General features: G+C 54.0%; 58 protein-coding genes. 26 read left to right on the forward strand and 32 right to left on the reverse strand.

Translation table 11 applies throughout. The annotated features are described in order from the left end of the window. Window positions 1–46: 46 nt before the first annotated feature. The 8 genes from osmV to ENTMO_RS0111130 form a co-directional block, all read right to left on the reverse strand. A complete protein-coding gene (gene osmV / locus ENTMO_RS0111095) occupies window positions 47–1,195 on the reverse strand; it encodes an osmoprotectant ABC transporter ATP-binding protein OsmV (RefSeq protein WP_010430562.1) in 1,149 nt (382 codons plus the stop codon). Then, window positions 1,195–1,842, reverse strand: a complete 648-nt coding sequence (gene osmW, locus ENTMO_RS0111100; RefSeq protein ID WP_006808875.1) for an osmoprotectant ABC transporter permease OsmW — start codon at window positions 1,840–1,842, stop codon at window positions 1,195–1,197. Before osmW ends, osmV begins: the two co-directional genes overlap by 1 nt. An 8-nt stretch (window positions 1,843–1,850) precedes the next feature. Then, window positions 1,851–2,750 (reverse strand): osmoprotectant ABC transporter substrate-binding protein OsmX, encoded by a 900-nt coding sequence (osmX, locus tag ENTMO_RS0111105; protein WP_010430568.1) that lies wholly within the window; start codon window positions 2,748–2,750, stop codon window positions 1,851–1,853. 18 nt (window positions 2,751–2,768) lie between these two features. Next, a complete protein-coding gene (gene osmY, locus ENTMO_RS0111110; RefSeq protein ID WP_010430571.1) occupies window positions 2,769–3,479 on the reverse strand; it encodes an osmoprotectant ABC transporter permease OsmY in 711 nt (236 codons plus the stop codon). 271 nt (window positions 3,480–3,750) lie between these two features. Further along, window positions 3,751–4,494 (reverse strand): YoaK family protein, encoded by a 744-nt coding sequence (locus ENTMO_RS0111115; RefSeq protein ID WP_029485061.1) that lies wholly within the window; start codon window positions 4,492–4,494, stop codon window positions 3,751–3,753. Window positions 4,495–4,649: 155 nt separating this feature from the next. Then, a complete protein-coding gene (locus ENTMO_RS0111120) occupies window positions 4,650–5,273 on the reverse strand; it encodes a glutathione S-transferase family protein (protein ID WP_010430575.1) in 624 nt (207 codons plus the stop codon). 72 nt (window positions 5,274–5,345) lie between these two features. Continuing rightward, window positions 5,346–6,542 carry an MFS transporter gene (locus ENTMO_RS0111125; RefSeq protein ID WP_010430577.1) on the reverse strand — a complete coding sequence of 399 codons (1,197 nt, stop codon included), beginning with the start codon at window positions 6,540–6,542 and terminating at the stop codon, window positions 5,346–5,348. 49 nt (window positions 6,543–6,591) lie between these two features. Then, window positions 6,592–7,719 carry an alpha/beta hydrolase gene (locus ENTMO_RS0111130; RefSeq protein ID WP_071985419.1) on the reverse strand — a complete coding sequence of 376 codons (1,128 nt, stop codon included), beginning with the start codon at window positions 7,717–7,719 and terminating at the stop codon, window positions 6,592–6,594. Window positions 7,720–7,833: 114 nt separating this feature from the next. Here ENTMO_RS0111130 and ENTMO_RS0111135 point away from each other — a divergent pair, with 114 nt between their 5' ends. Beyond that, a complete protein-coding gene (locus ENTMO_RS0111135; protein ID WP_010430582.1) occupies window positions 7,834–8,718 on the forward strand; it encodes a LysR family transcriptional regulator in 885 nt (294 codons plus the stop codon). A gap of 43 nt (window positions 8,719–8,761) precedes the next feature. Here ENTMO_RS0111135 and ENTMO_RS26560 read toward each other — a convergent pair whose 3' ends face one another. Both ENTMO_RS26560 and cspE read right to left on the reverse strand, forming a co-directional pair. Next, a complete protein-coding gene (locus tag ENTMO_RS26560) occupies window positions 8,762–8,920 on the reverse strand; it encodes a YnfU family zinc-binding protein (RefSeq protein ID WP_213329513.1) in 159 nt (52 codons plus the stop codon). A 207-nt stretch (window positions 8,921–9,127) separates the two neighbouring features. Continuing rightward, the gene (gene cspE / locus ENTMO_RS0111140) at window positions 9,128–9,340 is read right to left on the reverse strand and encodes a transcription antiterminator/RNA stability regulator CspE (protein WP_010430585.1); all 213 of its coding nucleotides are present in this window, start codon (window positions 9,338–9,340) and stop codon (window positions 9,128–9,130) included. Between the two features lie 701 nt (window positions 9,341–10,041). Here cspE and ENTMO_RS0111145 point away from each other — a divergent pair. Continuing rightward, on the forward strand, window positions 10,042–10,497 hold the full coding sequence (locus ENTMO_RS0111145) for a hypothetical protein (RefSeq protein ID WP_010430589.1): 456 nt from the start codon (window positions 10,042–10,044) through the stop codon (window positions 10,495–10,497). Between the two features lie 55 nt (window positions 10,498–10,552). Here the strand turns inward: ENTMO_RS0111145 and ENTMO_RS0111150 are convergent, their stop codons facing one another. Further along, on the reverse strand, window positions 10,553–10,954 hold the full coding sequence (locus ENTMO_RS0111150; RefSeq protein WP_010430592.1) for a YybH family protein: 402 nt from the start codon (window positions 10,952–10,954) through the stop codon (window positions 10,553–10,555). A gap of 219 nt (window positions 10,955–11,173) precedes the next feature. Between ENTMO_RS0111150 and ENTMO_RS0111155 the strand changes: the two genes are divergently transcribed. Then, complete coding sequence (locus ENTMO_RS0111155; RefSeq protein WP_010430595.1) at window positions 11,174–11,548, forward strand: CDI toxin immunity protein; 375 nt, start codon at window positions 11,174–11,176, stop codon at window positions 11,546–11,548. 262 nt (window positions 11,549–11,810) lie between these two features. Here the strand turns inward: ENTMO_RS0111155 and ENTMO_RS0111160 are convergent, their stop codons facing one another. The 3 genes from ENTMO_RS0111160 to ENTMO_RS0111170 all read right to left on the reverse strand — a co-directional run bounded on the left by ENTMO_RS0111160 (window position 11,811) and on the right by ENTMO_RS0111170 (window position 12,864). Then, entirely contained in the window at window positions 11,811–12,026 is a 216-nt protein-coding gene (locus ENTMO_RS0111160) for a DUF6500 family protein (protein ID WP_010430596.1), read from the reverse strand. Window positions 12,027–12,122: 96 nt separating this feature from the next. After that, window positions 12,123–12,440 (reverse strand): YebG family protein, encoded by a 318-nt coding sequence (locus ENTMO_RS0111165; protein ID WP_010430597.1) that lies wholly within the window; start codon window positions 12,438–12,440, stop codon window positions 12,123–12,125. A 70-nt stretch (window positions 12,441–12,510) separates the two neighbouring features. Next, on the reverse strand, window positions 12,511–12,864 hold the full coding sequence (locus ENTMO_RS0111170) for a helix-turn-helix domain-containing protein (RefSeq protein WP_029485062.1): 354 nt from the start codon (window positions 12,862–12,864) through the stop codon (window positions 12,511–12,513). Between the two features lie 337 nt (window positions 12,865–13,201). Between ENTMO_RS0111170 and ENTMO_RS0111175 the strand changes: the two genes are divergently transcribed. Both ENTMO_RS0111175 and oqxB read left to right on the forward strand, forming a co-directional pair. Next, entirely contained in the window at window positions 13,202–14,377 is a 1,176-nt protein-coding gene (locus ENTMO_RS0111175) for an efflux RND transporter periplasmic adaptor subunit (protein ID WP_010430599.1), read from the forward strand. 24 nt (window positions 14,378–14,401) lie between these two features. Beyond that, window positions 14,402–17,557 carry a multidrug efflux RND transporter permease subunit OqxB gene (gene oqxB / locus ENTMO_RS0111180; RefSeq protein ID WP_010430600.1) on the forward strand — a complete coding sequence of 1,052 codons (3,156 nt, stop codon included), beginning with the start codon at window positions 14,402–14,404 and terminating at the stop codon, window positions 17,555–17,557. 62 nt (window positions 17,558–17,619) lie between these two features. Here oqxB and ENTMO_RS0111185 read toward each other — a convergent pair whose 3' ends face one another. From ENTMO_RS0111185 to ENTMO_RS0111195, 3 genes are all read right to left on the reverse strand, one after another. After that, window positions 17,620–18,099 carry an RrF2 family transcriptional regulator gene (locus tag ENTMO_RS0111185; RefSeq protein ID WP_010430601.1) on the reverse strand — a complete coding sequence of 160 codons (480 nt, stop codon included), beginning with the start codon at window positions 18,097–18,099 and terminating at the stop codon, window positions 17,620–17,622. 137 nt (window positions 18,100–18,236) lie between these two features. After that, a complete protein-coding gene (locus ENTMO_RS0111190; protein WP_010430603.1) occupies window positions 18,237–19,625 on the reverse strand; it encodes a sensor histidine kinase in 1,389 nt (462 codons plus the stop codon). Next, window positions 19,625–20,302 carry a response regulator gene (locus ENTMO_RS0111195; RefSeq protein ID WP_010430605.1) on the reverse strand — a complete coding sequence of 226 codons (678 nt, stop codon included), beginning with the start codon at window positions 20,300–20,302 and terminating at the stop codon, window positions 19,625–19,627. Before ENTMO_RS0111195 ends, ENTMO_RS0111190 begins: the two co-directional genes overlap by 1 nt. Before the next feature lie 202 nt (window positions 20,303–20,504). Here ENTMO_RS0111195 and ENTMO_RS0111200 point away from each other — a divergent pair, with 202 nt between their 5' ends. Next, complete coding sequence (locus ENTMO_RS0111200; protein WP_010430608.1) at window positions 20,505–21,341, forward strand: MipA/OmpV family protein; 837 nt, start codon at window positions 20,505–20,507, stop codon at window positions 21,339–21,341. A gap of 304 nt (window positions 21,342–21,645) precedes the next feature. Here ENTMO_RS0111200 and ENTMO_RS0111205 read toward each other — a convergent pair whose 3' ends face one another. After that, window positions 21,646–22,443 (reverse strand): tetratricopeptide repeat protein, encoded by a 798-nt coding sequence (locus ENTMO_RS0111205; protein WP_010430611.1) that lies wholly within the window; start codon window positions 22,441–22,443, stop codon window positions 21,646–21,648. Between the two features lie 463 nt (window positions 22,444–22,906). On the opposite strand from ENTMO_RS0111205, the gene ENTMO_RS25230 reads away from it, so the two are divergent. Together ENTMO_RS25230 and ENTMO_RS0111220 are read left to right on the forward strand one after the other, a co-directional pair. Beyond that, window positions 22,907–23,071, forward strand: coding sequence for a phenolic acid decarboxylase (locus tag ENTMO_RS25230; protein ID WP_010430617.1), 165 nt, complete (start codon window positions 22,907–22,909; stop codon window positions 23,069–23,071). Window positions 23,072–23,134: 63 nt separating this feature from the next. Next, on the forward strand, window positions 23,135–23,599 hold the full coding sequence (locus tag ENTMO_RS0111220; protein ID WP_010430618.1) for an outer membrane lipoprotein: 465 nt from the start codon (window positions 23,135–23,137) through the stop codon (window positions 23,597–23,599). Here ENTMO_RS0111220 and ENTMO_RS0111225 read toward each other — a convergent pair. Further along, complete coding sequence (locus ENTMO_RS0111225) at window positions 23,596–24,996, reverse strand: alpha/beta hydrolase (RefSeq protein ID WP_162829265.1); 1,401 nt, start codon at window positions 24,994–24,996, stop codon at window positions 23,596–23,598. The two genes, ENTMO_RS0111220 and ENTMO_RS0111225, sit on opposite strands and share 4 nt — an antisense overlap. Before the next feature lie 362 nt (window positions 24,997–25,358). Between ENTMO_RS0111225 and ENTMO_RS0111230 the strand changes: the two genes are divergently transcribed. Then, complete coding sequence (locus tag ENTMO_RS0111230) at window positions 25,359–25,769, forward strand: ASCH domain-containing protein (RefSeq protein ID WP_010430621.1); 411 nt, start codon at window positions 25,359–25,361, stop codon at window positions 25,767–25,769. An 88-nt stretch (window positions 25,770–25,857) separates the two neighbouring features. Here the strand turns inward: ENTMO_RS0111230 and ENTMO_RS0111235 are convergent, their stop codons facing one another. From ENTMO_RS0111235 to ENTMO_RS0111245, 3 genes are all read right to left on the reverse strand, one after another. Next, on the reverse strand, window positions 25,858–26,262 hold the full coding sequence (locus ENTMO_RS0111235) for a cell envelope integrity TolA C-terminal domain-containing protein (RefSeq protein ID WP_010430623.1): 405 nt from the start codon (window positions 26,260–26,262) through the stop codon (window positions 25,858–25,860). A 290-nt stretch (window positions 26,263–26,552) separates the two neighbouring features. Continuing rightward, on the reverse strand, window positions 26,553–27,056 hold the full coding sequence (locus tag ENTMO_RS0111240; protein WP_010430625.1) for an AAA family ATPase: 504 nt from the start codon (window positions 27,054–27,056) through the stop codon (window positions 26,553–26,555). A gap of 350 nt (window positions 27,057–27,406) precedes the next feature. Then, window positions 27,407–27,997: a TetR/AcrR family transcriptional regulator gene (locus ENTMO_RS0111245; RefSeq protein ID WP_010430627.1), complete on the reverse strand. Its 591-nt coding sequence runs from the start codon at window positions 27,995–27,997 to the stop codon at window positions 27,407–27,409. A gap of 140 nt (window positions 27,998–28,137) precedes the next feature. On the opposite strand from ENTMO_RS0111245, the gene ENTMO_RS0111250 reads away from it, so the two are divergent. The 5 genes from ENTMO_RS0111250 to ENTMO_RS0111275 all read left to right on the forward strand — a co-directional run bounded on the left by ENTMO_RS0111250 (window position 28,138) and on the right by ENTMO_RS0111275 (window position 32,070). Next, window positions 28,138–28,533 (forward strand): RidA family protein, encoded by a 396-nt coding sequence (locus ENTMO_RS0111250; protein ID WP_010430630.1) that lies wholly within the window; start codon window positions 28,138–28,140, stop codon window positions 28,531–28,533. 525 nt (window positions 28,534–29,058) lie between these two features. Beyond that, window positions 29,059–29,643, forward strand: a complete 585-nt coding sequence (locus ENTMO_RS0111260) for a TetR/AcrR family transcriptional regulator (protein WP_010430636.1) — start codon at window positions 29,059–29,061, stop codon at window positions 29,641–29,643. A 190-nt stretch (window positions 29,644–29,833) separates the two neighbouring features. Continuing rightward, window positions 29,834–30,406: a membrane protein gene (locus tag ENTMO_RS0111265; protein ID WP_010430640.1), complete on the forward strand. Its 573-nt coding sequence runs from the start codon at window positions 29,834–29,836 to the stop codon at window positions 30,404–30,406. A 72-nt stretch (window positions 30,407–30,478) separates the two neighbouring features. Beyond that, window positions 30,479–31,534, forward strand: coding sequence for a catalase family peroxidase (locus ENTMO_RS0111270; RefSeq protein ID WP_010430642.1), 1,056 nt, complete (start codon window positions 30,479–30,481; stop codon window positions 31,532–31,534). Further along, complete coding sequence (locus ENTMO_RS0111275; protein ID WP_010430645.1) at window positions 31,531–32,070, forward strand: cytochrome b; 540 nt, start codon at window positions 31,531–31,533, stop codon at window positions 32,068–32,070. Before ENTMO_RS0111270 ends, ENTMO_RS0111275 begins: the two co-directional genes overlap by 4 nt. Before the next feature lie 2 nt (window positions 32,071–32,072). Here ENTMO_RS0111275 and ENTMO_RS0111280 read toward each other — a convergent pair whose 3' ends face one another. Next, the gene (locus ENTMO_RS0111280) at window positions 32,073–32,942 is read right to left on the reverse strand and encodes a LysR family transcriptional regulator (protein WP_010430648.1); all 870 of its coding nucleotides are present in this window, start codon (window positions 32,940–32,942) and stop codon (window positions 32,073–32,075) included. Between the two features lie 128 nt (window positions 32,943–33,070). Here ENTMO_RS0111280 and ENTMO_RS0111285 point away from each other — a divergent pair, with 128 nt between their 5' ends. From ENTMO_RS0111285 to ENTMO_RS0111295, 3 genes are all read left to right on the forward strand, one after another. Beyond that, window positions 33,071–33,817 (forward strand): SDR family NAD(P)-dependent oxidoreductase, encoded by a 747-nt coding sequence (locus tag ENTMO_RS0111285; protein ID WP_010430651.1) that lies wholly within the window; start codon window positions 33,071–33,073, stop codon window positions 33,815–33,817. 80 nt (window positions 33,818–33,897) lie between these two features. Beyond that, complete coding sequence (locus ENTMO_RS0111290) at window positions 33,898–35,352, forward strand: MFS transporter (protein ID WP_010430653.1); 1,455 nt, start codon at window positions 33,898–33,900, stop codon at window positions 35,350–35,352. Window positions 35,353–35,365: 13 nt separating this feature from the next. Beyond that, a complete protein-coding gene (locus ENTMO_RS0111295; RefSeq protein ID WP_010430656.1) occupies window positions 35,366–35,749 on the forward strand; it encodes a Rid family hydrolase in 384 nt (127 codons plus the stop codon). 58 nt (window positions 35,750–35,807) lie between these two features. On the opposite strand, the gene dmsD is transcribed toward ENTMO_RS0111295, so the two are convergent. The 3 genes from dmsD to ENTMO_RS0111310 all read right to left on the reverse strand — a co-directional run bounded on the left by dmsD (window position 35,808) and on the right by ENTMO_RS0111310 (window position 39,382). Next, window positions 35,808–36,422 carry a Tat proofreading chaperone DmsD gene (gene dmsD / locus ENTMO_RS0111300; protein ID WP_010430659.1) on the reverse strand — a complete coding sequence of 205 codons (615 nt, stop codon included), beginning with the start codon at window positions 36,420–36,422 and terminating at the stop codon, window positions 35,808–35,810. Between the two features lie 94 nt (window positions 36,423–36,516). Further along, on the reverse strand, window positions 36,517–38,955 hold the full coding sequence (gene ynfE, locus ENTMO_RS0111305) for a selenate/tellurate reductase subunit YnfE (RefSeq protein ID WP_010430662.1): 2,439 nt from the start codon (window positions 38,953–38,955) through the stop codon (window positions 36,517–36,519). Between the two features lie 133 nt (window positions 38,956–39,088). Further along, window positions 39,089–39,382 (reverse strand): DUF1161 domain-containing protein, encoded by a 294-nt coding sequence (locus ENTMO_RS0111310; RefSeq protein WP_010430664.1) that lies wholly within the window; start codon window positions 39,380–39,382, stop codon window positions 39,089–39,091. Window positions 39,383–39,486: 104 nt separating this feature from the next. Between ENTMO_RS0111310 and ENTMO_RS0111315 the strand changes: the two genes are divergently transcribed. Then, a complete protein-coding gene (locus ENTMO_RS0111315) occupies window positions 39,487–40,197 on the forward strand; it encodes a YnfC family lipoprotein (RefSeq protein ID WP_010430666.1) in 711 nt (236 codons plus the stop codon). A gap of 154 nt (window positions 40,198–40,351) precedes the next feature. Here the strand turns inward: ENTMO_RS0111315 and speG are convergent, their stop codons facing one another. Together speG and ENTMO_RS0111325 are read right to left on the reverse strand one after the other, a co-directional pair. Further along, on the reverse strand, window positions 40,352–40,912 hold the full coding sequence (gene speG / locus ENTMO_RS0111320) for a spermidine N1-acetyltransferase (protein WP_010430668.1): 561 nt from the start codon (window positions 40,910–40,912) through the stop codon (window positions 40,352–40,354). Next, complete coding sequence (locus tag ENTMO_RS0111325) at window positions 40,912–41,250, reverse strand: DUF1283 family protein (protein WP_010430669.1); 339 nt, start codon at window positions 41,248–41,250, stop codon at window positions 40,912–40,914. The genes speG and ENTMO_RS0111325 overlap by 1 nt, the downstream gene beginning before the upstream one ends. A gap of 130 nt (window positions 41,251–41,380) precedes the next feature. Between ENTMO_RS0111325 and ENTMO_RS0111330 the strand changes: the two genes are divergently transcribed. From ENTMO_RS0111330 to ENTMO_RS0111350, 5 genes are all read left to right on the forward strand, one after another. Then, the gene (locus ENTMO_RS0111330; RefSeq protein WP_010430670.1) at window positions 41,381–41,707 is read left to right on the forward strand and encodes a YnfA family protein; all 327 of its coding nucleotides are present in this window, start codon (window positions 41,381–41,383) and stop codon (window positions 41,705–41,707) included. A gap of 111 nt (window positions 41,708–41,818) precedes the next feature. Continuing rightward, a complete protein-coding gene (gene manD / locus ENTMO_RS0111335; RefSeq protein WP_010430672.1) occupies window positions 41,819–43,033 on the forward strand; it encodes a D-mannonate dehydratase ManD in 1,215 nt (404 codons plus the stop codon). A gap of 14 nt (window positions 43,034–43,047) precedes the next feature. After that, on the forward strand, window positions 43,048–44,067 hold the full coding sequence (locus tag ENTMO_RS0111340; RefSeq protein ID WP_010430674.1) for a Zn-dependent oxidoreductase: 1,020 nt from the start codon (window positions 43,048–43,050) through the stop codon (window positions 44,065–44,067). A gap of 73 nt (window positions 44,068–44,140) precedes the next feature. Continuing rightward, a complete protein-coding gene (locus ENTMO_RS0111345) occupies window positions 44,141–45,520 on the forward strand; it encodes an MFS transporter (RefSeq protein ID WP_010430676.1) in 1,380 nt (459 codons plus the stop codon). 223 nt (window positions 45,521–45,743) lie between these two features. Then, on the forward strand, window positions 45,744–47,207 hold the full coding sequence (locus ENTMO_RS0111350; protein ID WP_010430677.1) for a mannitol dehydrogenase family protein: 1,464 nt from the start codon (window positions 45,744–45,746) through the stop codon (window positions 47,205–47,207). A gap of 42 nt (window positions 47,208–47,249) precedes the next feature. On the opposite strand, the gene ydfZ is transcribed toward ENTMO_RS0111350, so the two are convergent. Next, window positions 47,250–47,453: a putative selenium delivery protein YdfZ gene (ydfZ, locus tag ENTMO_RS0111355; RefSeq protein ID WP_010430680.1), complete on the reverse strand. Its 204-nt coding sequence runs from the start codon at window positions 47,451–47,453 to the stop codon at window positions 47,250–47,252. A gap of 288 nt (window positions 47,454–47,741) precedes the next feature. Here ydfZ and ENTMO_RS0111360 point away from each other — a divergent pair, with 288 nt between their 5' ends. Further along, entirely contained in the window at window positions 47,742–48,173 is a 432-nt protein-coding gene (locus ENTMO_RS0111360) for a universal stress protein (RefSeq protein WP_010430681.1), read from the forward strand. Window positions 48,174–48,207: 34 nt separating this feature from the next. On the opposite strand, the gene ENTMO_RS0111365 is transcribed toward ENTMO_RS0111360, so the two are convergent. Further along, window positions 48,208–48,894 carry a GntR family transcriptional regulator gene (locus tag ENTMO_RS0111365; RefSeq protein WP_010430684.1) on the reverse strand — a complete coding sequence of 229 codons (687 nt, stop codon included), beginning with the start codon at window positions 48,892–48,894 and terminating at the stop codon, window positions 48,208–48,210. A gap of 91 nt (window positions 48,895–48,985) precedes the next feature. After that, window positions 48,986–49,732: a bifunctional NADP-dependent 3-hydroxy acid dehydrogenase/3-hydroxypropionate dehydrogenase YdfG gene (ydfG, locus tag ENTMO_RS0111370; RefSeq protein ID WP_010430687.1), complete on the reverse strand. Its 747-nt coding sequence runs from the start codon at window positions 49,730–49,732 to the stop codon at window positions 48,986–48,988. 143 nt (window positions 49,733–49,875) lie between these two features. Here ydfG and dcp point away from each other — a divergent pair, with 143 nt between their 5' ends. After that, window positions 49,876–51,909, forward strand: coding sequence for a peptidyl-dipeptidase Dcp (gene dcp, locus ENTMO_RS0111375; protein WP_010430690.1), 2,034 nt, complete (start codon window positions 49,876–49,878; stop codon window positions 51,907–51,909). 45 nt (window positions 51,910–51,954) lie between these two features. Here the strand turns inward: dcp and ENTMO_RS0111380 are convergent, their stop codons facing one another. Continuing rightward, window positions 51,955–52,647, reverse strand: coding sequence for an MgtC family protein (locus ENTMO_RS0111380; protein WP_411326756.1), 693 nt, complete (start codon window positions 52,645–52,647; stop codon window positions 51,955–51,957). A 434-nt stretch (window positions 52,648–53,081) separates the two neighbouring features. Between ENTMO_RS0111380 and ENTMO_RS24065 the strand changes: the two genes are divergently transcribed. Further along, on the forward strand, window positions 53,082–54,280 hold a 1,199-nt coding region (locus ENTMO_RS24065; RefSeq protein WP_010430697.1), incomplete at its 3' end, for an MFS transporter.

Raw genomic sequence — 54,280 nt, forward strand, 5'->3', positions numbered from 1 at the left:
AAAAGGTATCCGCGCGAAAAAGCCGGGCGATGCCCGGCCTGAAAGATTAACTCTCACTATGAATATTTAGCGCCCGGCGCGTACGCCCTGAACTCAGGTACTCGGCAATATAGTCCTGAGAAATCTCGCCGTTGTAGCGCCCGTCCTCATCCACAATCGGCATCCAGCTGGTATTGCTCTCATACAGACGTGAAAGCACCACGCGCAGGTTGTCTTCCGCTTTGCCGGTCATGCGGAACGGATGCAGGATGTCGGCGCAGGTACCGCTGGCGTTACGCGCTTCGCGACGCTTCACAAAGCCCAGCGGTTTGCCGTGCTCATCGACCACGGTAATCGCGCGAATGTCATTATCATCCATGGTTGAAAAGGCTTCGGGAAGCGGGGTAGAACCCCGCACCGTAATGGTCGGCTGCTGGTCGGTCACGTCTCCTGCGGATACCAGCAGCAGACGCTTCAGCGTACGGTCCTGACCGACAAACGAGCCGACAAACTCATTCGCCGGTTTCGCCAGCAGTTCATCCGGGCTGGCGCACTGCACGATTTTCCCCTGACGGAACACCGCAATGCGGTCACCGAGCTTCAGGGCTTCGTCGATATCGTGGCTCACCAGCATGACGGTTTTTTTCAGCTTGCGCTGCATCTCCAGGAACTGGTTCTGGATCACCTCGCGGTTGATCGGGTCCACCGCGCCGAAGGGTTCATCCATCAGCAGCACCGGAGGATCAGCCGCCAGGGCGCGGATCACGCCGATACGCTGCTGCTGGCCGCCGGACATCTCGCGCGGGTAGCGGTTGAGGAACTTATGCGGATCCATCGCCACCATATCCATCAGCTCTTCGGCGCGGGTTTTGCAGCGCGCTTTATCCCAGCCCAGCATGCGCGGCACGACGGTGATGTTCTCTTCGATGGTCATGTTCGGAAACAGGCCAATCTGCTGGATCACGTAGCCAATGTTGCGGCGCAGGGTGACGGTGTCCATCCCGCTGGTGTCTTCACCGTTGATCAGGATTGTCCCGCTGCTCGGGGTAATAAGGCGGTTAATCATCTTCAGCGTGGTGGTTTTCCCACAGCCGGAAGGGCCGAGCAGGACGCACATTTCCCCTTCGGGCACGTTCAGGTTGACGTTATCAACGGCCTTAAAGGTCTGGCCGTGCTTCTGTGAAAATTGTTTGGTGAGGTTTTCCAGTTTTATCATTATCGAATCCCCTTTGGAGTCAGAACCACCTGCAGACGGTGCAGCAGCCAGTCGAGCACAATCGCTAAAAGACAAATCATCAGCGCGCCCGCAATCAACATGCGAATATCGCTTCCGCCGATGCCATTGAGCAGCAGCAGCCCCAGACCGCCCGCGCCGATCACGGCGGCAATCGCCATCACGCCAATGTTCATCACCACAGCGGTGCGGATCCCGCCGAAAATCACCGGCAGCGCCATCGGGATCTCAACCCAGCGCAGGCGCTGCCAGAAGGTCATGCCGATGCCGCGCCCGGCTTCGCGCAGGCCAGGCGGCAGGCTGTCGAGCGCCGTATGGGTGTTACGCACAATCGGCAGTAATGAGTAGAGAAAAACAGCGGTGATTGCAGGCAGGGCACCGATACCCTGACCGATCAGCGAAAACAGAGGGATCATCAGCCCAAACAGGGCGATGGACGGAATGGTCAGCACGATGGTGGCTATCCCCAGCACCGGCGTTGCCAGCCACTTGTGGCGGACAATCAGAATGCCCAGCGGTACGCCGATGATGATGGCTAAACCTACGGCCAGCGCCACCAGCCACAGATGCTGCAGCGTCAGGGTTAAGAGGTAATCCCAGTTGTCCAGAATGTAGTGAATCGTCTCCATAGCGCCTCCTACAGCAGCTGTTTGCTACGCAGGAAATCTCGGGCGACCTGCTGCGGTGACTGATGGTCGATATCCACCTTCTTATTCAGTTCGGTGATAGCGTCGTTGTTGAGCTGGGCCGAGAGGGTGTTGAGCGCCTCTTCCAGACCGGGGTTGGCCTCCAGTGTGTCTTTACGCACCACCGGCGTCACCGCGTAGCTCGGGAAGAAGCCTTTATCGTCTTCCAGCACCTTGAGGTCGAAGCCTTTCACGCGCCCGTCGGTGGTGTAAATCAGTCCGGCATCGATAAACCCGTCGCGTACGGCGTTGTATACCAGGCCCGGGTCCATCTGGCGGATCTGTGGGCGATCCAACTCCATGTTGTAGGCCGCCTGAAGCGGCTTCATGCCGTCGCTGCGTCCGGCAAACTCCAGGTCTAACCCCAGCAGCCAGTTTTTGTCCGGGTTGGTTTTACGGATCTGCTCAATCTTCGCCACCATCTCCGACATGGTGTTGATATGTTCCGCCTCGGCGCGCTTGCGCTGCATGGCAAAGGCATAAGTGTTGTTCATGTCGGCAGGCTTGAGCCAGACCAGACCGTGCTTCGCGTCCAGGCGTTTTACCGTCTCGTAAGACTCCTGCGGCGACATGCGCTTGTTGATGTGGTTAAAGATGATCAGCGACGTGCCGGTGTACTCCCAGGTCATGTCAATCTGCTTGTTGATCATCGCGTTGCGGGAGATCACCGTAGCAATGTTGGTTTGCGGCTGTACCTGAAAACCTCTCTTTTGCAGGTACTGCACGGTCATTGCCGAGAGAATGTGCTGCTCGGTAAAGCTCTTGGTCGCCAGAATCAGCGGGGCCGCCATCGCCTGGCTGGTGAACAGCGCCGCGGCACACAGCGCCGTCAGGCTGGAAAACAGTCTCATAAAAGCTCCTTGTTATTGTTATCGAGCGAGATGGGGACTCATCGCGCGACCCAGCGCCGCCAGCAGGGTATCGAGGATCAGGGCGAACAGGGCGGTGGCCGCCGCGCCGAGGATCAGGGTCGGGAAATCGTTTAAGTAAATACCGGGGAAAATCAGCTCGCCGTAGCTGCTGGCACCAATCAGGAACGCCAGCGGCGCGGTCCCGACGTTGATGGCGGTGGCAATGCGGATCCCCGAGAGCATGACCGGCCAGGCGGCTGGCAGCTCAACCTGACGCAGACGCTGCAATTTGGTCATTCCGATGCCGTTTGCCGCTTCCAGCAGCGACGGCGGGACCGAGCACAGCCCGGCGTAGGTGTTACGCACTATCGGCAGCAGCGAGGCGAGGAAAAGTGCGATGATGGCGGGCGTATCGCCAATGCCAATCACCACCATCGCCAGCGCCAGAACGGCCAGCGGCGGCAGCGTGTTGCCGACGTTGAAGATTTGCATGACGTATTCGGCGATACCTCGCGCCGCAGGGCGGCTCAGCAGGATCCCGCTCGGAATACCGACCAGCAGGGCAAAGAACATCGACGAGAAAACCAGAATCATGTGCTGTTTCCCGAGATAGACCAGGTCAACCTGGCGCGCCCTGATCGTCTCCAGCCCAATGCCCCAGACGAGGAGGGCGAGAACCACGATAATGGCGCCGACAAACAGCAGCGAACGTTTGAGTAATGGGTGCATTGCGGTGTGTCTCCCTGTGCGCATGCGTTATAGCAACCACCGGTTGCCTGTTGTTATGCCATGTTTCGGCAGGGGTATTTCACCTATAGCAAGCGTTTGGGAAGGGTTCCAGCGAAGGGGTAAAATCAGTAACCCTATGAAAACAGTGACAACCTCGGGTTAAGCCTTATGGCGTAAGGGCTGATAGTGGTGCAGGCAGAATAGTCCTAAAGCGCTTTTTTAAAAGTGACACCGTCACATTTAAGAAAGCGCTTACACCGAATATCGATCATCATCTGCATTGAGAAGCCCGAACCCGTCGAACCCGCGTCGAGACGGTGATAATTGAAACGATAGCGACCACGGCGAGCATCAACCCGAGCGCCAGCATGGCGTTAAACCCGATCCACCTGAACAGCAGCAGTCCTGCGATACCGCCCGTGATAAACGAGAAAAGGGTGGTTAAGTGGGTTTTCAGCTGGCTTTTTTGTGCCGCCGTATCTTTGGAGTAATCCCTGCGGAGCATTGCCACCAGTACGGAGGCCAGGGATATTCCCGCGTCTGTCAGCGTCCCGGTAATATGCGTCGATCTCACCCGTCCGCTGGACAGCTGCGTGGAAGTGGAATTATGAATGCCCATCAGGCCGCACAGAAAAAGAATAATTTCTCTGTTGCTCGTGAGGGTATGAAAAAACATTTCGTAGAAGGAGACGCCGGTCAGCAATATCCCTTCGACAAAAAGGATCTGGCAAAAAACCAGCCGGACGTTATGGATAATGCCCCATATCACGATCGTGCGCGCAATGATTGCGCCTGCGACAAAGGAGAGAATAATCGAGCCGAAAAAAATAATATCGCTCAGATCGGTGGAAGAGACTTCGCTGGATAATTGTGAGGTGTTGCCGGTCATGTGTGAGGGGAAAAAACCAAATGCGCCGAGGGCGATGGCATTCAGCAAACCTGCCGAGGTCGCCAACCAGAGAGCAAGCCGGCGATCCTCCTTATGCGTTCGTTCTTTCTTGAGTCTAATCAGCAAGAATACCTCCAGGTTGAGCGTTGCCTGAATAGTCAGGCTAGCAAAGCGGTGCAACGGGCTGTCCAGGATATGGCTTAATTATTATTCCCTCTGATACGTTTAAGGGTTTAGTAATTAAATAAAATATCCTTGCTCAACATGGGGTCGTAAACACTTTACATCATGCCGTTATTGCCGTGACGCAAAAACGCCGGGCGCTGATTGAGACGTTCAAACCAGGCCTCAATCGCGGGCACGTCGGGCTTATCAAACGGCGTCATCTTCCAGCGATTCACCGACAGCCCAAGCACCACGTCCGCAAGGGTAAACGCCTCGCCCGCTGCAAAGGCTCCGGTGCGCTGCAGCTGGTTTTCCAGAATGGTGATGCAGTGGTTCCACTCTTTTATTCCCGCAGCAATACGCCGAGGGTCGTTAAAGTCCGGGTTTTTACGCCCCAGCGCCGGGAAGACATAGCGCCAGGCGTTATTGAATTCGGTTGCCTGCCAGTCCATCCAGCGCTCAACGTTGGCGCAGGCCTGCGGCTCTGCGGGCAGCAGCGCGTGACGTCCGGCCTTGCGCACCAGATAACGGCAGATGGCGTTGGACTCCCACAGCACGAAATCACCGTCAATCAGTACCGGCACCATGGCGTTGGGGTTCAGCGCGCGGAAGGCATCCGTTTCCGTTGAGGCAAAACCGCTGCCGTAGTCTTCCTGCTGATACTCGAGGCCTGCTTCCTCGCAGGTCCAGAGCACTTTACGAACATTGATAGAGGTGGTTTTGCCGAGGATGTTAATCATGTCGCCGCTTCTCTTCAAAGTGATGAATCGTTTAAAAACAATACACCAGCGGTGAAGAAAAGCGTCAACAAATCATCCGGCGAGTGATTTGTGAAGGCGCAAAAGCAGAAGCGTCAACACAACCGCGCCCAGAAGCAATATTCCGCTCAATGCAAACGTGCTCTGCCAGCCGCTATGATCGAACACCATACCGCCCGCCGTTGAACCGAGCGCAATGGCGAGCTGGATCACTGCGACCATTAACCCGCCACCGGCTTCGGCATCTTGCGGCAGCGTTCGCGCAATCCATGTCCACCATCCCGTGGGAGCCGCCGTCGCCAGCATCCCCCAGAAGCTTAACAGCAGGGCAACGATCCACAGGCTGTGACCGGTCAGTATCAACACGCCTGCAATGACGGCCATCAGCAGGGGAATGGCGATTAACGTCGGGTAAAACGCCGCGTTCAGAACCATGGCAACGAGCAGTGTGCCAACAAAACCCGCGACGCCGATGGTGAGTAAAATCAGCGATAAGCCAGAGGGACTGACCTGCGTGACGGTTTCAAGAAACGGCCGCACGTAGGTAAACAGCGCAAACTGTCCCATAAAGAACAGGCCGCAGGCCAGCAGACCCACAGAGACCGCTCGCTGACGGAACAAACGAAAAACGCTTCCACGCGAGGCATCGTACTGATTCCCTTTCATACCCGGCAGGCTAAAACACTGCCAGATGAAGGCGACTATCGCTACAGGAACCAGGCACAGGAAGGCACCGCGCCAGCCAATGGTGGCGCCGAGATAGCTCCCCAGTGGGGCTGCCACCACTGTCGCCAGCGCGTTCCCTCCGTTGAATATCGCCAGCGCGCGCGATACCTGATGCTGCGGAACAAGGCGAATGGCCGTTGCGGCAGACATGGACCAGAACCCACCTATTGCGATACCGATCAGCGCGCGGCCTGTCATGTAAACCAGATAGTTTGGGGCGAAAGCGATAATCATCCCCGAGAGCGCCATCAGGATCGTCATGCCCAGCAGAAGGTGTTTGCGGTTCATATTCCCGGCAAGCCGGGAAAGGAAGAGACTGGTCAGAACCGCCAGCGCGCCGGAAATCGCGATCCCCTGGCCAGCGAGCCCTTCTGTAACGCCCAAATCTCTGGCAAGGGGCGTGAGCAGGCTGACGGGCATAAATTCCGAGGCAATCAGGACAAATACGCACAGGGTCATGGCAAAAATACCGCCCCAGTGCGCACGTTCCTCATTCTGTAAGGTGGTAGGGTTCAGAGTGGACATAGTCATCTTTCACGAAGCACCGCCCGCTCAACACGGGCGGCGGAGAGGTTTATTTCAGGCTGGTTTTGAAGAACTGTTCAAACTGCGCGAAAGGGATCTTCCCGGCAACGTTGTCGTAGAGGTCGACATGGTTTGCGCCCGGAACAATCACCAGTTCCTTCTGCTTGCTGCCGACCGCTTTAAACGCATCTTCTGCAAAGTAGCGGGAGTGTGCCTTTTCACCGGTTACGATAAGCGTCGGGATAGTAATTTCCCCGGCGTAGCTCAGCAGCGGCATATTCATAAAGGATAATGGCGTGGTCGCGGTCCATGCGCCGGTGGAGTTGACGGAACGCGCGTGGAAGCCGCGCGGCATGCGGTAGTAGTCATAGAACTCCTTCAGTACCGGATGCGGGTCTGCTGGCAACGCCTCTGGCAGAATACGTTCAGCTGCCGTCACCTTGCCGTTTTCATCGACATAAATGTCATGACCGCCGTGCGCGAAGGTCCCGTTCTCAGCATCTTTCCAGCGCTGTGCGTTCAGATACTGCAGAACGGCACGGCGGTCAGACGTTGAATAGCGATCTTTCCCGTAGCCCACGCCGTGGCCCATCGCCCGGCTCATGTCATACATCACGCTGGTGGCGACCGCTTTCACGCGGGTGTCCATGGAGGCCGCATTCAGCGCCATACCGCCCCAGCCGCAGATGCCGAGAATACCAATGCGGTTACGATCAACCTCTTTCTGCAACCCCAGGAAATCCACCGCCGCGCTAAAGTCTTCGGTATTGATATCCGGAGACGCAACGTTGCGCGGCTGGCCACCGCTTTCGCCCGTATAGGACGGATCGAATGCCAGGGTCACAAACCCATTTTCCGCCAGGGTCTGCGCATACAGGCCGCTGGACTGCTCTTTGACTGCACCAAACGGCCCGCTGACCGCAATCGCCGCCAGCTTGCGGTCGCCGCGGTTTTTGGGAAGATACAGATCGCCCACCAGGGTGATCCCGTATCGGTTCTGGAAAGACACCTTACGGTGATCGACTTTGTCACTTTCGGAAAAGGTTTTGTCCCATGTGGTCACCATCGAAACAGGTGCGTTTGGGTTGGTGGTTTCTGCATAACTCATTGTTGTCACCCCACTTAATGATGCACATAGCAGCATCGCAACGGACAGTTTTTGGGTAAATGTTTTCATGGAAATGAACCCTGGGTTGTTGTGTTGCGGTCATTATAGTTAGCAGAAATAGTGCTGATTAGAGGGCGAAAGCTGCTAGGATTCATATCATATTGTTATAAATCGGTAGGCATGATGGCAAAACGGGAAAACTATAATGAGCTGTACCTGTTCATGCAGGTGGTACGGGAGGGGAGCTTCACGGCGGCCGCGCTTCGGCTTGGGCTGGCGCAATCCGGTATCAGCCGCTCGATTCGCGAGCTGGAAGAGCGATTGGGCGTTCAACTTCTGGTCCGCACCACGCGCAAGCTCTCGCTCACCCATGCCGGGGAACAGCTTTATCAGACCGCCGAGTCTGCATTCGATACGCTCGATACGGGTCTGGCGACCCTGGCACACTATCGTCAGACGCCGTCCGGCACGGTGCGTATTAATGCCAGCCAGCATGCTATCGATAAATGTCTGCTGCCAAAGCTCGCCATTTTTAAACAGCGTTACCCAGACATCAGGCTGGAACTGATGAATGAAAGCCGCTTCGTCGACATTATCGCCGAGCGGTTCGATGCGGGTGTCAGACTGGGGCCGGAAGTGGGGCAGGGAATGATTGCAGTGCGTATCACGCCTGATATGGAAATGGCCGCAGTGGCTGCCCCGGAACACTTCAGACGCTACGGTTTTCCGCAGACGCCAGCCGATTTAGTGGATCATCCCTGCATTGCCTATCAGTTTGCCGACGGTAGTGACTATCAGTGGGAACTGGTGCAGGACGGGAAAAAAATCACCCATCGACCAGAGGGGCAATGGGCGCTGTCTGACAGCTACATGGAAGCCGAAGCCGCCCGGCTTGGGCTTGGGCTGGCCTATGTTCCGGTGGAGCTGGTGGCTGACGATCTGGAGCGCGGAACGCTGATCCGGGTGTTGCAGCGCTATAGCCTGCGCATGGACGGGTTGTATCTCTATTATCCGCACCGCAACGTGTCGCCTGCCCTGAGGGCTGTGATCGATACGCTGAAAATATAGCTTTATTTCAGGGATAAAGAGAATGGCAGGAACACGCCTTCATTCATTTGGAAGATTTAAAGAGGGTATTGCAAGACGGACAGACAAGTTGAGAGCCTTTCTGAACGCGGCTAAAGCTGTGTTCTGAATCTTTTGCACAGCCTGGACATGTGCATTTCACTAAATAATTACGATGAGTTTGTGTTTTTTTACGTACTGACATAGGGAGCTCCTGCTATAAGGGGACAAAAACAATACACGATTAAAATGATGATTACTTATTATTTAACAATATTTGAAGAGATGAAGACGTCAGGAAGTATAAATAAAAAACCCGCTCGGGGCGGGTTCATTTTATTATCAGTAGCACATAACTGCTCAGGCCAACGCCTTCATCGCTATCGTAAGCGCCACTGATAATGAGCACCTGTTACAGTGCAGTGACATTACCGGCCGCAGGGCCTTTAGCGCCATTTTCAATGGTGAAGGATACTTTCTGACCTTCATCCAGAGTTTTGAAGTTATCGCCCTGGATTGCAGAGAAATGCACGAATACATCTTTGCTGCCGTCGTCAGGAGTGATAAAGCCAAAACCTTTATCTGCGTTGAACCATTTTACTAAACCAGTCATTTTATTAGACATAGATAATTCCTTAATTTATGAGCCACATAGTGCGGCGATGATGGCCTGTATTGAGAGAGTTACTCATTTGGCACTTAGGAGAAGGCTCATGAAGAAGGGATATCTAAGGATAACACCTGAACTGAGGACTGCTTTACTAAAACTGCTTTCATAAGGTCTGTTTTCCAAACCGATGACGCTATTAAGACATAGAATATTTATTACCGCAATGTAAATATTATTTTATTTTAACCATTTAAACACCCGGATGGCTGAACGGCTGATAATATCCTGAATACCCTATTAGCTGCCGCGGCCTGGCGAGAACCCAATATCCGCACCGTAGCGTGTCGCCTGCGCCTGGAGCGGTGATTGATACGCTTAAAATTTAGGGCAGCGTTGTCATTCTGGAAGGCGCCTCGCAAACCGCAAAGTAACCTTATGAAATTCAGCGTTATATCTTTTCCTCAACGGGTCGCGGTCGTAAAGTGCCTGCGTTGCGGCACATCCGCAATCGGGCGTAGGAACCCGTCAACCATATAGCGACATTACGTATGTCGCAGCAGTGCCGATCTCGTTACAATAGCGGTGGCGCTGACGGAGCAGCCGTAAGGCTGGCCGTTTTTCTATATGGGCGGTATTCCTACCTCTGTCAGCGCTACCCCCCGAGCGTAGGAACTCAAAGGGTGGTTATATAAACTCCATATAGAAGGATGCCTTGTATGGCTACTATCCCAACCCTGACTTACCTTCCATCTGACGAAAACGCCATTCTGCAACTTATCTCCCGACCGCTTCCGGCTGATGCCGATCTATTTGACGTCGCCGACAACTGCGCCGCGCTGGTGAGCGTGCTGGTCGAAACCGATGATGCCACGAGCCGTACTGCGCTGTGTGAGCGTCTTCTTCAGGCCCTGCGCAGGCTGCGTAAACTCTGCGATGTCGATCTTCCTCCCCATCTGATAGAACAGTTGATCATGGGTGAGAAAATGAACTCCTGTGTGCCGGATTGCTGGCAGGACACCCTGACTCAGGTGGACTATGTTCTGGCGCTGACACAGGCGGTTATGGGTGGAACACTGCCCGCTGACGTAGCGAAAGAGCTGACAGGCCTGCTGCACGATATGGTGTGGCTGCTGGCTGAGTTTGTGAAAGAGCCGCGCATTACTGCGCATTAAGGACGCTGACGGGCAGGGGCGGCAGCGCCCCTTTGAAACCATGTAATTAATGCGATCAGTTCCCGGTATCCAGAAGCGACGTACCGTAGGAGTTGTCGATAGTACAAAGCCAGCGACCGTCGCTTTCCTGCCGAAAAACATAGGTCGCGCGACGCGACATTTCTGTTATCCCATCCTGACCATCAGGAAAACGCAGTACGGTTTCCATGATAACGAGGGCATTGCCGCCACCTTCGATTACCTGCATCTCCCCTTGTTCCACAATCAATTGGTCCTGGAAATAATCCGAGATGGCAATAAACGCTCTGCGGATATTGTCTTTGCCTTTCACGGTCATGCCGGGCTTGACCACCAGAGCCGCGTCGTCGGCGTAGTACTCCATCAGGGCGTTATAGTTTTTGGTGGTGATGGCGTGGTCACAGGATTCGATTATCTGGCGTAGGGGATGTGTGGTCATGCGCGATTCCTTGTTATGGGGTAAACAGGTATTAACGTAACAGCCTGGCGCGTTTGTATAGCTACCAGGTTTTATGGCTGGGAACGTTGGGGGGAAGGAGTGGGGGAGGTAACGTTAGGTCTGCTAAGAGCGATCAGCGGACGTTCCTAATTCCTTTAAACAATCCTCCAGGGAGGATATGATAAAAATATACAGCCATAAAGCCTACAGGGAGTTGACATGACATTGTTTGAGGAATGTAAGGACCTGCTCAAGACAGATTTTAATGTTATGGAAGGGGATGATTTGAGTGCGGTAATGGATATTTTTCATCAATATCCATGGCATAGCGGTGATCTCAAATGGTCGGAAATGGACTTTAGCGATTATGAACCTAGTCATGAGATGTTTAAAGTGAGCGACTTAGGCAATGAAACTGTATTTGTCGTAGCGGATGATGCGAATGTGCCCGTGTTCAGAACCCATCTACAACTCATTGTAGATAATATCTACGATGTAATCGCCCTGTCACCTAAGCTATTTATTTTTAACGATAAGATAATGATTAAGCCTTTATTCCCTCATGATCTTATAAGGTTTGGTCTGCGAAAGTGATGAGCAGAAATGCTGACCACCTCCCCGTTGCTCAACAAAGACTGTTGTTCTCCAGGTCCGCTCCTGGCACAAAGCGGACCGCACCAGGAATAACAATTACCCTGTTAGCGCCAACATCAAAGAAACAGCGGATGCTGCACAACGCGCGATAAGAAGCAGGCTTACGTGCGCAGCGACGATTGGCAGACTGGTCTGTGAAGATTTATGCGACGGTCAGAGCAATGCAATCCCGCATTGTTACCGGCCATCTCGTTTTAGCGTGTTAAAGGGCTAAGACAAGGTTTCTGATCTTTTCAGCCTTTTCAAAATGGTCCAGTTTCATCTCCATAATCCACCAGTGCGCCACTTCCATTAGCAGTTCAGGATCGTCATTTTTATTAGCAAAAAAAGCATAAAACGAAAGCCCAACATGGCTTCCCTTCGAGGCAATTTTTGAATCACAGATCCGGATGATTTTTTCCTTCATTCCTTGCCGCACGTCATCTCCTTTACTCTTTTCATGTTCGGGCTAAAAAAAAGCCGCAAGCAGATGGCTGCTTGCGGCTACAGGATCGTTGATGACGCATTCTGAGAATCAGGCCGCTTTTACAGCCCTGATCTTTTTCGTGTCAGCCGCATCGGATTCAGTTTTATCCGTTGTAGCTGGGGCAGTGAGATCGGGAAGTTTGCTGGTACGCAGAATATGCTGCACGGTCTCTTTCTGCTCGGCGAGATACAGGCCAAGATTCTCAGCCTGCGTTTCATCCATCTGCATTCCGCTTTGCAACAGCCAGTCGGTGAACGCGTCTGCCATATCGAGCAGCTTGTCGTGAGCGTCAGCTTCTTTCTTACTGGCAAAAGTCATTTTCTCTTCACCTTTTCTTACGACAACAAATTTTGTTTCAACAGCCATCGTGCACCTCGTTATACTGTAATTATATACAGTATAACAGCTACAGATCGAAGTTGCAGCAAAATATGCATTACTGGCGCAGTTGCTGTGTTTCCGGGCCACCCATGCTCCGCCGCCATGCCCCAGGTGCCTGACCATACTGACGCTTAAAGCTGCGGTTGAAGGACTGCTGGGAGTCAAAGCCCAGCGCGATCGCCACGTTCAAAATCGGCTCGTCGCTGTGGGTTAAGCGCTCAACCGATTTTTGCAGCTTTTGCGCGCGAATATACCCGGCGAGGGGATAGCCCGTATGTTCTTTGAACAGGCGCTGGAGATGCCATTTTGAGTAGCCAGAGCGCCGGGCGACTGACTCAATATCCAGACGGCTATCCAGGTTGTTGTCGATCCAGTCGAGTAAATCATGCATAAATGCGCCAGTGTTCATGTTGTTACCCCCACGCTGCATAGAGAAAAGTATCTTTATCTGTTGCATTTAAAGGTGGCGCGTTTTTGTATTAATTGCAAGTTTTATTGTTGCATTTAAATGCCTGACCGAAACGGGTGTTTTAACATCGACTCAAATAGCACATAAAGTGCAACAATTATTCTTGCACTTAATTAAGCGCCTTCCTACAATCGCCGGGAATAGTGTATTCGCAACTGTTACAGTTTTGTGGCGATGAACGACACAAATGGCCTTAAGCCAGCCACCGGACAAAGGAAGTGGCGCAGCGCCTCCCGCTGCGTCTTGCCCGGCGGCTACAATTACCGGAATAAAAATAATGAGCCTGCAAAAAACCTGGGGTAACTTTCATCTGAGTGCGCTGGGGGCGATGTTCGCCTCCGTGCTGCTCGTCGGGTGTGATAACAGCGTCGCGCAAAACGCTGCGCCACAAGCACCCGCTGTCAGTGCCGCTAACGTGGTCGTGAAATCCATCAGCCAGTGGGATAGCTTTAACGGCCGGATCGAAGCGGTGGAGAGCGTTCAGCTACGTCCGCGCGTGTCCGGCTACATTGATAAAGTGAATTACACCGACGGCCAGGAAGTGAAGAAGGGCGAGGTGCTGTTCACCATTGATGACCGAACCTATCGCGCCGCGCTGGAACAGGCGCAGGCGAACCTGGCGAGAGCCAAAACGCAGGCCAGCCTGGCACAAAGTGAGGCTAACCGTACCGATAAGCTGATCAACACTCACCTGGTCTCACGGGAAGAGTGGGAGCAGCGTCGCTCGGCCGCCGTTCAGGCGCAGGCCGACATCCGCGCCGCGCAGGCGGCAGTTGACGCGGCTCAGCTCAACCTGGACTTCACCAAAGTGACCGCGCCTATCGACGGCCGCGCCAGCCGGGCGTTGATCACCAGCGGGAATCTGGTCACCGCGGGCGACACTGCCAGCGTCCTCACCACGCTGGTCTCGCAGAAGACGGTTTACGTCTACTTTGACGTGGATGAGTCGACCTACCTTCATTATCAAAATCTGGCCCGCAGCGGGCAGGGGGCGTCCAGCAATCACACGGCGCTACCGGTTGAGATTGGCCTGACGGGCGAGGAGGGGTATCCCCATCAGGGCAAAGTGGATTTTCTGGATAATCAGCTAACGCCGAGTACCGGCACCATCCGCATGCGCGCGCTGCTGGACAACGCGCAGCGTCAGTTCACACCGGGACTCTTTGCCCGCGTACGCCTGCCGGGCAGCGCGGAATTCAAAGCCACGCTTGTCGACGACAAAGCGGTGCTGACCGATCAGGATCGCAAGTATGTTTACGTGGTTGATAAAGAGGGCAAAGCACAGCGTCGCGATATCACACCGGGACGTCTGGCAGACGGGCTACGCATCGTGCAGCAGGGGCTGAACCCTGGCGATAAAGTTATCGTCGAGGGTTTACAAAAAGTGTTTATGCCGGGTATGCCGGTTAACGCCAAAACCGTTGCCATGACAGCCACCAGCGCCCTCAACTGATCCCTTGACCTGAGAATCCAACCCATGGACTTTTCCCGTTTTTTCATCGACAGGCCGATTTTTGCCGCGGTGCTGTCGATTCTGATTTTTATCACAGGGTTAATCGCCATCCCGCTGCTGCCGGTGAGCGAATATCCTGACGTCGTGCCGCCAAGCGTGCAGGTGCGCGCGGAGTACCCGGGCGCCAACCCGAAAGTGATTGCCGAGACGGTGGCGACGCCGCTGGAAGAAGCAATCAACGGCGTTGAGAACATGATGTATATGAAGTCCGTCGCGGGTTCCGACGGCGTGCTGGTCACCACCGTCACCTTCCGTCCGGGGACTGACCCGGATCAGGCGCAGGTTCAGGTGCAAAACCGCGTCGCGCAGGCCGAAGCGCGTCTGCCGGAAGACGTGCGGCGTTTGGGCATTACCATCCAGAAACAATCCCCGACGCTGACGCTGGTGGTGCATCTGTTTTCGCCCAACGGTAAGTACGACTCCCTGTATATGCGTAACTACGCCACGCTGAAGGTGAAGGACGAACTGGCACGCCTGCCCGGCGTTGGTCAGATCCAGATTTTCGGCTCGGGTGAATACGCGATGCGCGTCTGGCTGGATCCCAACAAGGTGGCGGCCCGCGGGCTGACCGCTTCGGATGTGGTCACGGCGATGCAGGAGCAGAACGTGCAGGTATCCGCCGGGCAGCTTGGTGCCGAGCCGCTGCCGAAAGAGAGCGATTTCCTGATCTCCATTAACGCCCAGGGCCGTCTGCATACCGAAGACGAGTTCGGCAATATTGTCCTGAAAACGACGCAGGACGGTACGGTCGTTCGCCTGCGCGACGTGGCGCGCATCGAAATGGGCTCCGGCAGCTATGCGCTACGTTCTCAGTTGAACAACAAAGACGCGGTCGGAATTGGTATCTTCCAGTCTCCAGGGGCGAACGCCATCGATCTGTCTAACGCGGTGCGCGCGAAAATGGACGAATTGTCGACCCGCTTCCCGGAAGATATGAAGTGGGCGGCACCTTACGATCCGACCGTTTTCGTGCGCGACTCCATCCGCGCAGTGGTGCAAACGCTGCTGGAAGCGGTGGTGCTGGTGGTGCTGGTGGTGATCCTGTTCCTGCAAACCTGGCGCGCGTCGATCATACCGCTGATCGCGGTACCGGTTTCGGTGGTGGGGACCTTCAGCATTCTCTACCTGCTGGGCTTCTCGCTGAATACCCTGAGTTTGTTCGGGCTGGTGCTGGCCATTGGTATCGTGGTGGACGACGCCATCGTGGTGGTGGAAAACGTCGAGCGAAACATTGAAGAGGGGCTTGCTCCGCTTGCGGCGGCGCATCAGGCGATGCGGGAAGTGTCCGGGCCGATTATCGCGATTGCGCTGGTGCTGTGCGCGGTGTTTGTGCCGATGGCGTTCCTCTCGGGCGTTACCGGGCAGTTCTACAAGCAGTTTGCGGTGACGATCGCGATTTCCACGGTCATCTCCGCCATTAACTCGCTGACGCTCTCTCCGGCGCTGGCGGCACTGCTGTTAAAACCGCACGGCGCGCCGAAAGATTTCCCGACCCGGCTTATCGATCGTCTGTTCGGCTGGATTTTCCGTCCGTTTAACCGCTTTTTCCACCGCAGCTCGAACGGCTATCAGGGGCTGGTGGGCAAAACGCTTGGCCGACGCGGGGCGGTATTTGTGGTGTATCTGCTGCTGCTCTGTGCCGCAGGCGTCATGTTTAAAGCGGTTCCCGGCGGGTTTATTCCGACGCAGGATAAACTGTACCTGATTGGCGGCGTGAAGATGCCGGAAGGTTCATCGCTGGCGCGCACCGATGCGGTGATCCGCAAAATGAGCGAAATCGGGATGAATACCGAAGGCGTGGACTACGCGGTTGCGTTCCCGGGGCTGAACGCGCTGCAGTTCACCAACACGCCGAATACGGGGACGGTCTTTTTCGGCCTGAAGCCGTTCGACCAGCGTAAACATACTGCGGCGGAAATTAACGCGGAGATCAACGCGAAAATCGCGCAAATCCAGCAGGGCTTTGGCTTCTCCATCCTGCCGCCGCCGATTTTAGGGCTGGGTCAGGGGTCGGGGTATTCCCTGTACATTCAGGATCGCGGTGGTCTGGGTTATGGCGCGCTGCAAAGCGCGGTAAACACCATGTCCGGTGCGATTATGCAGACGCCGGGGATGCATTTCCCGATCTCGACCTACCAGGCTAACGTACCGCAGCTGGACGTGCAGGTTGACCGTGACAAGGCGAAAGCGCAGGGCGTGTCGCTGACCGATCTTTTCGGTACGCTGCAAACCTATCTGGGCTCGTCGTACGTGAATGACTTCAACCAGTTCGGGCGTACCTGGCGCGTGATGGCGCAGGCCGACGGGCAGTTCCGCGACAGCGTGGAAGACATTGCGAATCTGCGCACCCGCAATAGCCAGGGTGAAATGGTGCCGATTGGCAGTATGGTGAATATCACGACCACCTACGGCCCGGACCCGGTGATTCGTTACAATGGCTATCCGGCGGCGGATCTGATTGGCGATGCCGACCCGCGCGTACTTTCGTCCTCGCAGGCGATGGCGCAGCTGGACGGAATGTCGAAGCAGATCCTGCCGAACGGGATGAACATTGAATGGACGGACCTGAGCTTCCAGCAGGCAACGCAGGGCAATACGGCGCTGATCGTCTTCCCTGTCGCGGTGCTGCTGGCGTTCCTGGTGCTGGCGGCGCTGTATGAAAGCTGGACGCTGCCGCTGGCGGTGATCCTCATCGTGCCAATGACCCTGCTCTCCGCGCTGTTTGGCGTCTGGCTGACCGGTGGCGATAACAACGTGTTCGTGCAGGTAGGGCTGGTGGTGCTGATGGGGCTGGCGTGTAAAAACGCGATTCTTATCGTGGAGTTTGCCCGCGAGCTGGAAATTCAGGGCAAAGGCATTATGGAAGCCGCGCTGGAGGCGTGCCGCCTGCGTTTACGCCCGATTGTGATGACCTCCATCGCCTTTATTGCCGGGACCATTCCGCTGATCCTCGGCCACGGCGCGGGCGCAGAAGTGCGCGGCGTTACCGGGATCACAGTCTTCTCCGGGATGCTGGGGGTGACGCTGTTTGGTCTGTTCCTGACGCCGGTGTTTTACGTGACGCTGCGTAAGTTCGTGACGCGCGGCAAAAAAGCGGAAAGGGATGTTCTGCCCGCGTAGGGATGTTGCAGATAATAAAAAACCGCCTTCATAGCAAGGCGGTTTTTTTGCATTAAGGAAAGTTAAAGGGCTTCTTTATACTTGGCGATAAGTTCAGGCACCGGATCGCAGCCGCTGGTATCGGCTTTTTTCACTTCTTCCAGCGCGCTTGCCACGGTGTGGCGCGCCAGTACCTGTAACGAAGCCTGCTCCGCTTCTTCGGAGATAGACTTGAAGTACCAGCAGGCGTTAGCGCTGACTACGCAGCGGGCCGGTACGTCAGGACGTGATGCCCACAGCTTTTTATCTTCGATGACGGAAAGGTAGATATCGCGCAGGGTGATCTCTTCCGCCGGGCGTCCAAGATGAATAGAGCCGTTACGGCCAAGCGTGGAGACGATAATACCGTCACGCGTGAGAGGAACCATCAGTTTGCGGATGAAGCTCGGGTTTGCTTCCAGACCGTAGGCCAGAATCGCACTCGTCGAACGTTCACCCAATTGCTCCGCCATTGCTACGCTGAGAACCATCTGCAAAGCTGTCGGGAAGCGGTAATCTAACATTTTTGTATCCTGGGTTGCGGTGAATCTTGTTCTTTTTGGCACCGCAGAGGTGAATAAGCAATAAACAACAATATAACAAATACGGTAATTTTTTTGAAGCAATCTGCGGCATTTGCGATCGAACCCCCTGTTCCTGTTTAGCTATACGTGCGGTTCGGGAAGTCAACCGTCACCATCAGGCCAGCTTCTGCGGAAGTACTCAGGTTTACGCTGCTGTTGTGCTGCTGCGCCACCGCTTTAACGATGGCAAGCCCCAGTCCGCTCCCGCTTTGCAGTTGACTGGGATCGCGGAAAAATCGGTCAAACACCCGCTCGCGCAATTCAACCGGAATACCGGGCCCCGCATCGGAAACGCGTAGCCGCGCGGAGCCATCGAATGTGCAGACATCGACCTGAATCCGCCCGCCTTCAGGACTGTACTTCACGGCGTTCTCAATGACATTATCAATGAGCGACACCAGGCGCTCCCTTACGCCTGAGATCCAGATTTCATCCTCGGCGAAAAATTCCAGCTCAATCCTGCGCGCAGACGCCAGCGGTTCCAGTTCGGCCATTCGCTCTTGAATGAGCGTCGTTAGCGGCACGGGCTCCAGCTCCGTATCAAGGCGTGCTTCACTGTGCATCATCAGCAGCAACTGATTGACGAGACGCGCAGCACGACTGTTGCTGCGAACAATCCCCGCAAGCAATTCCTGTTGGCTCTCGCTGAGTACATACGATTGCAACGCTTCCACGTTGATTCGCATCGCCGCCAGCGGCGTTCGCAGTTCGTGAGCCGCATCGGCAATAAAAACCCGCTCCCTTTCCGCGCTTTCTCGTACCCTGGCAAGAAAGTCGTTAATCGCGTCCACCATCTGGCGAAGCTCTCTGTGTTTTGGTACGGCTTTTAAGGGGGAGAGATCGTCTGGCGAGCGCAATGCAATTTCATTGACCACCTTGTTCCAGGGGCGCATGGCAATGCGGATTGACAGCCACGCGGGGAACAGAAGAAAAGGGAAACAGACCAGCAGCGGCATGACGTAGTAACCGCGCGAGTTGAGGTAGATAAAGAAGTTCCAGCCACCGGCCGGGGTGAATAGGGTGACCTCCACATCGGAATGAGCGGATTTAAGGGTTCGGCTGGTCCAGGTACGACCGTCGCTCTTAACACGCTGCATTTCCCCAAACCGGGTGTTAGTTACCCCCGTTGGTGCATCAGGCGATGAAAAAATAACCGCGTTATTTCTGCGCACGATGAAGTTGATCGACAGGGCGGGATCTTCACCGCCGCCATAGCCCTCTCGTAACGCTTTGCTGAAGGCTGCCAGCACGGCGGTACGATCCTGCGGGTGATCGTCCATTCGCTCGACCAGCGTAAAAAGCGTTTCATAGGTATTACTGCCCGTGAGGATGGGAGGGCTGCGCAGGTCCTCCCACAGAATGAAGGTTAAAAATAGACACCACAGCAGGGTAAGCAGCAGCAACTGGGCGATGATAATTCGGCGTACCAGCGTCGGGCGCCTCAGGTGATACCACAGGTTTCGCATTAAGTCGTCACCTTCTGAACAGCAACGGTATCAATAACATACCCGACGCCACGCACCGTTCGCACATAGCCGTCGCCGATTTTTCTTCGCAAATTTCCCATATGCACGTCGAGCGCATTACTGAGGTTCTCTTTGTTGCCGAATATCCGTTCTTCCAGAAACCGTCGCGTAATCACGCGGTCCGCACGCAGCATCAGCGTTTCAAGCAGCGCATATTCACTCGCCGTCAGGTCTATGTGGCGTGCGCTCACCGTCACACGACGCGTCGGTACATGAAGAGATAAGCCTCGAATCTCTATCGCCTCATTCTCGAAACCGTAACTGCGCCGCGCAAGGGCTCTTACCCGCGCCAGCAGTTCGGCGAGAACAAAAGGTTTAACGAGATAGTCGTCTGCACCTGCATCCAGCCCGGACAGGCGATCCTGCAGCGTGCCTCGCGCCGTCAGGATGATGACCGGGATCCCCTTAAGCTGCTGGCGTAAGCGCGTCATGAGGCTCATGCCGTCGCCGTCGGGCAGCCCCAGGTCGAGCAAAATAAGTTCTGGCACGCAGACGTCAAGCTGATGCAGCGCATCCTCTTTACGGCGAACCCATATAACGTCAAATCCTTGATCGGCAAGGGCGATACGTACGCCATTGCCCAGATCCAGGTCGTCTTCGATGAGTAGAATTTTCACACTGGTAACTGTATCAATCGTGAATGAAGAACATCTTAAGAAAAAACGGTATCAGGAAATCTATCCGGTTTACAGCACCCGCGCGCGCTTCAGTGTTTCTTCATTTTCGGCTCATAAGAACCTTAGGGTCAGTATTCAAAATGGGCGTTCTGGCGTTTAACCGCTTGCACCGTCACCATTTGAATCCAGAAGGACTTCTTTAATGAGAAACATCGAACTGCGTCATACGTCCCCACACTTGCTCTCGGGCCGCAGCCTGAAAAACATCGTGCCGGGCATCGTTCTGGCGTTACTGACCACGCCAGTACTGGCGGCAGAGCAGAGCGAGGGCAACGTTTTAACCCTGGGGGGCGGCGTGGACGTCGCGCCACGCTACTCGGGTTCGGATAAAAGCCGCGTCGGTGCGGCGCAGGTGGTGGATTACGCCATGGCAAACGGCTTCTTTATCAGCACCACGCGGGGCGTCGGTTACGGCAACAACATCGGCAACCTGGATTACAGCGCAGCTGTGAGCTATCGAACAGGCCGTAAAGATAAAGACGTAAGCAGCGATTCGATCAGCTCCGGCAGCGACTACCTGCGGGGTATGGGCGACATCAAAGGCTCGGCCATCGTTGTGCCTGGGCTGGGGTATAAGGTGACCGACTGGCTTCATCTGCAGCTGCAGGCTGAGGTTCCGGTTTCTGAAAGGGACAACGGCGAGGCGGTGCATTTCGGCATTATCAGCCCGCTCTATATATCACCAAAAAATGAGGTGACGCTGGCGCTGACCAGCAGTTGGGGATCCGACAAGTATATGCAAACGTACTATGGCGTCAGCGCCGCCCAGTCGGCCGCATCGGGGTTTGCCCGACATGACGCCGGTGCCGGAATTTATGCGTATTCGCTGAATCTTGACTGGACACACAGGCTCACCTCGCGCTGGAGCGTGCTTGCCGCAGCGGGCGCGACGCAGCTGACGGGAGATGCGGCCGATAGCCCAATTGTTCAACGTAAAACATCGCCCACGGGGAGTTTGAAGGTGACGTACAGTTTTTGATGGTTGGTAACTTATGGAGATGAGCGTGCAATAGCGACGAATTCGAGCCGCCCCGGAAAGATGATGGGGCGGCAGTGTTTGATGCCAGGAATAATCATCGGCTATCAAAATTCACTGCGCTGAAGAGGGTCAATTGATCCTTCACGGATGTATTTAGAGCTCGTCTGTTCGTTAGTCGGGTAAGGTTTTGCGGGAAGATGGCGGACGGGGGGATAGGTCCGCTGTGAGCGAAAAGCGGACTTAACTTACGTCCACTTTCACAAATAAGAAAAAAATGCTTTATTTTTAAGCAATAAGGACATTTTTATTTACTGAGATCAATTTTACAAATACTTCCCAGTTCTAAATCTTTTTTAACCATTGGCAATAAATCCGGTATGGCATTTATTGATTGTTGCATGTAATTTCTCCCATCATTTACATCCCCTTTTGCACATAATATTTTAGCCGCGTTAATAGCCATATATTTTCTAATTTTATCATTATCACTGCCAATCCTAAGCGCAATGGAAATACTATTCATTGCATCAGTATAATTCCCTGCTCTAAATTGTGCATAAGCTTTTTGATTCCACAAAGAAGCATCTACGGGTGTCATTTGAGTTGCCTGGGAGAATGACTCTGCTGCCTCCAGAAATTTTTTATTGTGCAAATAGTTGAACCCAAGACTCTTGTAATACTCAATGCTGTAAGTCGGTTTATCTTGGCTATCTACTGATTGATTATTGTTTTTTGATAAGCAGTTTGTTTGAACCTTTGCAATCATGATATTTTTCTTTTCTGATGAAGAATAGTAAGCATCAGCATAAGATTTTATTTTCCCAATCGATAGCTCTCCATCTTTCTGGCATTCTTCATAGCTTGTTCTTAAAAAATCAATATCAAGTTTCTGTGAGTTCAAACCTTGCTCTGCACTCTTTATGAATAACTCTTTATTTTGTATAGAGAGAATACTTTCCGCGTTTTGTCTCTCGAAAGCAAGTCTTTCATCGTTTTGACTTTTTGTTATCCAAATATTTGCGATTCCCATTGGGAGAGTTGCAATAAAAACCATTATTAATTCAGTTATCTTGATTTTATTTTCAGTGTTCAATGTCGACATTTATTTATCATCCAAGTCTAGATTTTAATTATAACTGTTATCGGCAATAGAGTAATTTTCTTTATTTATAAACCCATTGATGGTGGTATGTGTATATATTTAAGTGGCATATGTAATGTCCGCTCCTGGCACAAAGCGGACATTCTATTCTGACTTGCTCAACCCTCGCCCTCGCAGCATCTGCAACAAAACGTTCGAAAATTCGGGGAAATTTCCGTTTGGCATCACGAAAGCGATGGTTCTGGAACCGGCTACCTTTCTGAGGATCGTCACGGAAGCCATGCCGTCTGAATCTATAGTGACCTCAACTTTGCTGGCGCGCGAAGTACGCTTTGTACCGAAGATGGATACGCGAAACAAAATTCCTTCCCTTAAGAAGGGAGCGGGTGACGGTATTGTGAAACCTGGTCAGGTTAAACTATCGAGGCTACTGTTAAATATCTGCACACAGAAGAACGTATAAATGACTGAGGAATTATACAAAGCTGGATCAGAAGATCTGTCTGAGTTTGTCCCAACGCATTGGGTATACACCTATGACAAAGGCTGGAAGTATGAGTGGTATGCGCACAACAGCAATACCCAGGACTGCCGTATCCATCAGGGGCTTGTCGGGGGCGCTGGATAACAAAAGTCCAGTTATTCGTGACGCGAAAGACCACTAAACCGTTAAATTGGATGGAGAAGCAAAATGTTATTCAGACACTGCGTGCTCATTATTGCCTTAGGTATTGTCGGTTGTACCAACACAAGCAATCTTTCCGGCGATGTTCATTCAGCCTCCACTGCAGGTCGGGTACAGCAGGTATATTACGGCACGCTAGTTCATGTTCGTGCCGTGCAAATTCAGGCGGGTGATGAAAATAATGCCATGGGGGCGGTGGCCGGTGGTGTTCTCGGAGGTCTGGCCGGGAGTACGGTAGGCGGAGGCTCAGGTCGCAGACTGACGACGGCAGCTGGGGCTGTCGCCGGGGGAATGGCTGGGCAGGGCGTACAAGGGCGCATGAATCTTGTCCAGGGCGTAGAGCTTGAGATTCGTCTGGATGACGGACGCATGCTTATGGTAGTGCAACGCCAGGGGCCGACCCGCTTCTCCGCTGGACAACGGGTGGCCATATCATCCGCGGGCGGGCTAACGACGGTGTCACCTCGCTAATTATTCCCCGGGACTCGGGTATCTATGCCTTCATTGATACGCTCAATGATATAAGGGTAGAAGGGGTTTGAAGACTGGCGCATAAGAGAATCAAGTCCGACGATCAGTACCGCGCGTTCTCCACGCGCGGCAAAGGTCCCCAGGCTAATACCGTATTGATTCTGTGGTTCAGGATAACGGCCATACAGGGAGTCTGTCATAGGGAAAGGCAGGGCGACATGAGAGAGTGAGTAAACGTCCGGTAAATAGCGCAGCCCCATTTTTTCAACGATCTGTTCTGTTTTACCCGCTGGAATCGTGCGGATTTCCATCTCTGTGCTGCCCGCGGTGACATTCGTGATTATCGTAGTGTCGTATCGACGTGGGGGAGAAGGGAGTAATCTCGACAGCGCGGTGTAAGAAGATCTCCGCAATAGCGCATTAAACCTGACGGCATGGTTCAAATCGAATAAAACCACTTCGCTGTGGTTAACCGGCAAACGATTATATAACGCTGTAATGACCGCTCGGGCACTGACGGTGGAGTCCATTGCCGACTGAAATGTCATTATCGGCGGTAACTTGTCTCGTTTTTTGTTTCGTGAATCAGCTGCAATTTGGGTTTGCAGCGCACGGCTTAGCAGGAAAGACTGCCGGGCGGCATTCGTCGGGAATGAATTAAATTTAAACGGATTGAACTCTGGCATGATGGTTAACCATGCTGCTTTCGCAAACGCGGGCAGAAATGATGGCCAGCCCGCAACACCTGAAAAACGCGCGAAACGCGTAACGCCAATCATCGGTGAAATCAGGATAACGCGCTGAGGTTTTGCCAGAAGGGGATCATTAAGAGCGTCCAGCGTGTATTTCATTGCAAGAGCTCCGCCATTGGAAAATCCGACAATATGTAGCGGTACATCATTACCCGCTAACTTTTTAGCTTCTCTGACTGCAAGGCGCGTCGCGGCCAGCCAGTCCTGCCATGTCACCTTCGTCAAGGCTGCAGGCACCGTACCATGTGCCGGTAATCGGATACCAATAGCAATAAATCCATGCTGACGATAATTCTCTGCAATATGTCGCAGACTGTACGGGGTATCGGTTAAACCATGCAACATCACCACGACACCTTTGGGTTTGGCATCAGGGAACATAATGTAAGAGCGATTCCAGTTAGTCTGGAATCTGTCAGGATAAATGGGACTGCCGGAATAATAGCGATTGAGTTCCGTCTGCTGTTGAGCATCCAGCTTGTCCGTGACATTGAGTTTCACTTCTGTGAAAAGAGAATCCTCAACCTTCAGGTAATGGTTCCAGTCTGCTTTGTCTATTTCGTCAGCATCCATTTCATGAGGAACATAGGTATGCCAGAGTTGCAGATCCGGTCCGCGCTGAATGTCATAAAGACGCAGGCCCATCGCGCCAATGACCAACAAAACAAGGGATAAGACAATGCGTTTGAACCATCTTAAGAATTTCAACGTCAGGCTCCTTGTCTGCCGGGGGGCGTGGTCCCTAAAATAATGGCACAGCATTACTCACGTAGTATGTAAAAGATACACTGTGTTAACTCGTCCCCGGCTTTTCAAAATTTGCCGACTCTTTTCTCCCTTTCCTCTATTTGTCAGGAATGGGATGACATCCTGAGCGGGCAGACAGCCCGTATTGAGCGGTAAGCGGACCACGCTATCTAAATAAAGGCCTCACAGATAATGTCGGGACAGCTCATGCTATAAAATGTATAACTTTTATTTTCAACGACGATAAAGAAGGGATTTCAATGGTTGAGGTTGAGGTAATAAAAATGAAGTATCCAGGCGCAGATGCCTGGCAAATGGGTGACAGCCCGGAACTCGCCAGCGAGCTTGCGGACCTGATCAAAAAAGGGATCAAAACGGCCTCTTGCGGATCTTTTGCCTCTTTCCAGCAGGAGGATTCTGCCCTGAAGATTGGGAGTTATAACATTATTCTTGATGGCCAGAATGTTCCGGTCTGTGTGATCAGACTGGTTTCATTGCGGCTTGTGCGCTTTTCTGATGTGACTGAGGCGTTCGCCCGCAAAGAAGGTGAAGGGGATTTAAGCCTTGAATACTGGCAGAAAGAGCATCAGAGATTTTTCAGCCGCGAAGGTCATTTTTCTGAAGATATGGAGTTGATCGCAGAAGAGTTTGAAGTGGTTGAGATCCTGTAGAACAGAGTAAACGGATTGACGTTCATCAATTTCCATTCATATCAATGTCCGCTTCAGGCACGAAGCCGACAGTCAAAGTAGATATTTTTCATGGTTGTCCGTGCATTTCCCACCGGGCAGAACTCATGTCGTCGTAAACATGCTGGTTAGTAAATGATGGGAATTTTGCTTGCCTGGAGGCTTCAGCTAAAGCACGGCAGTAATCCTTATCTCCACTCTTTATGATGAAATTCTGCAAGGTGCCGTCCATATTGAAATCCAGATGCACATTACATCTTTTCCCACTCCAGGCTCGGGGTTTGGTCAGTGCTGCATCGAGTGCTTTTTTTATACCTGATGCTTGTTCGCCATAAATGTCTTTATCGGTTACTTTTCCTGAACGTTTGTAAGAGCACGAATCAAGAGCGCTTTTCTTCTGGCAATCTTTTGGGGTTAATGGAGTGCAACCAGCAATGGTTGCTACCATTGCTACCAGCATCAAGATTTTGGTCATGTCTAAGTCCGTTTCTGATTTTCCAAAAGTATCGATACGCACCGATGAATCGGGGCATTATGGCACGAAAATCAGAGAGGGGGGCTTGTTGGCTCACACTCCCCCAATTTTAAGGGGGACAGGCTTGAAAATTGCAGGAAAAATCAGCCTGGGCGCAGTAAGATTAATGTTGCGCTAGCTCCCTAGACCGTTTGCTGTATTGAGCTACGCTTAAATATGAACGTCGGCTAAGAGCGAACAGCAGACGCTAGTGTTCAACCGTCGTCTACTTAATTTTGCCATTATCCTTTTCAAACGGACGATATTCTTCTGAGAATTACATCGACACATTCTGGTGCTGATAAAATTGCTGTATCTAATTGCAAATGCTCTCGTTCCCATGGTTCATAGTTACGGCGTTGTACTTGTTCCCAGTCAGGGAGGGTTAACCCCGGGATATCTGAGATTCTGTTCTCCACACGATAACGATGCTGTGTCATATCTGAACAGAGTATTTCAACTTCTAAGAACGGAACATTTAACGATATCGCTATATCGCGGAAATTATTACGTATCAGATTGATATCATTAACCGAATCGGTGACAACAGTAGCGCCTAACTGTAGATTTTCACGCGCCAACTCATAAAGAACAAAATAACCCTCAGGGCCAATTTTTTTGTTCTGTTCAGATGCTGAACGAATCGCCTGCTCAACCGTATCAACCCGTAGATACACACCATTAATTTTTTGGGATAACAATTTTGCAACTGTACTTTTACCGCTACCAGGTAAACCATTAAATATAATTAACATAATTTATCCATTGATGGTTGAGCTAAAATTATACCTTTTTATATACACCCTGAGTATTTCTAATATTTGGGAAGTTCTGTATAGATAAACCTTAAATCAGATTTGAGAATTATTACAGTATTTGAACAACGATTGCATTAATCGATGTCCGCTTCTGGCACAAAGCGGATAGATTCGGCAGATCGGTAACAATTGTCCAACAAAAATGCCAGCAATCCGTTGCCCTGGAAAGTAATCCGATAACATCCGCTCCTTCGGATAAAGAAAATATCTGCTACCGATTCACTTCTTGCTTTTCCTTCGCGGCTAAGCTTGCTCTCAGCACGAGATAACCGGGTGGGGCAGTGCGGTCACTGCTGCAACACGCCACTGACCAACAGGGTGAAAACCTCAATCGCTTTGGGCAATGCCTGCTTCGGATCGTCACTCGCGGCCACCCACTGGGCGGCATTCAGTGCGGCACCATTTAATAACCAGGCGGTGGCATCAACGTCTACCGGTTTGATGACGCCACGTTCAATCAGGTCTGAAAGGCTTTCGCGAGTGGCGTCGAGGCAGGTATTCTGACTTGGCCATTTTGTCGGATCCCCAAGAAAAGCTGGGCCATCAAGCAGAACGATACGCCGGACTTCTTCATCCAGCGCCATCTTGATATAAGCTATCCCTTCGGCCAGAAGCTTTTGCTGGTCATCACCGGATTGCGCCGCTGCATGTTTGGCGCCTTGCGCCATTTCAGAATCAATCTGGGTCACCACCGCGGCAAGTAACCCTTTTTTATCCCCAAAATTATGGTAGAGGGCGCCACGCGTCAGGCCGACGCTGGCGGTCAAATCATCCATCGAAGCTGCCGCAAATCCTTTTTCAGCGAAGGCTTTTCGTGCAGCCGCAATCAACTTTGTGCGGGTTTCTTCCATCGTTTCGGCGCGGCGTTTGGCTGCCATACGGGCTCCTTATCCTGTACGCCGCGCAGGATGTTTGACATACGCGGCGTATGTGTGATTAAGTTGACATACGCCGCGTATCTTAATTCATTTATGGATGCCACGCATCCGCTGTTGCACATCCAAAGAAAGGATATGTTATGAACCAACCGAAACCTGTTTTCCCTGCAAATCGCCACGCACTCTATGAACAGCATGGTTATTCCGCAGCGATCCGCTCTGGTGATTTACTGTTTGTTTCCGGACAGGTGGGTAGCCGGGAGGACGGTACACCCGAGCCCGACTTTACTACGCAGGTAGAGCGTGCTTTCGAGAATCTCAAGGCTACGCTTGCCGCCGCGGGATGCACGTTTGACGATCTTATCGATGTGACCACCTTTCATACCGATCCGGAGAATCAATTTCCAGCCATTATGCAGGTGAAAAGCAGCATTTTCCCGAAGCCCCCGTATCCGAACTGGACAGCCGTGGGGGTTAACTGGCTTGCAGGATTTGATTTTGAGATAAAGGTTATCGCCCGCATTCCTGAACATTAAGAAGGCAAACGATGCACAGAGATATCAAGAGAAACGATATCTCACCGATCCGGAATGGCTACTCTTAACTGTTTTTGGATTCAGTCATTAGCAGCCTGACAATTCTGTCTATCATAAAAGGCGCAGCCTGATTAAGCTCCCGATCGCTTAATAGCTTCGCGGCAACGCTTAATGCGAAACGGTGAACGGCATCATTGTTCTCTACGCACGCCGTGCGGCCGCGATCTTCATTCGCGTGAATGACGTTGGATAATTCGCGAATGTTACGCACTGGGGCCGCTGGGCTGTGCCTGTCCGGAAATGGGATAACTGCCATACACTCTCCACTACAGGGATATGTTTTGAAGTGAAACCATCCTAGTAGTAGGATGGGGTGGTGTCAATGATATCAGGCGGCTTTTTCCCGTTGGCCCTTTGCGGGCCCGGCTATTTGACATTCTTGTTGCCGCTCAGTAGGTTGTCCCGGCGGGACGCGCCTGTCACAGACAGCACATTTTTTCACTGGATTGAACACTGGAGCGTGAAATGATCGAACGTTCGCCGAAAGCGCGCGAAATTATGGCAAATACGAGGCAGCTGCTCACAACGGGTGGGTACAAAAGCTTTAGCTATGCCGATCTTGCGGAGCGCGTGGGTATCCGCAAAGCCAGTATCCACCATCATTTTCCGGGCAAAGAAGATTTAGTCAAAGCTGTAGTGCAGGAATACCGTGCAGAAGCACGGAGTGGCATGGAAGCGATGGATCGCCAAACCAACGATCCTCTGATCAAAGTGAAAGGCTATGCTGATTTCTGGTCGGCCTGTATTAAAGAGGGGGCTTCACCATTTTGTATCTGTGTGATGCTGGCCGTTGAACTTCCGACCTTACCTGCAGATATTGCCGCAGAAGTGACCGGCCATTTTAACGATCTCTCTGACTGGCTGACCGCAGTACTGAGTGCTGGCGAAGCGCAAGGCGTTTTCACTCTCAGCGAAAGTGCCGAAGTCGAAGCCAGGGCTCTCATGGCGGGCATGCATGGTGCCATGCTGGCAGCCCGGGCGTTTAATAATCCGCACGTCTTTGAGCAGATTGCCTATCCACTGATCGATAAGGTTCTCACCGCAGCCTGAAGGACGCCCGGTTATTGACCGGGCTGTGCCTGTTTTCAACACGTCTTTCACTTTCCCGCGCCTTGACGATCCTTTTGTAACGGTTAGCGTAAAACATATTGATCTTTTATCTACCTACTAGTAGGTTTGTTGTCGGGTGAGGCATGCTACGCTGCTTCGTTTGTTAAATATGCCAGGTTAAGAGGTCTATATGTCCGACACTATCCACCACGGGAATCAGCAGAACTGGCTACAACAGTATTATTTTATCCGGACGGCTTTCTCCGTTTTATGGGTTATTGCCGTGTTCACCGCTGGCCTGTCTTCGCCTGTTGGCGCATCGATTTTGCTCATTCTTTACCCCGCATGGGATGCAATGGCGAATTATATTGATGCAAGAAAAAGCGGGGGATTTGGCCGCAACCGGATGCAGACCGTTAATATTATCGTTAGCGTTATAACAACGCTGGCCGTCGTGTTGGCTCTTAAAAGCAATATAAATGATGTCATTCGGGTATTCGGCTGCTGGGCGATATTATCCGGTCTGCTGCAGCTGGGCGCGGCAACACAGCGCTGGAAACATTATGGTGCGCAATGGAGCATGATATTAAGTGGCGCACAGTCTGCACTTGCAGGCGCGTTTTTTATCTATCAGGCCCGGACGCCTGAGCCACCGTCAGTAGCAAATATCGCGGGGTATGCTGCGTTTGGTGCCGTCTATTTTTGCCTGTCAGCCCTGACGTTAACATTCCGAAAAAAAAGAGAAGCGAAACGGTCATGCTGATTTCAGGCACGACGCGTCATCACCCCCTGCACGTTTCGTTTTGACATATCGTGAGCAGAATGAGTTAACAATATGAACAGTAAAGTACATTTAAACAGACAAACGGTTGTACGTCTGGCGCTGGTCGCAATTATTCCCCTGATCCTTTTTTTATTATTCCTGTGGACTGGCGGTTGGCTGACGCCTCAACGTCTGACGTCGGATAAGCTCGTTGATGTATTACAGCAGTCGGGTGGAGTACATAAAGGCTATCGCCGTAATCATGCTAAAGGCATGTGTGTGCTGGGCTCGTTTATCTCGAACGGGAATGCCAGTGTGCTTTCACGTTCCTCCCTGTTCAGCAAAGGTGAAACCGCTGTCACAGGACGTTTTGCCATTGCGGGCGGGGATCCGGCTGCACCGGATTATGTCGTGCCCGTTCGGAGTATGGCGCTCTCCTTTCAGCAGTCGAATGGTGAGCAGTGGCGCACCGGTATGAACGCCATGCCATTTTTCCCCGTCAGTTCCGTTGAGAGTTTTTATGAACTCCAGACGGCCACTCTGCCGGATGCCGCAACCGGAAAACCGAACCCGGAAAAATTACGTTCCTTTGTCATGAACCATCCGGAAATAAAACCGTTTTTTGTGTGGGCAAAGCAATACATACCCTCCTCAAGCTGGGCCAGCGATCGCTTTAACAGCCTGAATGCTTTTCGCCTGATTGATAAGGCGGGCCATGAACAATTGGTACGCTGGAGCATGGTGCCACATGCCGGGTTTACTCCCATAAGCGATGCCGATAAACAGAACAGCGATTTCCTGCAACAGGATCTTCAGCATCGTCTGGAGCAGGGCGCGCTGAAATGGGATTTAGTGTTCACGCTTGCTCAGGCAGGTGATAAAGGCGACGACGCCACCAGGGCATGGCCAGCCGACAGGAAAACGATTAATGCCGGAACGTTAGTCTTAAACAAGGCTATCCCTCAACAGCAGGGCCCCTGTAATGACATCAACTATGACCCGTTGATTTTACCCGACGGTATGGCACCGTCCGCTGACCCGATACTTAACGCACGCTCATCGGCGTATGCCAAATCCTATAACCTGCGCACCCATGAACAGGCGCAACAGAAGGGAGAGACGTTATGAAACAGGCCGTCTATTTTCATCCGGCTCTGCGCGTCCTGCACTGGCTGATGGCCGCAGCCACTCTCATGATGTTGTTTATCGGTGTTGCGATGGTCTCGACCGTCTCCTCCGCGCACAGCTTGCTGGTGTCGATCCACAAGCCTCTCGGGGTGATGATATTGCTTCTGGTCATCGGGCGATTATGGCTGCGATTCACGACGGCCAAGCCCCCGTTGCCAGCGTCCATTCCGGCCTGGCAGCGCGGTATGGCCCATCTCTCGCATTGGATGCTCTATCTGATGATGGTGGCCCAGCCGCTGATAGGTTGGGCAATGCTCTCAGCAGCAGGGTATCCCGTCACGCTAGGTAACGGCATCGTTCTGCCGCCGATCATGGACATCAATAATGATCGGTATGCGATACTGCGGCCGCTTCATACCTGGGTTGCCCTGGCGTTATTCGCGATGATAATGCTTCACCTTGCCGCTGCGCTGCTTCACGCTTTCGTACTGCGTGACGGTGTCTTCAGCAGTATGACTGGCCACCGTAAACCCTAGGCTCATGCTGTCGCCGTGGCGGGATCGGCAAGCATCGTATCGGCGATATCCATCATGACCCGCAGGCGATCCATATGCCGGAGATCGGAGTGACACCCTACCCAGATATCTTTGGACGGCGGTGGCTCCGGCATGCTAATGGCCTGCAACCCGGTGATGGCATCACCCAGTGGACGCGGTAATACGGCGATGCCCATCCCCCGACTGCACATCTGCGCCTGCACGGCCCGGCTGGTGCTGGTGAAGACGCGCGGGGAATGTGGGAACCTGTCCAGCAGCCAGGCCACGTCAGAAAAGTGGGATTGGGCCGTATTCATCAGAATCAGCCCCACTGCGGCCGGGTCGTGTCGGGCGATATCGGCGATGTCTGGCGTCCCGTAAAGCGCATAGGGAATGCGCATCAGGCGGCGCTGGACAATATCGGGTTCGGTAAAGGGCACGATGCGAAACGCAATGTCGGCATCACGTCGCGACAGATTGAGTAAGCGGTAGCTCGCGATAAGTTCAGGGACAATCGCCGGATGACGACGCGTCAGCTCGCTCAGGACAGGCGCCAGAACATAGTTCGCAAACCACTCTGCTGACGATATCCGTAAGAGGCCTTCAAGACGGTCGTGATTTCCTGCCAGGCGTCGTTCCATCGCCAGCGCGGAGTTTTCTACCGCTTCTGCCAGCTTCAGAACCCTGTCGCCCGCGTCGGTCAGGACCAGGCCCTCCTTGGTCCGGCGAAAGAGGGCTTGCTGAGCCTCATCCTCAAGCGCCTTTATCCGGCGACCCACCGTAGGATGGCTCACGCCAAGGCTTCGGGCCGCTTCGCCGAAAGAGCGCTTACGCATAACTGCAAGAAATACCCGGACATCACCCCATTCCATGCCAGTCTCTCACCGTACAAAAATGAACATTGAATATACAAAAGTGGCAGTTCTAAAACAACTTTGTCGATATCAATATGACCTTCTCAACCACACCGCCACGGGCGGCAAATCAGGAAGCTGAAGACATGAACAAATTAAAAGACAAAGTTGCCATCGTCACCGGTGGCTCCAAAGGTATCGGAGCAGGTATTGCTCGTCAGCTGGCGGCTGACGGCGCGAAGGTCATTGTTAATTACGCCTCAAGCAGAAGCGATGCGGATAAGGTCGTTGCCGATATCGAAGCCGCGGGTGGAAAGGCCACGGCGGTTGCGGCGGACATCACCTGCCAGACCGAGGTTGAGGCGCTGATCAACGCGGCTGTAAGCCATTACGGGCGGCTGGACATTGTGGTGAACAATGCAGGCGTTTATGCCTTCGCGAGGATTGAAGAGAGCACCGAAACGCTGTTTCGCAGGCAGTTTGATATCAACGTGCTGGGCCCGTTGCTGGTGGCTGGGGCGGCTGCGCCGCATCTGACAAAAGGCAGCAGCATCATCAATATCAGCTCATTCGTCACCCCCGTCTTTATTCCTGAGAGCGCCATCTACAGCGGCACCAAGGGCGCGATTGACGCCATTACCGGCGTACTCTCACGCGAACTCGGCCCGCGCGGCATTCGCGTCAACGCGGTCAATCCCGGCCTTATCGAAACGGAAGGGAGTCATAGCGCGGGCGCGATGAACTCGGATTTCCAGACATGGAATGAAAGCCAGACACCGCTTGGCCGCATCGGCCAGGTGCAGGATGTGGCCCCAATTGTTTCATTTCTCGCCTCAGACGATGCGGCCTGGGTAACCGGCGAGGTGATTCTGGCCTCTGGCGGCATGCGTTGAGCTAAGCCATGCGGCGGCCGCCCACAATCCACAATAATGTCTCTTAACGGGGCACGGAACCGTTATCTATGGAGTGTTCTATGTCGACACATACCCTCACGCAAGCCGAGCCCCGTCGCTGGGCAATGTTTATTATCCTGCTGGTTGGCGCATTTTTGCCTCCGCTCGATTTTTTTATTGTCAATGTGGCACTGCCTGCAATTCAGGGTGAGCTGAGCGCCACGTCCTCTGCTGAACAGCTCGTCATTTCGTCCTATGCTGCCGTTTACTCGGTAACATTAATCACCGGCGGACGGTTGGGGGATATTTACGGTCGCGGGAAGATGTTTTTTCTGGGGCTCATCGGTTTTGCTGCGGCATCGCTGTTGTGCGGTTTAGCCTGGTCGCCGTGGGTTCTGATAACCGGACGCATATTACAGGGCGCTACGGCCGCGATTATGGCTCCCCAGGCGCTGGCTTCCGTTCAGGCTATTTTTCCGGAGGCGGAAAAACCGCTCGCGCTGAGTATCTATGGCGCGGTGTTTGGTCTGGCTTCCGTTATCGGGCAGGTATTGGGCGGAGCCCTGCTTTCAGCGGATCTGTTTCATCTGGGATGGCGGGTTATTTTTCTGGTTAACCTGCCGGTGGCGATGCTGGTCATTCTCTTTGGACTGCCGCTGCTAAAAGAGACGCGCGCGCAATCTGCACAGCGTCTGGATCCCGTCGGTATGCTGCTGGCAACCGTCACGCTGAGTGCGCTGATTGTGCCGTTAATTGAAGGCCGGGAGGCGGGATGGCCCTGGTGGACGTGGCTGTCATTTCTTGCTGTGCCTCTGCTGGCCAGGCTGCTGTGGCGTTATGAGCGGCATCTTAGCCAGAGCGGTGGTTCACCGCTGCTCGATCCTTCCGTGCTGCGCGCGCCAGGGCTGGGGCGGGGGCTCACAGTCGTTTTGCTGTTTTATTCGATTGGTGCCTTCTTTCTGTTATTTTCTGTTTATCTCCAGGATGCGTTGCATATAAACGCCCTGACGGCGGGACTGATTTTTCTGCCCTTTGGCATCGGCTTTCTGATCGGACCGTTGCTGACGCCGTATCTGAGGCGGTTTGTCGGAAATTACTTAAGCGCCATCGGGATGGGCTGCGAGACGGTGGGGCTGGCAGGCCTTGCGTGGCTGGTTGCCCACACGCTGACAGGGCGCCCGCCAGCCATGTTGCCGCTCGCGGCACTGCTTTTTGTTACCGGTCTTGGACAAGGGCTGGCAATGCCGACGCTGGTGCGCATGGTGACAGGCCGCGTGGCGCCCGCGTTCTCAGGCACGATCGCCGGCGTGACCAGCTCGACTCTGCAAATTAGCACCGCGCTGAGCGTTGCCATCATCGGCGGCATTTTTTACAGCATGTTAGACGCTGGAAAAAGTGAAGCCACTATCACGCATGCCTTTATCGTCTCCCTTCTGACAATGGCGGTATGCCTTGCCTTAGGCGCAGGACTCAGCGTCCGGCTTATCAGGTATGCTTCGTGGGGACGTTTTCCTGAGCATAAATCAACGTGTTAAAAGAGACATCATCATGAAAAAATCGATAGTTCCTGACGCATTCCAGCATTACTTCGATGACTGGCACTTTTCCCCCGTCATCGAAGCCGATGGCACAGTCTATCTCTCAGGAGTGACCGCAGCGCGCAGGGACAAACCCATAAGCAAGGAGCCGGAAGAACAGTTTCATGATGCCTTTTATAAGCTGGGTGTGTATTTGAACGCTGCTGGCTTAGGCTATGAAAACATTCTTGAGATGACCACTTTTCATATTGATCTCAAGAAACATATCGCTGTTTTTTCTAAAGTGAAGGATGAGTATGTCAAGGCGCCATACCCGGCATGGTCCGCCATCGGTGTATCAGAGTTCATTCCGGAAAATGCCCTGGTGGAAATGCGGATCGTTGCAAAAAGATAGTTTCGGTCGTATGGGCTAAAAAGAAGGCTTGCTCGCCACCCGCGAGCAAGCCACTTCCTTAGCGATACAGCGTCTTTTCCGCAACCGGAATAAGTAACGCAGAACGCCAGTCTGCGAGCGTCAGCTGCGCGAGCTGACCCAGCGCGGTATAAAACGGATGCCCGGCGTTGTCGACAAACACCGACAGGAAGCGGGTGCTCCACGGCAGCAGGTGCCACGCCAGAAGCTGATCGCACTCCGCTTCGCGGCCATTCTCGGCGAGCCACGCAGCCAGCAGCAGCAAGGTGCCGAAATGGTCTTCCGGTTCATTTTGCTGCATCTCAAAAGCGATATTATTCTCACGCATCCACTGGCGCAGCGAGAGCGTCGAGTCGCCAAACAGCACGGATTCGCGGTCAAGCCAGACGGAACCCCACGGCGGTGCGGGCAGGGCATAAGGGCCAATAAACAGCCGTTGCCACGCATCCGTCAGCGTCTCATCGGAAGAGGAGGCAAAGGTATCGGCAACGGGCTGCAGCAATTCGGGAGGCAGGGGCCAGTCCTGAACCCATTCGCCAGCGGTAAGCACCCGCACCAGCGGCGCAGCCTGCTCGCTGTCGGGAGAAAAATAAAACAGTGCGCCCAATACCCGGGCACTAAACGCGAACGATTCACGTGGTGAGACATCTCCCATTACAACCTCCCTTTCTCGCGCGGAAGATGTCCGCGCGACTGTGTTAACCGATAATACTGACCATAGAATAAACCACGGTCTCGCGTTTCACCCTCTACACCTTCTCGATCTGCACCAGATTGGTGTGCTGCGGGTTGCCTTTTGCCAACGGTGACGGGCGGTGCGTGGTCAGCGTGTTGATGCACGAACCGTGGTCGATACGATCGCCACTCATATTGGCATCGTGCCACGCTCCCTGGCCCATGGCGCTCACGCCGGGCATGATGCGTGGCGTCACTTTCGCTTCAATTCGCACCTCGCCGCGACGATTAAAGACGCGCACCGTATCGCCGTTCTTGATGCCGCGTTTTTCGGCATCGACAGGATTAAGCCAGACCTCCTGGCGGCAGGCCGCTTTCAGCACGTCGACGTTGCCGTAGCTCGAGTGGGTACGGGCTTTGAAGTGGAAGCCAAACAACTGCAGCGGGAACTGCGCGCGCTCAGGGGCATCCCATCCGTCAAAGGTCGATGCGTAGACGGGAAGGGGGCTGATGGTCTCATCCTTTTCCAGTTCCCAGGTGGCGGCAATGTCCGCCAGCCTGCTGGAGTAGATTTCAATCTTGCCCGATGGCGTTTTCAGCGGATTGGCCTCCGGGTTCTCGCGGAATTTTTTATAGGCCACAAAGTGTCCGTTCGGATCGTTGCGCTTATAAATGCCCATTTTTTTCAGCGCGTCATAGGACGGAAGCTTAGGGTCTTTCTCAAGCATTTTGGCATACAGGAACTGCAGCCACTGTTCCTGCGTGCGTCCTTCGGTGAATTTCTGATGGATGTCCGGCCCGAGGCGTTTTGCCACTTCGCTCATGATCCAGTAGATAGGCTTACGCTCAAACTTCGGCGCGGTCACGGGCTGGAGGAAAATCAGGTAGCCCATGTTGCCGGCATAATCGTTAGGAATAATGTCTTCCTGCTCGACGGTCATCAGGTCCGGCAACACGATATCGGCGTACTTCGCTGACGAGGTCATGAAGTTGTCGATGACGACAATCATTTCGCACTTGCTTTCGTCCTGCAGGATCTCGTGAGTTTTATTGATATCAGAGTGCTGGTTAATAATGGTGTTGCCCGCGTAGTTCCAGATGAACTTGATCGGCACGTCCAGTTTATCCTTACCGCGCACGCCGTCGCGCAGGGCGGTCATCTCCGGCCCGCGGGCGATGGCGTCCGTCCAGCTGAAGCAGGAGATTTGCGTTTTGACCGGGTTTTCGGGGAGCGGCATACGTTCGATGGTGATGGTGTAGGTCGACTCACGCGCGCCGCTGTTACCGCCGTTAATCCCCACATTTCCGGTAAGGATTGGCAGCATCGCGATGGCGCGGGACGTCAGCTCGCCGTTCGCCTGGCGCTGTGGTCCCCAGCCCTGACAGATATACGCCGGTTTTGCGGAGCCGATTTCGCGGGCAAGCTTGACGATGCGATCCGCTGGAATGCCGGTAATACGGGAAGCCCACTCAGGGGTTTTCGCCGTGTGGTCATCCCCCTGGCCGAGAATATAGGCTTTGTAGTGACCGTTAGCGGGAGCCCCTTCCGGCAGCGTTTTTTCGTCATAGCCGACGCAGTATTTATCCAGGAACGGCTGGTCCACCAGGTTTTCGTCGATCAATACCCATGCGATGCCCGCAACCAGGGCGGCATCGGTACCCGGACGAATAGGGATCCACTCGTCTTCACGTCCGGCGGCGGTGTCGGTGTAGCGCGGGTCGATGACGATCATGCGCGCGTTGGAGCGCTCGCGCGCCTGCTCCAGATAATAGGTAATCCCGCCGCCGCTCATGCGCGTTTCCGCCGGATTATTGCCGAACATCACCACCAGTTTGGTGTTTTCAATGTCAGAGGTGCTGTTCCCGTCGTTGCTGCCGTAGGTGTAAGGCATCGCGCAGGCGATTTGTGCCGTGCTGTAGGCGCCGTAGTCGCTCAGGAAACCGCCGTAGCAGTTCATCAGGCGCGCCACCAGCGAAGCGTAAGGGGAGGAGCGGGTGATATTGCCGCCGACAATGCCGGAGGAGTAGTTAATGTAAACCGCTTCGTTGCCGTATTTGTCGACCACGTCTTTCAGGCTGGCAGTGATGGCGTTCAGCGCTTCGTCCCATGTGATGCGCTCAAACTTGCCTTCGCCGCGTTTGCCCACGCGTTTCATCGGGTAGTTCAGACGATCGGGGTGATTGATACGACGGCGAATAGAACGTCCGCGCAGGCAGGCTCGCACCTGATGGTTACCGTAAATATCCTCGCCAGTGTTGTCCGTTTCGACCCAGTAGACCTCATCGTCGCGAACGTGCAGGCGCAGTGCGCAGCGGCTACCACAGTTGACCGAACAAGCTCCCCATACCACTTTATCTTCCGCAGGCTGGACGGCGTTTTGCACTTCAGCAGCGGCAGTTTTCAAACCAAACGGTAATGTGAGTCCACCCGCGGCAAGCGCCAGTGAACCCATTGCTGTAGATTTAACAAGCGTTCGGCGGCTAATACCGCCGTGATGATCGACCTCAGACATGGCTCACCCCAACATTGAGATTACGTATTATTTTTACCCGTGATTACAACCGGGCTAATGATGGGGTGAGTGTTACTTATTTTGAGGTACTAAATGTTAATCCTTATCAAATCAATGGACATTGAGCGGGAAGTTACTGAGGTTCACTCGGTGCATTGTCCTGGCTCCCAGAGGCAGCGCCACTTCCTGTACGGGTGTATAAAATTTTAAAGGTGTCGTTGGCGCAATGCCCAACCACCTGCGCATCCGGCTGATCTGCCTGATCGTTTGGCACGATGTTCAGCGTAAAGCCAGACTCAGGCACGCCGTTGTTGACAATCTTCTGCTGAATGTCGCTTTTCACGCGCTCGCAGGAATCCGGTGCCGCCAGCACGGCGGTTGAAGCACTCATTAACAGCAGGGAGGTAATCCAGGGTAACCGTTTCATCTGTAGCTCCTTTCTCTGTGTAGAGATTAATTTTAGCAGGGTTCGTGTAAACATCTGTATTTGCTAATATGATTGGGAATAATCTCTCTGAAACGGTAATAAATGTGAAGAAATACGCAGCGATAACGCTACTGGCAGCAACACTGGTGGGGTGCGACAACAACTCCGCGCCGCCGTCGTATACGCCTGAGATGGCGAGCTTTTCTAATGAATTCGATTTCGACCCGCTGCGCGGTCCGGTGAAAGATTTTACCCAGACCCTGTTTAACGACAAGGGGGAAGTGTCCAAGCGCGTGACCGGTACCCTGTCGACAGAAGGGTGCTTTGATACGCTGGAACTGCACGATCTTGAGAACAACACCGGCGTGGCGCTGGTGCTGGATGCAAATTACTACCTGGATGCCGAAACCCAACAGCAGAAGGTGAAGCTGCAGGGGAAATGTCAGTTGGCGGAATTACCCTCAGCCGGGGTGACGTGGGAGACCGACGATAATGGATTCGTCGTCGCGGCGCACGGCAAGGAGATGGAAGTGAAGTACCGCTACGATGCGGATGGCTATCCGCTGGGCAAAACCACCGTCTCCGGGGACCAGCACTTATCCGTACAGTCGACACCGTCGAAGGATCTGCGCAAAAGAATGGACTTCTCGGCCGTGAGTTTGTTGAATGACAAGCCGCTCGGGAATGTGAAGCAGAGCTGCGACTACGATAGACATAATAACCCGGTGAGTTGCGATCTGACGATCACCGATGACAGCGTTAAGCCCGCCGTTGAGCGCAAGTACACCATTAAAAACACGATTGAATATTACTGAGAGTAAAGTGCATTTTGTGCGTTTCGCCCGGCGGCGCTACGCTTGAACGGGCCTACAATGAAGCGTGCAACATATTGATATTCTTGCACCATGTAGGCCGGGTAAGCGCAGCGCCACCCGGCAAGAAAGAGAGCTCAATGGGGGAGCGTCACTCTCATTGCGCGGTAGGTTTCAGCAGGCTGGCGCCTGACGGCTTGTGTCCGGCCAGGTGCTGGTGCTGGAAGATGCACATGCGGATGGTGTTGCGGTATTCGCCATTGATAAAGAACTCGTGAATCAGTTCACCTTCCACCATAAAGCCCAGCTTGCGGTAGATATGGATCGCTTTCTCGTTCTCTTTATCCACGATGAGATAAAGCTTGTAGAGGTTCAGGACGTTGAATCCGTAATCCATCGCCAGCTTTGCCGCCCGTGAGGCAAGACCTTTCCCCTGGTGCTCAGGCGAAATGATGATCTGAAACTCCGCCCGGCGGTGAACGTGATTGATCTCCACCAGCTCGACCAGACCGGCTTTTTCACCTTCACACTCCACCACAAAACGGCGTTCGCTCTGATCGTGAATGTGCTTATCGTAAAGATCCGACAGCTCGACGAAGGCCTCGTAAGGCTCTTCGAACCAGTAGCGCATCACGCTGGCATTGTTGTCGCGCTGGTGGACGAAACGGAGATCTTCACGCTCCAGCGGGCGAAGCTTAATGTCATACAGTGCAGGCATCAGGGTGCAACCGTGCGGCCAGTGCGGCGATCCAGGCAGCGCAAGGTGTTTGGCTCCCAGTAGGCGTTGACGTTGGAACTTTGCTGGCACTTATCGCGCGCGTCGAAAGCGACATCTTCTTTGTCCCACTCTTTCTCGGCACGCGTGTTGACCTTCTGACGAAGGCTGCGAGTGTCATTCCATTGTTCTTTGTCCATCGCCGCGTTCTGACGGCTTTGTGCGCTATCGCCGGATTCAATAATCAGCTTGCTGGTTTCGGCTGTCGCCGTCGCGGTGCAAGCGAGCGTTGACAGCGCCAGCGCGGCGGTCAGACAAAGGCGTTTGCTTAATGTAGTCATAGCGTTTCCTTTTTAATGGGGGCAGATAATCACGTTACCCTGTTCAGATTCTACACCAAAGCGAGATAGCGTCATACCCGCGGTTATCATCGGGTAAGATGGTTAAATCAATCCTCACCAGAAGAGAATTATGTTCAAAACCACGCTGCTTTTTTTTGCCACCGCGCTCTGCGAAATCATCGGCTGCTTTTTGCCCTGGCTTTGGCTGAAGAAGGGGGCATCCGTGTTGCTGCTCATCCCGGCGGCTGTTGCGCTGGCGCTGTTCGTCTGGCTGTTAACACTGCATCCGGCCGCAAGTGGACGTGTCTACGCCGCGTACGGCGGTGTCTATGTCTGTACTGCGCTGCTGTGGCTACGCGTCGTGGATGGGGTCAAACTCAGCGTCTATGACTGGGCCGGTGCCCTGGTTGCGCTCTGCGGGATGCTGATCATCGTGGCGGGATGGGGGCGCACCTGAGCGCCCTGATTTTGTGATCTCTCGCTGATATTATGATCAATATACTTGTATGGTAGTTGCGTAATTGCGTAAATTTCCTGCATCACAACATGCGATGTAAGGAAATGGATTATGAAGATTGTCGGGGCTGAAGTCTTTGTCACCTGCCCAGGGCGTAACTTTGTCACCCTCAAAATCACCACTGATGAGGGGATCGTGGGTCTTGGCGACGCCACCCTGAACGGACGCGAACTCTCTGTAGCGTCCTATTTGAAAGATCACCTGTGTCCTCAGCTGATTGGCCGTGATGCCCACCGCATCGAAGATATCTGGCAGTTTTTCTATAAAGGGGCTTACTGGCGTCGCGGCCCGGTCACCATGTCGGCCATCTCCGCCGTTGATATGGCGCTCTGGGATATCAAAGCGAAAGCGGCCAACATGCCGCTCTATCAGCTGCTGGGCGGCGCATCCCGTGAAGGGGTAATGGTCTACTGCCACACCACCGGGCACACCATTAACGACGTGCTGGAAGATTACGCCCGTCATAAAGAGATGGGCTTTAAGGCGATCCGCGTGCAGTGCGGCGTGCCGGGCATGAAAACCACTTACGGCATGTCCAAAGGGAAAGGCCTTGCCTACGAACCTGCCACCAAAGGCGACTGGCCAGAAGAGCAGCTCTGGTCCACTGAGAAATACCTCGATTTCACACCAAAGCTGTTCGACGCGGTGCGCAGTCAATTCGGTTTCAACGAACATCTCCTGCACGACATGCACCATCGCCTGACGCCAATCGAAGCGGCGCGCTTCGGCAAGAGCATTGAAGAGTTTCGCATGTTCTGGATGGAAGCCCCAACGCCTGCGGAAAATCAGGAATGCTTCCGCCTGATCCGCCAGCATACCGTCACGCCAATTGCGGTGGGTGAGGTGTTCAACAGCATCTGGGACTGCAAGCAGCTGATTGAAGAGCAGCTTATCGACTATATCCGCACCACCATCACTCACGCGGGCGGGATCACCGGGATGCGCCGCATTGCGGACTTCGCCTCGCTCTACCAGGTGCGCACCGGCTCGCACGGACCGTCCGATCTGTCGCCAATCTGTCACGCCGCCGCGCTGCATTTCGACCTGTGGGTGCCGAATTTCGGCGTGCAGGAATACATGGGCTACTCCGAACAGATGCTGGAGGTCTTCCCCCACAGCTGGCGCTTTGATAATGGCTACATGCATCCGGGCGACAAACCGGGGCTGGGCATTGAGTTTGATGAAAAACTGGCCGCGAAATACCCCTATGACCCGGCCTATCTGCCGGTGGCCCGTCTTGAAGACGGCACGCTGTGGAACTGGTAACCGAGGAACGAACGATGAAAAGCGTAGTGATTCAACAGCCGAACCAGCTGGTGATTGAAGAGCGTCCACGCCCGGAGCCAGGCGCAGGGGAAGTCCGCGTCAAAATCATGCTGGCAGGGATTTGCGGTTCAGACAGCCATATCTACCGTGGACATAATCCGTTTGCGAAATATCCGCGCGTGATCGGCCACGAGTTCTTCGGCGTGATTGACGCCGTGGGCGAGGGCATCGACAGCGCGCGACTGGGTCAGCGCGTCTCGGTTGATCCGGTGATCAGCTGCGGACACTGCTACCCGTGTTCCGTCGGGAAACCGAACGTCTGCACCTCACTGGTGGTACTGGGCGTCCACCGCGACGGCGGCTTCAGCGAATATGCGGCAGTGCCCGCTAAAAATGCCTGGCCCATCCCGGATGCGATCCCGGATAAACACGCCGTCATGGTTGAACCCTTCACCATTGCCGCCAACGTGACGGGGCAGGCGAAACCCATCGAACAGGATGTTGCGCTGATTTATGGCGCGGGCCCGATGGGGCTGGTCACCGTGCAGGCGCTGAAGGGCGTTTATAAGGTGAAGCAGGTTATCGTCGTCGACCGCATTGATGAGCGGCTGGCAATGGCTCAGCGCAGTGGTGCGGACTGGGTCTTTAACAACGGCGAGCAGTCGCTGCAGGCCGTACTGGAAGAAAGGGGCATCAAACCGACGTTAATCATTGATGCCGCCTGTCATCCATCGATTTTACAGGAAGCCATTACCCTGGCCTCCCCGGCGGCGCGCATCGTGCTGATGGGCTTCTCCAGCGAGCCGAGCCAGATTGTGCAGCAGGGCATCACCGGCAAAGAACTGGCGATCTTCTCTTCGCGCCTCAACGCCAACAAATTCCCGGTCGTGATTGACTGGCTGGAAAAGGGGCTGATCGACCCGGAAAAACTGATCACCCATACCTTTGACTATCACCACGTAACAGACGCCATCGAACTGTTTGAAAAAGACCAGCGGCAGTGCTGCAAAGTCTTGCTCACGTTCGGTCAGTAATAAAACACGCGGTTAAGAGCCTGCGCAGACAGGCTCTATGTAGTACGCCTCTTACCTTTTAGAGATAGCCATTATGACGCAAGCACAACCTCAACGAACCACCTCCGATCTGGTGAAAGCCGCCGTTTCCGGCTGGCTCGGCACCGCGCTGGAGTTTATGGATTTCCAGCTTTATTCGCTGGGTGCCGCCCTGGTATTCCACGAAATCTTCTTCCCGGAACAGTCTGCCGCGATGGCGCTGATTCTGGCGATGGGGACCTACGGCGCGGGCTATATCGCGCGTATCGTCGGGGCTTTCATCTTCGGCAGAATGGGTGACAGCATTGGCCGTAAAAAGGTGCTGTTCATTACCATCACCATGATGGGGATCTGCACCACGCTGATTGGCGTGCTGCCGACCTACGCACAGATTGGGATTTTCGCGCCGGTCCTGCTGGTGACGCTGCGCATTATTCAGGGGCTGGGCGCTGGCGCGGAGATATCTGGCGCTGGCACGATGCTCGCGGAATACGCCCCGAAGGGGAAACGCGGCATTATCTCCTCGCTGGTGGCGATGGGGACCAACTGCGGGACGCTGAGCGCAACGGCCATCTGGGCTGTTATGTTCTTTGCCCTCGACCGTGAAGAACTTGTCGCCTGGGGCTGGCGCGTACCCTTCCTCGCCAGCGTCGTGGTGATGATCTTTGCCATTTGGCTGCGAATGAACCTGAAAGAGAGCCCGGTCTTTGAGAAAGTGAACGACGCAGAAACTGTCTCGCCGGTGGCTGCCCAGGAAAACGCCCTGGGTGCGATGTTCAAAAGCAAATCCTTCTGGCTGGCAACCGGGCTGCGCTTCGGACAGGCGGGTAACTCGGGTCTGATTCAGACGTTCCTGGCAGGCTATCTGGTACAGACGCTGCTGTTCGATAAGGCAATTCCCACCGATGCACTGATGATTAGCTCTGTCCTCGGGTTCATCACCATTCCTCTACTGGGCTGGCTGTCTGACAAGGTAGGGCGTCGGCTGCCGTACATCATCGTTAACACCTCCGCCATTCTTTTGGCTTACCCCATGCTGTCGATTATCGTCGATAAGAGCTACGCGCCGGGGACAATCATGCTTTCCATTATCGTCATTCATAACATTTCGGTACTGGGGCTGTTTGCGCTGGAAAACATCACCATGGCAGAGATGTTTGGCTCACGTAATCGCTTTACCCGCATGGCTATCTCCAAAGAGGCGGGCGGGCTGGCGGCGGTGGGCTTTGGTCCGGTACTGGCGGGGATCTTCTGCAACATGACCGGATCCTGGTGGCCGATTGTCGCCATGCTGGTTGCCTATTCCGTGATTGGGCTGGTCTCGGCAATCCTGATGCCGGAAGTGCGTGACCGTGACTTGAGCGCGGCAGAAGATGCGGCGGAAACGCCCCGGCGCGAATCAGTTGGCTATGGCGCACTCTCGTCACGACGTTAATGGTTTATATCCTGAGTAACTTGTCACATAACTTTTCGATCATGTCACACCACATGGACAAAAGTTAATATAAATCAATATCTGAAATTGAAGTATCAGTATGGTTGATGGCAGTTATTTTTTACCCCAACTGCCATTCTAGTTGGTGTAGTCAGCAGGCGCTGCCGCTTCGGAAGGAGAGCGGCAGCGGATCGCAGCTTTCATTAATTAACGAGTCTCAATCATGGAAAACCGGTTATTACAGGCGAAAGCGACGCTGCCTCAGTACGATCGCGGCAGCCTCAAAGCGCGCATTGTTCATTTAGGGTTTGGCGCATTTCATCGTGCGCATCAGGCAGTTTATACCGATATTCTTGCGGCTGAACACGGCAGCGACTGGGGATACTGCGAAGTGAATCTGATTGGTGGCGAACAGCAAATTGCCGATCTCAATGCGCAGGATAGCCTCTACACCGTCGCGGAGATGTCTGCCGATGCATGGACTACGCGCGTCGTCGGCGTGGTCAAAAGAGCATTGCACGCGCAGGTTGATGGGCTGGAAACCGTGCTGGCGGCGATGTGTGAACCTCAGGTCGCCATTGTCTCCCTGACCATCACCGAGAAAGGCTACTGCCACTCCCCCGCGACCGGACAACTGATGCTCGATCATCCGTTAATCGCCGCCGACCTGGAAAACCCGCTTCAGCCGAAATCTGCCCCTGGCGTCGTGGTTGAAGCGCTGGCGCGTCGTAAAGCGGCGGGTCTGCCTGCTTTCAGCGTAATGTCCTGCGACAACATGCCGGAGAATGGTCACGTCATGCGTAACGTAACTTGCGCCTACGCGCGCGCCGTAGACGGCGAACTGGCGGACTGGATAGAAGCCAACGTCACCTTCCCGTCAACGATGGTGGATCGCATTGTGCCTGCAGTCACCGCCGATACGTTGGATAAAATCGAGCAGTTGACCGGCGTACGCGATCCGGCGGGCGTGGCATGTGAGCCGTTCCGCCAGTGGGTTATCGAAGACAACTTTGTTGCTGGCCGTCCGCAGTGGGAAAAAGCAGGTGCCGAGCTGGTTGCAGATGTCATCCCGTTCGAAGAGATGAAGCTGCGTATGCTCAACGGCAGCCACTCGTTCCTGGCCTATCTCGGCTATCTGGCGGGGTATCAGCACATCAACGACTGCATGGAAGATGAAAACTACCGTGTAGCCGCGCACGCGCTGATGCTAAAAGAGCAGGCTCCCACGCTGAAAGTGAAAGGCGTTGATTTAGGCCATTATGCTGACCTGCTGATTGCGCGCTACAGCAACCCGGCACTGCGTCACCGCACCTGGCAGATCGCGATGGACGGCAGCCAGAAGCTGCCGCAGCGTATGCTGGACTCTGTGCGCTGGCACCGGGTGCACCAGAAGCCTTTCCCGCTGCTGGCGCTGGGCGTGGCCGGCTGGATGCGTTACGTCGGCGGTGTGGACGAGCAGGGTAATGCCATTGAGGTGAGCGACCCGCAGCTGGCGGTGATTCAGGCGGCAGTAAAGGGAAGCGCAGAGGGGCAAAGTCGCGTTAAGGCGCTGCTGGGCATTGAAGCCATTTTTGGAAACGAACTGCCGCAGGATGCCGTGTTTGTGAATGCGGTGATGGAGGCCTATCAGACGCTGCTGGATAAAGGCGCGAAAGCCACAGTGGCGCAGTACGCGGTACAACCGTAATTTATTTCATGCCGCCGCTGGCGGCGGCATGAATCTGCACGCTTAGTGCATTCCCAGACGAATCAGTTCGATCGGTTCGTACCTACCTTCACTTCCTTCCACTTCAACCGTTTTGCTGCGGCGCACCTGCGCGGCGTCCAGCCCCTCGCTGTGAATCGCTTTAATCACGCCGGTGCGGCCGGTGCCGCTAATCATGACCCGGCTGCCGGTGGTTATGGCGTTACGGTTACGGTCGTATGTCATCATGGTATTTTCTCCTCTCTTACTCTTCGCTACGGCGCTATTTTACCTTCTGCCGTTCACGGGCATTATTAATACGCCTCTCGCCGCCTAAATTATTTGTTTTTGATCAAGGTCACACTTTTTTTATCCTCAGTGCAGCCCGCTGACGGTTCCGGACGGTAATTTACAAAGCCGACAATTATTTTCCTTAATGGATAATTTCACCCTGCAAGCGTTGAGGGTTTGTTTATATTGCCAATGGCACTCTTGAGTCAGGAAATAATCCTCTCATCGGAATAAGGAGTCAGGCTTATGTACAAGAAAATATTGATGCCTGTAGACGTGTTTGAAATGGACTTGAGCGATAAAGCGGTACGCCACGCGGCCAATCTGGCAAAAGCTGAAGGCGCGTCGATTACCCTGGTCAACATTCTGCCTAACAGCAGCCGCTCGCTGCTGCGCGGGTTCAACGCGGACATAAAGAAGTTTGAAGAGTATATGACCGCGGAGTCTGAGAAAAAAATGACGGCGTTAAAACGACTCTTCGATATTTCGCCGAATGATATTCACTGCAAAGTATGCTTTGGCAACGTGCGTGATGAAATTATCAAGCTCAGCAAAGAAGGGGAGTATGACGTTATTGTCATCGGATCGAAAAATCCGAGTATCACCACCCATCTGCTGGGGTCAAACGCGGAATCTATTCTGCGCTACGCCACGATTCCGGTATTAGTCGTTCGCTAATCACATCGCCGCACCCGAAAGGTGGCGGCGAATATTACTCTTCGCTAAACCACTCGCTATTTTCCTGACGGATTAGCTGGACCGATTCGCTAATTTCCTGCAGATGCAGCGTCATCGCGTTTTCCACGCCGTCCGCGTCGCGTTTTTCCAGCGCGCTGAAAATATCATGGTGTTGGCGGAGCAACATTTCCGGCGGGGAAACATGGTCAAGGCTCATGTAGCGCACGCGGTCGATGGTGGCTTTGATGTTTTCGATGGTATCCCACGCTAGCTGACAATCCGCAATTTGCGCCAGTTTCTGGTGGAATTCGTCATCAAGCTGGAAGAAGTCGTTGAGCTGCTCACGGTCAATCGCAATCCGCTGCTGATGCAGGTTTTGCTCCAGCAGGTAACACTGGTTGTCATCGATAAGCGTTGCGGCGCGACGTGCCACTGCGCATTCAATGGCCTGGCGGACGAAACAGCCATTACGGACTTGCGAAAGGGAAATCTTATTTACATAGCTGCCGCGCTGGGGGCGGATCTGAATCAGGCCATTTTCAGCAAGTTTGATAAACGCCTCGCGCACCGGTTGACGGGACACGTCAAAACGCACCGAGACCTCTTTTTCAGAGAGCGGCGTTCCCGGCGGGATCAGGCAGTGGACGATATCGCGTCGTAAAATACGATAGATTTGCTGGTTAACGGGCTGGGTAGGATTGAGTTGTGATTCAGCGGCCATGGGTTGCGATTTCTCAGAGAGTTAACCTGAACATACTACCATTCTTTTGCCTGCCATCACATACCCGGCCCGCAGGCCGGGAAGGGCCTAATTAGCCTCTATGGACGCTAAGTCCGGCAAAGCTCTGGCTGACTGGCATCATCTCAACGGTGTTGATGTTGACGTGTTTTGGCAGCGTCGCCACCCACCAGACTGTTTCAGTGATGTCTTCTGGCGTCAGGGCATTGGCGTTTTCGTAGGTTTTGTCCGCTTTCGCGTCATCGCCTTTAAAACGCACGTTCGAGAACTCGGTCCCACCCACCAGGCCTGGTTCGATATCGGTGACGCGAATGGCGGTGCCGTGCAGGTCGGTGCGCAGGTTAAGGCTGAACTGGCGCACAAACGCTTTCGTTGCGCCATAGACGTTGCCGCCCGCGTAAGGCCAGCTCCCGGCAGTCGAGCCGATGTTGATGATGTGACCGCGGTTGCGCTCGACCATACCCGGCAGCACGGCGCGGGTCATATACACCAACCCTTTGTTGTTGGTGTCGATCATGTTTTCCCAGTCTTCAACGCTGGCTTTGTGGGCGGGCTCCATGCCCAGCGCCAGACCGGCATTGTTAACCAGCACGTCGATGGCGCGCCATTCTGCTGGCAGATTAGCAATCATCTCTTCAATAGCCGCGCGGTTACGCACGTCCAGCTGCGCGGTCAGGATGCTGTCACCTAACGCCTCTTTCAGCTCCTGCAGGCGCTCCTGACGGCGACCGGTCGCAATCACCTTGTGTCCGTTGGCGACGAAGCGACGCGTGATGCTTTCACCAAAACCCGCTGTCGCCCCGGTAACTAAAATAATCATCTCACTGTTCCTCAACGCTTTTTGTGTTGTATTAACATAGCACGCTCTCAGGCGCGCCGTTAAGGCAACATTTGTATGACGCCATTGCAGGCCAGGGCTGCCTGTCCTACTCTGGGGAGATATACCGTTCTCAGGAGTGAAAGATGTCGGCCAATAACCCTTTTTTTGACATTAGCCTGTTGCCTTATCAGGCGCCGCGTTTTGATGAGATTAACGATAGCCACTATCGCCCGGCCTTCGATGAAGCGCTTCGCCAGAAGCGGGCGGACATTGCTGCCATTGTCGCTCAGGCCGCTGCGCCAGACTTCACCAACACCGTGCTGGCGCTGGAGAAAAGCGGCGCCATGCTTTCCCGCGTAAACAGCGTATTTTTTGCCATGGCCTCCGCGCACACCAATGCGTACCTGCAGGAGCTGGAGGAGCAGTTCTCTACCGAACTTGCCGCGCTGGCGAACGATATCTGGCTGAATGACACCCTTTTCGCCCGCGTGGAGAGCGTCTGGCAGGATCGTGCTGCGCTGGACGCTGAATCTCGTCGGCTGGTCGAGGAGACATTCCAGCGGTTTATTCTGGCCGGTGCGCGTCTGAATGAGACGGAAAAAGCCGAGCTGAAGGCGCTGAATACCGAGGTGGCCTCCCTGACCAGCCAGTTTAATCAGCGCCTGCTGGCTGCCAATAAGGCGGGTGGGCTGGTAGTGGATTACGCGCATCAGCTTGAGGGGCTTAGCGCAGACGAGATTGCCACTGCCGCGCAGGCCGCTGCGGAGAAGGGGCTAAACGATCGCTGGCTGATCCCGCTCCTGAACACCACCCAGCAGCCAGCGCTATCGGCGCTGCGTAATCGTCAGACGCGCGAAAACCTGTTCAACGCAGGCTGGACGCGTACCCAGAAAGGGGATGAAAACGACACTCGCGAGCTGATCCTCCGTCTGACGGCGCTGCGCGCGCGGCAGGCCCGGCTGCTCGGATTTGACGATTACGCCAGCTGGAGCACTGCCGACCAGATGGCGAAAACGCCCGATGCCGCGCTGGCCTTTATGCGCGGCATAGTGCCGGCCGCCCGTGCCCGCGCGGAACGCGAGCAGGCCGATATTCAGAACGTGATTGACGACGAGCAGAGTGGCTTTGACGTGCAGGCCTGGGACTGGGCATTTTATGCCGAGCGCGTGCGCCAGGCAAAATATGCCCTCGATGAGTCGCAAATCCGGCCCTATTTCGCGCTCAACACCGTGCTGCAGGATGGCGTATTTTGGGCGGCAAGCCAGCTGTTTGGCATCCGCTTCTTCGAGCGCTTCGATATTCCGGTTTATCATCCGGACGTCCGCGTATGGGAGATTTTCGACCACACGGGTGAAGGTATGGCGTTGTTTTACGGCGACTTCTTTGCGCGCGATTCCAAGCAGGGCGGGGCGTGGATGGGGAATTTCGTCGAGCAATCTTTCGAGTTTGCTGCCCGTCCGGTGATCTACAACGTCTGTAACTACCAAAAGCCGGCTAACGGCGGCGTTGCGCTTCTTTCCTGGGACGACGTGATAACCCTCTTCCACGAGTTTGGCCATACGCTGCACGGACTGTTTGCCAGCCAGCGTTTCGCCACGCTGTCCGGTACCAATACCCCGCGTGACTTCGTTGAATTCCCGTCGCAAATCAACGAGCACTGGGCCAGCCATCCGCAGGTATTTACCCACTACGCCCGCCATTACGAAACCGGCGAACCGATGCCGGACGCGCTGCGGGAAAGCATGCTCAACGCGACGCATTTCAACAAGGGCTATGACATGACGGAACTGCTGGGGGCCGCGCTGCTGGATATGAACTGGCACGGCATCGGTGAAGCCGTTTCGAGCGTAGAAGATTTTGAAGCGGCAGCGTTGAAAAAAGAGGGGCTGGATCTGCCTGCCGTGCCACCGCGCTATCGCAGCAGCTATTTTGCCCATATTTTTGGCGGGGGCTACGCGGCAGGGTATTACGCCTACCTGTGGACGCAGATGCTGGCGGACGATGGCTACCAGTGGTTTGTCGAGCAGGGCGGCCTGACGCGTGAAAACGGGCAGAAATTCCGCGAGGCGATTTTGTCGCGCGGCAATAGTACTGATTTAGCTGAACTTTACCGGAACTGGCGTGGGCACGATCCGAAGATTGAGCCAATGCTGGAAAATCGCGGGTTAAACGAGTAGCGTGAATTTTGCTGAATATAGAACCGGGCGCGATGCCCGGTTTTTTTATATAGCCTGGCAGCTTACAGAAGCGATAATTTTATTCCCACCAATGTTGCCCATAATCAGATCGAGTACTTTTCGATATTCCTCTCGAGTCATGACTTCGGCCCGTATTTCCGTGGTTCCTGTTATTTCCGTCGTAGCTGAAGAAATCGCTTTCAGGCCTAACGTCAACTCTTTTGCCATATTTACCACGCGCTGCCGTACGACGTCACCATGTTCGTCACTGCAGGTGATTTTCAGGATGTAGCATTTCTCACCCTCATGAACCGCAGGAAGCTGATTAATGCGCTGAGCGGCTTCGCGAAGCAATATGTTGGCGCACAGAATAATTAAGCTGGCCATGGCGGCGTTCCAGAACTGGCCTAATCCGCATAATACGCCTATACCGGCAGAGCACCACAGCGTTGCGGCGGTATTTAACCCACGAATATTCATTCCTTCACGCATGATCACGCCAGCCCCAAGAAATCCTATTCCGGAAACAATCTGCGCCGCGATGCGTCCTGGGCTATCGGGCGAGGTGGATACGGAACTCAAAATAAACACCGCAGCGCCGGTGGCAACCAGAGCATTGGTTCTAAGCCCGGCCATTCGCTGACGCCATTGTCTTTCCGCGCCAATAATCGCGCCCAGCAGCATCGCTGCGAGCAGATGAGAGATATAAGGGAACATAAGCTTGTCGCCTGTTAACATATTTCAAATAAGAAGCATCAGTGCGGCGTAAAGCACAGTGACACCGTTAAACGCTATGTCTGTCAGGACGAAGGTGGCGGGAAGAGGGTGTTATTAAACATGAACATTGCGATTACCCACAAATTAAGCGGTACGTATTGTGTCGGGATGCAATCGCTGAAAGGGGATTGCTGCCCACCGTGAGGGTAAGCAGCGAAAATATCGCGTTAGCTTACCTTCGTATTCACTATAAAATGACTTTCCAACGAAGGGCTCCTGTAAAATTTCTTGCCAGTATAATCACGCTTTATAGTGAGTAAAGCGAAAAAGCAGCGTTCTTTATGAATCGTTTAAGTTCAGGAAAAACGTTTTTTTGAGCCGTCATCTGATTTTCAACGCTATCCCGTATACTGCATTCTGTTCACTACAGGCGATAACATGCAAAGGCAGGAAGTATGTCTGTTCGTTCGCTGCGGGCGTTATGCCTGACAAGTTTTTTCATTGCCGATGTCCGTGATGGCCTCGGTCCCTTTCTCGGCATCTTTCTGACTGAACGCCACTGGACCCCCGATGGTATCGGCATCCTGATGACGGCCGGTGGGCTGGCTGGATTACTGGCCACGCTTCCGGCTGGTTTTATTACCGATACCTCCCGAAACAAACGCTCTGTGCTGGCACTGGTCTGCATCTTGATCACCCTGAGCACGTTGCTGATCTGGTTTAGCCAGCAAACTGGCGTTGTCGCCGCTTCGCAAATGATCACCGGCATCTGCGCGGCGTTTGTGGGGCCGCTGATTGCCGGGATTACGCTAGGCCTGACCGGTCAGGGCGGGTTCAGCGCGCAGATGGGCAAAAACGAGGCGTTTAATCACGCGGGCAATTTCATGACCGCACTGATTGCAGGCGGAATTGCCTGGTACTGGGGCGTCGGGGGGATTTTCCTGCTGATGACCTGTACGACGCTGCTCACGCTCTGCGCGATGCTTGCCATCCGCAACGAAGACATCGACAACGATGCGGCGCGTGGACTCTCATCTTCAGCGAACCTGCCAGTGCCCGGCTTTGCGGTGCTGATTAAAAACCGCGCGCTATTTGTGACCGGACTGACGCTACTGCTGTTCCACCTTGCGAACGCTGCGCTTCTGCCGATGCTGAGCATGAGGGTTGCTGCGGCACCCGCCCCGATCAACCCCGGTTTGTATGCCGCAGGTACCGTCATCATCTCTCAGGCCGTGATGATCCCCGTCGCACTTTGGGTCGCAGGCCGGGTTGAACGCTACGGTTATTGGCGCTTAATTATGCTGGCACTGCTGGTCATGCCGGTGCGCGCTGCGCTGGCGGCGTCTACGGACGCGCCTTTGATGATGATCCCGGTACAAATCCTCGACGGTCTGGCTGCCGGGATCCTGGGCGTCGTGGTACCGTCGTTTATTGTGGTACTTTTGCGCGGGAGCGGGCACGTCAATGCCGGGCAGAGTGTGGTGATGCTGATGCAGGGGGTTGGGGCATCCATGAGCCCGGCGTTAACCGGGACGATCGCCGGTCATTACTCGTTTGCGACGGCATTCAGTGTACTGAGCGCGATTGCCCTTGTTGCCGTCCTGCTCTGGTGGCGATGTGCTCACCGGACCTGGGAAATACCTGCGCCGGGTGG

The sequence above is a fragment of the Enterobacter mori LMG 25706 genome, assembly GCF_000211415.1.
Taxonomy (GTDB): Bacteria; Pseudomonadota; Gammaproteobacteria; order Enterobacterales; family Enterobacteriaceae; genus Enterobacter; species Enterobacter mori.

Coding starts and splice junctions, on each gene's coding strand:
- osmY (WP_010430571.1), bottom strand. CDS start 3,479: ATGCACCCATTACTCAAACGTTCGCTGCTGTTTGTCGGCGCCATTATC.
- ENTMO_RS0111230 (WP_010430621.1), top strand. CDS start 25,359: ATGGTTGAGGTTGAGGTAATAAAAATGAAGTATCCAGGCGCAGATGCC.
- ENTMO_RS0111185 (WP_010430601.1), bottom strand. CDS start 18,099: ATGTTAGATTACCGCTTCCCGACAGCTTTGCAGATGGTTCTCAGCGTA.
- ENTMO_RS0111360 (WP_010430681.1), top strand. CDS start 47,742: ATGTACAAGAAAATATTGATGCCTGTAGACGTGTTTGAAATGGACTTG.
- ENTMO_RS0111365 (WP_010430684.1), bottom strand. CDS start 48,894: ATGGCCGCTGAATCACAACTCAATCCTACCCAGCCCGTTAACCAGCAA.
- ENTMO_RS0111235 (WP_010430623.1), bottom strand. CDS start 26,262: ATGACCAAAATCTTGATGCTGGTAGCAATGGTAGCAACCATTGCTGGT.
- ENTMO_RS25230 (WP_010430617.1), top strand. CDS start 22,907: ATGACTGAGGAATTATACAAAGCTGGATCAGAAGATCTGTCTGAGTTT.
- ENTMO_RS0111285 (WP_010430651.1), top strand. CDS start 33,071: ATGAACAAATTAAAAGACAAAGTTGCCATCGTCACCGGTGGCTCCAAA.
- ydfZ (WP_010430680.1), bottom strand. CDS start 47,453: ATGATGACATACGACCGTAACCGTAACGCCATAACCACCGGCAGCCGG.
- ENTMO_RS0111325 (WP_010430669.1), bottom strand. CDS start 41,250: ATGACTACATTAAGCAAACGCCTTTGTCTGACCGCCGCGCTGGCGCTG.
- osmV (WP_010430562.1), bottom strand. CDS start 1,195: ATGATAAAACTGGAAAACCTCACCAAACAATTTTCACAGAAGCACGGC.
- ENTMO_RS0111170 (WP_029485062.1), bottom strand. CDS start 12,864: ATGAACACTGGCGCATTTATGCATGATTTACTCGACTGGATCGACAAC.
- ENTMO_RS0111275 (WP_010430645.1), top strand. CDS start 31,531: ATGAAACAGGCCGTCTATTTTCATCCGGCTCTGCGCGTCCTGCACTGG.
- ynfE (WP_010430662.1), bottom strand. CDS start 38,955: ATGTCTGAGGTCGATCATCACGGCGGTATTAGCCGCCGAACGCTTGTT.
- ENTMO_RS0111220 (WP_010430618.1), top strand. CDS start 23,135: ATGTTATTCAGACACTGCGTGCTCATTATTGCCTTAGGTATTGTCGGT.
- ydfG (WP_010430687.1), bottom strand. CDS start 49,732: ATGATTATTTTAGTTACCGGGGCGACAGCGGGTTTTGGTGAAAGCATC.
- ENTMO_RS0111330 (WP_010430670.1), top strand. CDS start 41,381: ATGTTCAAAACCACGCTGCTTTTTTTTGCCACCGCGCTCTGCGAAATC.
- manD (WP_010430672.1), top strand. CDS start 41,819: ATGAAGATTGTCGGGGCTGAAGTCTTTGTCACCTGCCCAGGGCGTAAC.
- ENTMO_RS0111345 (WP_010430676.1), top strand. CDS start 44,141: ATGACGCAAGCACAACCTCAACGAACCACCTCCGATCTGGTGAAAGCC.
- ENTMO_RS0111200 (WP_010430608.1), top strand. CDS start 20,505: ATGAGAAACATCGAACTGCGTCATACGTCCCCACACTTGCTCTCGGGC.
- dmsD (WP_010430659.1), bottom strand. CDS start 36,422: ATGGGAGATGTCTCACCACGTGAATCGTTCGCGTTTAGTGCCCGGGTA.
- ENTMO_RS0111250 (WP_010430630.1), top strand. CDS start 28,138: ATGAACCAACCGAAACCTGTTTTCCCTGCAAATCGCCACGCACTCTAT.
- ENTMO_RS0111265 (WP_010430640.1), top strand. CDS start 29,834: ATGTCCGACACTATCCACCACGGGAATCAGCAGAACTGGCTACAACAG.
- ENTMO_RS0111225 (WP_162829265.1), bottom strand. CDS start 24,996: ATGGGCCTGCGTCTTTATGACATTCAGCGCGGACCGGATCTGCAACTC.
- ENTMO_RS0111260 (WP_010430636.1), top strand. CDS start 29,059: ATGATCGAACGTTCGCCGAAAGCGCGCGAAATTATGGCAAATACGAGG.
- ENTMO_RS0111175 (WP_010430599.1), top strand. CDS start 13,202: ATGAGCCTGCAAAAAACCTGGGGTAACTTTCATCTGAGTGCGCTGGGG.
- ENTMO_RS0111145 (WP_010430589.1), top strand. CDS start 10,042: ATGGCTACTATCCCAACCCTGACTTACCTTCCATCTGACGAAAACGCC.
- ENTMO_RS0111245 (WP_010430627.1), bottom strand. CDS start 27,997: ATGGCAGCCAAACGCCGCGCCGAAACGATGGAAGAAACCCGCACAAAG.
- ENTMO_RS0111240 (WP_010430625.1), bottom strand. CDS start 27,056: ATGTTAATTATATTTAATGGTTTACCTGGTAGCGGTAAAAGTACAGTT.
- ENTMO_RS0111155 (WP_010430595.1), top strand. CDS start 11,174: ATGACATTGTTTGAGGAATGTAAGGACCTGCTCAAGACAGATTTTAAT.
- ENTMO_RS0111295 (WP_010430656.1), top strand. CDS start 35,366: ATGAAAAAATCGATAGTTCCTGACGCATTCCAGCATTACTTCGATGAC.
- speG (WP_010430668.1), bottom strand. CDS start 40,912: ATGCCTGCACTGTATGACATTAAGCTTCGCCCGCTGGAGCGTGAAGAT.
- ENTMO_RS0111190 (WP_010430603.1), bottom strand. CDS start 19,625: ATGCGAAACCTGTGGTATCACCTGAGGCGCCCGACGCTGGTACGCCGA.
- oqxB (WP_010430600.1), top strand. CDS start 14,402: ATGGACTTTTCCCGTTTTTTCATCGACAGGCCGATTTTTGCCGCGGTG.
- ENTMO_RS0111290 (WP_010430653.1), top strand. CDS start 33,898: ATGTCGACACATACCCTCACGCAAGCCGAGCCCCGTCGCTGGGCAATG.
- osmW (WP_006808875.1), bottom strand. CDS start 1,842: ATGGAGACGATTCACTACATTCTGGACAACTGGGATTACCTCTTAACC.
- dcp (WP_010430690.1), top strand. CDS start 49,876: ATGTCGGCCAATAACCCTTTTTTTGACATTAGCCTGTTGCCTTATCAG.
- ENTMO_RS0111380 (WP_411326756.1), bottom strand. CDS start 52,647: ATGTTAACAGGCGACAAGCTTATGTTCCCTTATATCTCTCATCTGCTC.
- ENTMO_RS0111125 (WP_010430577.1), bottom strand. CDS start 6,542: ATGTCCACTCTGAACCCTACCACCTTACAGAATGAGGAACGTGCGCAC.
- ENTMO_RS0111280 (WP_010430648.1), bottom strand. CDS start 32,942: ATGGAATGGGGTGATGTCCGGGTATTTCTTGCAGTTATGCGTAAGCGC.
- ENTMO_RS0111120 (WP_010430575.1), bottom strand. CDS start 5,273: ATGATTAACATCCTCGGCAAAACCACCTCTATCAATGTTCGTAAAGTG.
- cspE (WP_010430585.1), bottom strand. CDS start 9,340: ATGTCTAATAAAATGACTGGTTTAGTAAAATGGTTCAACGCAGATAAA.
- ENTMO_RS0111350 (WP_010430677.1), top strand. CDS start 45,744: ATGGAAAACCGGTTATTACAGGCGAAAGCGACGCTGCCTCAGTACGAT.
- ENTMO_RS0111270 (WP_010430642.1), top strand. CDS start 30,479: ATGAACAGTAAAGTACATTTAAACAGACAAACGGTTGTACGTCTGGCG.
- ENTMO_RS0111130 (WP_071985419.1), bottom strand. CDS start 7,719: ATGAAAACATTTACCCAAAAACTGTCCGTTGCGATGCTGCTATGTGCA.
- ENTMO_RS0111205 (WP_010430611.1), bottom strand. CDS start 22,443: ATGTCGACATTGAACACTGAAAATAAAATCAAGATAACTGAATTAATA.
- ENTMO_RS26560 (WP_213329513.1), bottom strand. CDS start 8,920: ATGTCAGTACGTAAAAAAACACAAACTCATCGTAATTATTTAGTGAAA.
- ENTMO_RS0111135 (WP_010430582.1), top strand. CDS start 7,834: ATGGCAAAACGGGAAAACTATAATGAGCTGTACCTGTTCATGCAGGTG.
- ENTMO_RS0111165 (WP_010430597.1), bottom strand. CDS start 12,440: ATGGCTGTTGAAACAAAATTTGTTGTCGTAAGAAAAGGTGAAGAGAAA.
- ENTMO_RS0111340 (WP_010430674.1), top strand. CDS start 43,048: ATGAAAAGCGTAGTGATTCAACAGCCGAACCAGCTGGTGATTGAAGAG.
- osmX (WP_010430568.1), bottom strand. CDS start 2,750: ATGAGACTGTTTTCCAGCCTGACGGCGCTGTGTGCCGCGGCGCTGTTC.
- ENTMO_RS0111310 (WP_010430664.1), bottom strand. CDS start 39,382: ATGAAACGGTTACCCTGGATTACCTCCCTGCTGTTAATGAGTGCTTCA.
- ENTMO_RS0111150 (WP_010430592.1), bottom strand. CDS start 10,954: ATGACCACACATCCCCTACGCCAGATAATCGAATCCTGTGACCACGCC.